Genomic DNA, 57671 nt, shown 5'->3' with positions numbered 1-57671 from the left:
AAAATCCCCTGTTGCATCACTGGACGCCGGAGGTCAAGGTACCGATATTTCAAACGCAAATCATCCGTCGCGTTAGTATCGTCCTTAATTTCAAAGGGCACTGGTTTTGAAGTACTCAAAATCTTCGCTGCTTGAACGTGAACTTCAACTTTTCCCGTGTACAGATCCGGATTGATTTCTTTTTCTGACCGCGCTACGACCTGACCTTGAACTTCAATCACAAATTCATTTTTAGCCTGGCTCGCAACTTGAAAGGCGTCTGGATTTTCTTTTTCGTTAAAGACCAGTTGTACAATTCCAGCTCGATCCCGTAAATCAACAAACATCAAGCTTCCGAGATTGCGTTTTTTCGCAATCCAACCGTCTAACGTCACCGTTTGGTCTAAGTAACGTTCGTTCACGTCGCCTGCATAGGTAGTTCGTTTCATCTGATAATCTTCCTTTCGAGTTAATCGGTTGATTCCATAAAAAAGACCATGCAAAATTGCTCTAAGGGCGCAAATGCACGGTACCACCTTTTTTTATCACTTTTAACTCTATTTAATTTTTCCATTAGGTAGTTCCAAACGCGTCTTTTCAAGCACTTCATTGCGTTCTTCCACTCCCGAACGCTTTCTGAAAAATGGTTACTTGATACTCTTCGTTATCACCGAACTAACGCTTGATTTTACCCTAATCAAAAGCCATCCGAAAGTCAAGGACCTAATTGAGATTTACTGTCAGAAGTCTGAAAAAGTTATATGATATTAGCTAAGGAATTATTTTAATCTTAGTGAGGAAAAAACATGCACTTTAAAATACGAAATCGACGGGGCTTTTGGGTTACCATTTTGGTAATTTTAGGAACCGGATTAGTCATCGGCACCATGCTTTTACGTAACAACGTGGCCGTGCCCCTTAACCAACTCGCCATTAAAGCAGCACCGACGCCCACCAGTCAGACGATTGGGACCGTTAATCGCGGTGATCGAGTCCAAATCATCACCAAAAACCGGCAGTGGGCTCAAGTGGTATACCAACAACAAAAAATTGGTTGGGTCCCTAACTGGCTATTAAATAAGCATTCCCAGGTCAAAACGGCTAGTAAGTTAGCAGAAACGACCATTGTGTTAGATCCTGGTCACGGTGGTCATGACTCCGGCGCCCTAGCTAATTCGAACCAACCGGAGAAAAAATATACCTTAAAACTTGCCCAGCAAGTTGCTAGTAATCTACAAAAAAGTGGAACCAACGTCATTATGACTAGAACTAAGGATCAGACGGTCGGACTCAAGCAACGACCACGCTTAGCAGCGGCACAACAAGCCAACCTCTTTGTCAGCTTTCATTTTGACTCTGCGGCCACGACCAATTCGGGAACCGGCTTTACGACCTATTATTACCATCCAGGAGCATCCAAACAGCTCGCCCAGTCCATCAACAATCAATTGGGTCATCTGGGGCTCGAAAATAAAGGTGTTAAAATGGGCGATTATCTCGTCATCCGCGATAATTCTGTCCCTGCGGTTTTATTAGAGATGGGTTATATGAATAATGATCTTGATTTTAAAAGAATTGAAAATCCAAACTACCGCAAACAAGCCGCCGCAGAAATCACTGCCGGGATTAAGGAATACGTTAACGACCACGATTAATTTTAGGAGGTTCTCATGAAAACGTTAAATTCAGAATGGTTAGCACAATTACCCATTAATAACATCCAAACGGTAACCCCCGTTTCGGGTGGTGACATTAACGAAGCGTATGAAATTGTAACCAAAAAAGACCAACGCTATTTTTTAAAGGTGCAGCCTGGTCGCGGGCAAGCTTTTTTCGCCCACGAAATTGAAGGCTTAAACCTGATTGGCGATGTGGCGCGCGTTCCCCAGGTAATTACCAGTGGAACCATTGGAACGGATGGCTTTTTACTGCTAAACTGGTTAGACATTGGCACCGGCGACCAATTAGCGCTAGGGAAAATGGTGGCCAAGGTCCACCAGCAACATGAAGAGCGCTTTGGTCTCGAACACGACTTTCAACTCGGGCGCTTCCCGAAAAATAACCAGTGGCAAACTAGCTGGACCACTTTTTTTGCGAACCAACGTCTGCAACCTCTTGCGGATTTAGCCCAACAAAAAGGCCGCTGGAACTCAAAACGAGCTGCGGCCTTAGCTTTAATTATTAAACAAATGCAACAATATGAAGCAGAGCATGAAATCACTCCGAGTCTGCTTCATGGTGATCTCTGGTCCGGTAATGCGTTGTTTAACGCAGCTCACCAACCAGTATTGATTGACCCAGACGTTTATTATGGAGATCGCGAATTTGACCTCGGTGTCACTACCGTTTTTGGTGGGTTTACAGATGCCTTTTACCAAGGCTATCAACAGGTTTATCCGTTCCGTCCCGGCATTGAAGCACGACTCATTTGGTATCGCTTCTACTACGTTTTAATGCACGTCGTCCTTTTTGGCGAAAGTTACGGACCATTTCTTGATCAAATTTGTGCTTCCGTATTACAGTAACTGCTGTAACTCTGCTAACGAATGAATCGTCACCGTTGGATTCCCGGTCTCCTCTAAGAGATAATCCGGATCGAATAACACCGATTGGATTCCCGCGTTGTGTGCAGCTGCAACGTCCAGTTTTCGGTCCCCTACCATGAAAGTTTCTGTGGGATTCAAATGCTGCTGCTTAATTAAAAAGAGTAAGGAAGCTGGATCAGGCTTCCGCGCCAATCCCTGTTGACTGGTTACAAAACCGGTGAACAGGGATTTTAGTTTGAACTGCTCCAATAACGCGATGGATTGTTCATCTCGATGGGTTAATAGGCCATTTTGACCTCCATTAGCTGTAACTGCCTGTAAAATTGTTGAAGCGCCCGCAAACGGCTGGGCTAACTGAATTTCTAAGGCTTCAAACTGGCGATAATCAGCCAGTAAGCGCTCCGAATCTAAATTAAAACGAGCACTAAATTTCGTGATGGCGGAATTAAGCGAGTGAACTCGCATCTGTTGGTAAATCTCGTCGCCATCAATCTCAACCTCATCAATCCCGCTTTGTTGGAGCGCCTTGGTAAAGGCACTGACCATGTACGGATAGGTATCAAAAAGCGTTCCATCAAAGTCCCAAATCAAATTTGTCATGCGTTGGGCTCCTGATAATCCATCAAGAAGGTGGCCGGACCATCATTGACCAATTCGACTTGCATGTCCGCCCCAAATTCACCCGTAGCCACGGGTAAACCTTGATCTGCTAAAGCAGCATTAAAACATTGATAATTATGGTCGGCTTCAGCGGGAGCACCAGCTTGCTTAAACGACGGGCGGTTCCCGTGTTGTAAGTCGGCTAATAACGTAAATTGAGAAACCGATAAAACGGCACCGTCTACCTGCTTGATGTTCAAGTTCATTTTCCCGGCTTCGTCTGCAAATACCCGGAGCTTGGCAACCTTCTGCGCCAGGTGCTGAACTGTCGCTTGATTATCTCCTGCTTCTGCCCCAACGAGAATCAAAAAACCAGTTTGAATGGCTCCTACTTCTTGCTCGTCAATGCGAACTGCTGCTCGTTGGACTCGTTGAATCACTAACTTCATGAAACTCTCCTTTAGTTCAAAATTCTGGTCGCTGTGGCAACCCCCGGTACCATTTTGACGGTATCCAACACTCGTTCTGCTTGAGCAACGTTGTGAACCTCCACAATGGCTTCGATGGTCACCCCGGTATCGTCGTGAACCCGGCCATTAATGGAAGTTAATTGAACCGGACTATTGCTAAACCGTTTAATCACGTCGTTTAAAACCCCATTCCGGTTATCGGCTTCAAATCGTAGTTTAGATTGGTAATTAATTCGATTATCGTCTATCTGACGCCAGTGCGCTGCAATGATCCGCCCGGGTTCGGCTTGACTAAAGTTATTACAGTCGACCCGGTGAATCGAGATTCCCCGACCCTTCGTAATGTAACCGATGATTTCATCTCCTGGCAGCGGCAAACAACAATGGCTAATCCGTACTAAGACGTTGTCAATTCCATCGATGGCAACGTTGTCCGCTGGTCGATTCCCCTGCGGAGCCTGTGCTTCTTTTTTCGTCGAAAGAGTCTGCGGTTGTTCCAAAAGCTCTTGTTCAGCTTGTTGTTCGCGTTCTCGTTGCCGTTCATCCCGAATCTCACTGGTAAACCGATTGGCCACTCCCACTACGTGGATGTCGCCAAAACCAAGGGCGGCCAATAAATCGTCTTCCGACCGGTAGTGCAGTTCGTTTAAAACTCGCTCCCAATTTTCGGTAGTTAATAATTCGTTGGGTCCATAACCCGTTTCTTCTAATTGATTGTGGAGTAATTCTGAACCAGTTTTGATGTTATCTTCGCGGTTTTGCTTTTTAAAAAATTGATTAATTTTGTGCTTAGCACTGTTAGTGTGGACCAAATCCAACCAGTTTTTTCCCGGTCCCGTTGAATTGGCGGACGTAATGATCTCTACAATATCCCCATTTTTAATCTGATAATCTAAAGAAACCATCTTGCCGTTGACCCGCGCTCCTGTAGCTCGGTGACCAACCTGCGTGTGAATGGAGTACGCCATGTCCAATGGACCCGCGCCCTGAGGTAATTCCAGCACGTCTCCGTTCGGAGTAAAGGCATATACGTGATCAGAGAAAAGCTCTCCTTGCACGCTATCCATGAACTCAGAAGCGTTATCAGTTTCTTCTTGAATTTCAATAATCTTTTTAAACCAATTCAGTTGCATGTTATTTTCATCATTGGCAACTGCATCAGTTTCTCCCTGCTTATAAGCCCAGTGGGCTGCCACCCCATATTCCGCAATCCGGTGCATTTCTTTGGTCCGAATTTGGATTTCCAGGGGTTTGCCTTCGGGACCAATCACGGTCGTATGCAATGACTGGTACAAGTTGGGTTTGGGCATCGCAATGTAGTCTTTGAACCGACCAGGCATTGGGGGCCACTTGGCGTGAACTGCTCCCAAAATAGCGTAACAATCCTTCACCGTGTCCACAATGATCCGAATGGCGGACAGGTCATAAATTTCTTCGAACTTCTTGTGCTTGTCCACCATCTTTTTATAGATGGAATAAAGATGCTTGGGCCGCCCGTAAATTTCGGCATCAATGTGATAGTCCTTGATGGCGTTTTTAACCTCGCGAATCGCATCCTGAATGTAAGACTCCCGTTCGTTGCGCTTGGATTTCATGGAGTGGGCAATTTTGTAGTATGCATCCGGATTCAGGTAGCGCAATGCCATATCCTGGAGCTCCCACTTCACGGTCCCCATCCCAAGGCGATCAGCAATCGGCGCGTAAACGTCCAGCGTTTCCTTGGCAAAGCGGGTCTGAAACTCAGGGTTTAAGTCCCCCAATGTATCCATATTGTCCATCCGATCTGCCAGTTTCACAATCATAACTCGAATGTCTTTACACATTACCAGCAATAACTTGCGATAATTTTCTGCCAATGCTTCACGACTGGAATTATATTTAATTTTACTAATCTTGGTAACTCCGTCCACAATCAGGGCTACGTCATCCCCAAATTGTTCCCGCACGTCTGCCAGTTGTACATTGCTATCTTCCACCACATCATGCAAAAAGCCGGCGGTCACCGCTACAGCATCCATGTTTAAATCAGCTAAGATACCGGCTACGTTAGTGGAGTGGGCAATGTAGCTTTCTCCAGAAGCCCGTAGATTCGTTCCGTGAGCATGCCGAGCGACTTGATACGCCCGTTTAACCATGTCAACTTGATCCGGATCCATTTCAGTCTGAATTTTAGAAAAAATCTCAGTCGGTTGCCACTGTTTTAGACTAGCCATCGGTTTCACCCCCACTTAGTAATAGCATCATTCGTAATCTACTTGATTTTAATAACATTTTATCATTTAAGTTCGGAAAGTACAGACATGGCACTTAAAAAGTACAACGGTGCCGATTCAGTTCGCAGAATCCGGGGGCCTAAGCCCACCACGTGAAAAGCATGATCCTGTAACCATTTCACCTCCGTCGGGCTCAGACCGCCCTCCGGTCCAAAAACTGCCAGTAAGCGTTGACCTGGTTGCATCTTCGTCACGACCCGCACCAATTCACTCACTTCTCCACGTTTGGCCGCTTCTTCGTAAGCTACCACTCGTTGATCAACTTGAACGTCCAATAAATCAGTGAACCGGTCTAAATAACGAACCTTAGGAACTAGATTTCGGTGAGATTGCTCGGCAGCACTGTGCGCAATCTTTTGCAAGCGTTCCACCTTTTTACCGGCTTTGTGCTTCCACTGAGCTACTGACCATTCAGTCGGTAGAAAAATAATTTCTGCAACACCCATTTCCGTCGCCTTCTGCACCATTAACTCTGCTTTTCCACTCTTGGGTAGTCCACAGGCAATCGTGGTGGCAATCGGAAGCTCTGCATCGTGATCCGTTTGCAGTACGATTTTAATGGTGCCCTGGTTCTCATCCATTAATTCCCCGATGAAAACCTGCTGCTGATCATCCACAAATTCCGCTTGGGCTCCCGGTTTGGCTCGTAACACCCGCAACCAGTGTTTTTGAATCGCGGTGGGCAACGAAACTTCAGCCCCCACCGTCAGTGCTTGATCCATAAAATAGTGTTGCACGTTATTGTCCTTTCTTTGTCGCAATTACGGCCCGCCAGTTGTCCACGGCCATGATTTGTTCAACCGTCAACTGTTGCTCATCTAACTGCGCTTGAATCTTGGGTAACTGATCCACGTAAATCCCGGCAAGAATGAGCTGACCGTGATCACGCAAGTGCGCGGGAACCTGGGGGATCAGTGGCAATAACACTTCTGCTAACATGTTAGCGACAATCACGTCGGCCGTACCGTCAATCCCAGTTAATAAACTGTTTTGTGATACTTGAATGTCTTCCATTCCGGGGTTCATCGCTAAATTTTTCTGTGCCGATTCCACTGCCACGGAATCGTTATCCCACGCTCGGATTGCTTTGGCTCCCAATAAACGGGCTCCAATGCTGAGCACTCCCGAACCGGTTCCAACGTCAAAAAGCGTTTCTCCCCCACGTAGAATCGTTTCTAACGCTTGTAACGACATCTTCGTCGTGGGATGCGTTCCCGTTCCAAAGGCCATCCCAGGATCAAGACGAATCACCTTTTGGTCGGTCTGAGCAGGTTGATAATCTTCCCAGTTAGGCACCACCGTCAGGTAACGAGTAATCCGCTCCGCGTGGTAATATTGTTCCCATTCGGTCGTCCACTGCTCGTCAACCGGACGAGTCTCAATCGTCGCCACGCCCGCGTTTAGCCCATATTCAGTAAAGTGGCTCAGCCCTTGTTCGACTTGTTTGATAAAGGCAGCTGGGTTAAGGTCCTCAGTAATATACGTAATTACTGCCACTTGATCGCCCGGTAATTGATCATCGAGTTGAATTCCTTGAGCTCCGGCTGTAATTAGTAGGTTACTAACCGCCTCTGCGGCTTCATTAGTGGTAGTAATGCGAACTTCCGTTAGCTTCATAACATGTTATCCCTTCTTAGCAAAAGAAGCACCCCGCCAAGGATGCTTCAAATTACTGTTCTTCTTTAATTTTTTGCAACTTGGCTTCGTGATACGAAAGGTGTGACTTGAGATACTTCAAGAGACTTCGTTCGGTCTTAAAAATCCGTGGATGCTTCTGTTTATGCAAACGTAAATCAATTTCTTTAATTTTTTGGCGTCCAGTCCATCCGTGTCCATAGCGTAAAATAATCCGATTATTCAACTCATCTTTACCAAACCGGAAAATGTAAACACTGTCTGGAGTCATTAACGGGCGGATGTAACCCTTTTTGTAGTGATAACCATTGTCACGCAAAAATTTTTTGGTCATTGCTAACACGTTATCCACCTCCATTTTTTAAATTCGATTAAACCTATTATCCATGGTACTGGAGCAATCCCAAAATGGCAAGAAGATTTCTTGAATTTAGATAATAATCATTTAAAATCACAAAAAAAAAGGCGTATCACTACGCCTGCCATTAAAAATGCTTATTTTACGATTTCACAGAATTCAATCTTTTCGTGGTTCGGACCATAGATGTTAAAGAACTTAATTCCTTTGTCCCAGAATGGACGGGTTTGAATTTCAGTATCAATTAAATCTAAGCCCATGTCCTTAGCTTCTTGTAAAGCAGCAGCTGCGTCAGTTGCATTTAAAGAAATGTGATTAATGGCTCCGTCAACCTTAGCAGTTTCGTCACCTTCCCAAGTTTCAATCATTAAGTTGTCATACTTCATGAATGCACAACGATTGCCTTGGTATAAAAATTCGCCTGCTTTAGTAAAACCTAACTTTTCGTAAAAAGCCACCGTTTCGTCTAAATCCGTAGCTGGAATCCCTACGTGTTGTAATCCAGTAAAGTAGTTATCTAATGCCATTGTAATCTCTCCTTTGGGTTTGGTTCACTTCACCATGTGAAGCTTTGAACACCTTTATTATAAGTCATTTTCAAAGAATAATAAAGTGTAACCGCTTAATTTTTTCTTTTAATTGCCACAATTAGTTCAAAAGGAATTAGCTGACCGTCAATTCGTACCAATCCAGCTTCGTGCCCTGTTACCCGTCCCTGAGCTTGAAAATACTGGGTTTCCAGGCCCCTGGTTTGCTTCCAAATCAGCGTAACCGGCTGCTGCTTTTGCACAGCGTACTGCAGTTTCCGGCTAATTTCTGTATGGTTCATCGCTGGGATTCTCTCCCAAGTAGTAGCTTGCTGGACAGCTTGGTGATGTTCGCGGAGGTGTTGGGTATGATCAGATAAAAAGTATCCCTGCCACTTTTGGACCCCTCGATCATGATAATCATGCGCAAAGAATTGTTGTGCCAACCGATCATTCATTACAAAGCACCCGTTTGTTCAATTAGGCGTCCCGTGGTCGGCCAGCGTAAATTACCACAGTTTCGATAATTAATCGTAAAGTGATATTGCTCGCTGACTCCCTTTAAAACCGCTTCTAGCAACTGTAAATCCCTGGGTAAAACTGCCAGAGGCTGAGAACGGACGTTTTGGTGGGGATGCTTAATGTTCAAGAACCAGTTAAAAGCGAGCGCATACGGATCATGCACAATTAAAATGGTGTATCGACTTCCTGGTCGGGGATGAAATTGCTGGGCAATCCGGTGGGTAATGGTCGTAACGGTGGTTGAAACGTCCGGCTTATTCATAGCTATTGCCCCCACTATGACCTCCCACCAATCCGGCACGCTCTAACGCGGTTCCCCCGGGACACAGACTTTGAGCGCGAAAGACAGCATCTACTCCAAACCGTTTTCGAATCGCAGCAGTGACGTGGTCTAGCTCGCGTTGCTTTGTACGTCGCTGGTTATCAGCTAGTAAATCCAGTTGCATTCCGGCGGCAGGGGTTAAATCACCAAAATCCAGATTAATCCGCCGAATCGTTTCCCCGTGCCAGAGCTTTTTAAATATTGCCATCACCACCTGCCGGAGTTCAACCGTTTGATCCGTAGCCGGAATCCGCTGGGTATGGGAGAGATGGTGCGCATCGACTTGCCCATGAGCAATGCCCAGTTGTAACGTAACCGATCCGACCTGGAAATGATGAGCCTGAACGCGAGCGGCAACCTGTTCAGTTAGTTCCTTAATCACCACTGCTAGTTCACTTTCCTGACAGTAGTCCCGAGGCAATACCTGGCCGTTACTATAACTCCGTTGTTGGGGTTGATAATCTTCGTGCAGATTACTACGGTCAATTCCCCAGGCGGTCGCAAATAGTTGGGTTCCAATCACCCCCAGCTCTTGTTTTAAGACATATGGATTAGCGGCAGCTAACTCAGCCATCGAATGAATCCCCAATCGTGCTAATCGTTGTGCCTGGCGTTTGCCAATTCCCCAGACGGACGTTAAATTCTGAATCGGCCACAGTTTGGTTGGTACATCTTCATAATGCAGTTCGCCAATCAGATTCCGGTTATGCTTCGCATAAAGATCCAGGGCCAGCTTGGCTTGCACCGGATTATCTCCAATTCCCACCGTGACGTACAAACCCAGGCGTCGCTTAATCTCACGCTGAATTTGCTGAGCCACTGTTTGTACTGTATTGCCAAATAACCGCCACGAATGGGTCATGTCTAACAACGACTCATCAATCGAATACGGTAACAAGTCTGTTTCGGCCACAAACTCAGTAAAAATCTGATTAATTTCTAGGTTCTTTTTGATATAAAGATTCATACGTGGTGGAACCAAAATGAGTCGTTCATCGTGCGGCAACTCGTACTGGCGGTTCACGTTATGAAGACCAAACAGTTGCTTCGCACGTGGGGAAGCAGCCAAGATTAACCCCCCGTTGGTGTTGGCAGTTTCTGACATGACGCACAAAATTGCTGTTAATGGGTTTAACCCCCGAGCTACGCTTTCACAACTGGCATAAAAGGACTTATTATCAATGAAAAAATAGACCCCGTGGGGTTCTGCATCATAATTCATTATTTCATCTCCCGAACGTTTGTTCGGTATTATTGTATCTCAACACCAAGTTCTTGTAAATGCCCATTTGTCCTCTGGTATAATGGAATGGTACCAACTATATTTAAAATGGAGGACCATCATGTTTAGAGCATACCGTAATTTCTGGCATAATATCTTTAACTTTTCGGGAACCGCTTCGCTCGTCGAATTCTGGATTCCCCTTATTTTTAACTACCTCCTGGCGCTGATAGTCGCCTGGTTATTGGGAGTTTTAGCAGGCACCACATCTGCCCAAGTAATTTTAATCATTTACTTAATCATGTTTTTCTTGGCCTGGATTGGGAGCATTTCTGTAACCTTTCGCCGGCTCCACGATTCTAACCACTCAGGATGGTGGTTCTGGATTCAAATAGTACCGGTTATCGGGACCCTATGGCTCTTAATTCTCCTAATTCTTCCTACTAAAAGAGCTAGTCGCTGGCGTTAACTAAAAAATGGCTGAACCTGTTTAAATTCAGGTTCAGCCATTTTTATTAATTAAAGACCATTCCACCGTCAATCAAGAGTGATTGTCCGGTCATGTAATTTGAATCTGGTCCAGCCAGATAAGAAACACACCCAGCAACGTCTTCCGGTTGCGAAAGCCGTTTTAAAGCGATGTCCTTAGCAAACTGTTCCATGCCCCATTCAAACGGTTTCCCTGCTTTATCAGCCACTTGTTGGGCAATGTCGTTCATCATTGGTGTTACCACGATTCCGGGACAGAAGGCGTTGACCGTGATTCCATCGTCTGCCAATTCCTTCGCCGTGGTTTCGGTAATCCCTCGAATGGCAAACTTGGTAGAGCCATAAACCGTTAAGTTGGGATTTCCAGTCATTCCGGCTTGCGAGGAAGCGTTGATTATTTTACCAGCATGACCTAACTTCTTAAACATCGTGGCCGCTGCTTGAATGCCCCAAATTGTTCCACCGACGTTAATTCGTTCGGCTTCTTCTAGAATTTCTGGAGTTACCTCAAAAATAGGGGTCGTCGGTGCCACTCCGGCGTTATTAACCATCACATTAAAATCACCAAAGTGATCGGAAGCCTTTTGCACAGCGGCAAAAACTTCATCACGGTTGGCGACATCGGCTTGAATCGCGATTGCATCGCCATGGTCATTTTGGATTTCTTTGGCCACCGCTTCGACTTTGTCCAGGGTTCGACCCACTAAGGCCACCGCAAAGCCATCGTGGTGTAAACGTTTCGCGATTGCTTCTCCAATTCCTTGTCCTGCTCCAGTAACTAAAGCAACTTTTTTCATGTCCATTCCTACTTTCTATCTTAAATTAATAACTTTATTATACCTCACTTTGTTAAATAATGAACAAAGAAATTCAAATGAAAAAAGGAGTAATAATTCCAATTAAATTGGCACTACGACTCCTAGAATAATCTAATCAGTTTTCAATAATTGGCTAATTACTTTCCATCCTGCTCCGTATCCGACTGCAGAACGGTCATGAAGGCTTCCTGGGGAATATCCACCTTCCCCACGGCCTTCATCCGCTTCTTCCCGCGTTTTTGCTTTTCCAACAACTTTGCGCGCCGGTCTGGATCCCCAGTGTGAATCCGAGAAGTAACATCCTTCCGGTACGCCTTAATGTTGGTCCGAGCAATAATCTTGGAACCAATGGCCGCCTGGACTGGAATTTCAAAGTTTTGCCGTGGAATAATTTCCTTTAGTTTCCGGACAATGTCACGACTCCGTTCTTCCGCGAACTGACGGTGGGCAATGAAACTCAACGCGTCCACTTGATCACCATTTAACAAGATATCCACTTTAACCAAGTCACTGGCGTGATAACCGTCCACTTCGTAATCCAGTGAAGCATACCCCTTGGTACTAGACTTGAGTTTGTCGAAGAAGTTGAAAATGATTTCTGACAAGGGCATTTGATAAATCACATTAACCCGGGCGTCATCCAAATATTCCATCGTCACAAATTCGCCCCGCCGCGCCTGACAGAGTTTCATCACGGCGCCCACGTAGTCATTGGGAACCATGATTGTGGCTTTCACGTAAGGTTCTTCAATACTTTTAATGGCAGAAACGTCTGGCATTTCAGCTGGGTTTTCCACTTCCACCATGTCACCACCAGTTAAATTAACGTGATAGGTTACCGACGGTGCCGTGGTAATTAAATCTAGATTAAACTCGCGTTCGAGTCGTTCCTGAACTACATCCATGTGCAGTAAACCTAAGAACCCACACCGAAACCCAAAACCGAGGGCTTCAGAAACTTCTGGTTCAAATTCGAGCGAGGCATCATTTAACTTCAGTTTTTCTAGCGCTTCCCGTAAATCCTCAAATTTTGCGTTGTCAGTTGGGTAGAGTCCGGCATAAACCATCGGAATCATTTCCCGATAACCCGGTAACGCCTTCTCCGCTGGATTATTGGCCAGCGTAATCGTATCCCCTACTCGAGTTTGGGTAATGTCTTTAATGCTAGCAGTTAGATAACCAACATCACCAGCCATCAAGAAGTCGCGGGGCAATGGGTTAGGGGAATTAACTCCCACTTCGGTCACTTCGTATTCGCTACCACTATTCATCAGCCGAATCCGGTCTCCGGCTTTTACAACCCCCTCAAAGATCCGCACGCTGAGGACCACACCCCGATAATCATCATAAATAGAGTCAAAGACCAATCCCTTTAACGGAGCGTCAATGGCACCCGTGGGAGCGGGAATTTTAGCCACGATTTCCTCTAACAGCTTATCCACGTTCAAGCCCGTTTTGGCACTAATTTCGACTGCGTCACTGGTATCTAAACCAATCACGTCTTCAATTTCCTTCTTGACTCGTTCCGGTTCAGCAGACGGTAAATCGACCTTGTTAATCACCGGTAAAATTTCTAAATCATCGTCAAGGGCAAGGTAAACGTTAGCCAAAGTTTGCGCTTGAATCCCTTGAGTAGCATCCACCACCAAAATGGCTCCTTCACAGGCAGCTAAGCTCCGGGACACTTCGTACGAAAAGTCCACGTGTCCCGGGGTATCAATCAAGTGAAATACGTAATCCACACCGTCTTTCCCGTGATACTTTAACTGGACGGCGTTCAATTTAATCGTAATGCCTCGTTCGCGTTCCAAATCCATGTTATCCAGTAGCTGATCCTTCATTTCGCGCTTGGACACCGTATCGGTGAGCTCCAAAATCCGGTCCGCTAGAGTGGATTTCCCATGGTCAATATGGGCTACAATCGCAAAATTTCTGATTTTACGTTGGGCCGTTTTCATTTCTTGATAATCCACGTTCATTCCTGCTTTCTTCGGTCGGTCATTTTTCTTAATTATACCAATGGCCCGGTTCAGAAACAAATAGAGCGAGATTTACATCTCGCTCTATTTGCACCAATTATTTCAATTTATCCTTTAATTTTTCAAAGAAGCCCTTTTCGGGGATTGGGTTTTCTCCACTGGCTTCGGCAAATGCTTTTAAAGCCAATTTTTGTTCTGGTGATAGCTTCTTAGGTGTAACCACGGTCACGCGGACCATTTCGTCTCCCTTACTATCGCTGTGCAGACGTGGAGCCCCTTTTCCTTTTAACTTAAAGACCGTGCCCGTTTGGGTTCCGGCTGGAATGGTTAATTTCCCATTTCCATACACGGTTTTAACGTCGATTTCGTTTCCAAGGGCTGCATCCGTAAAGGAAATGTCCTTGTTGTAGTAAATCGTGGATCCGTCTCGTTGAAAGTCCTTACTAGGTAGAACCCGGAAGACAACGAATAAATCACCGTAAGGACCGCCGTTAATCCCGGCGTTTCCTTGTCCTTGTAAACGCATTTGTTGTCCTTCTTCAACTCCGGCCGGAACCTTAACTTCCACCTCGTGGTCTTCGCTGATTTTACCAGCGCCACCACATTTCTGACATTTTTCTTTAATAATCTTTCCGGTTCCATCACACCGTGGACAAGCACTTTGGGTTTGCATTTGTCCCATCGGGGTGTTCACCGTTCTAGCAATCCGTCCGGTCCCATGACAATCAGGACAGGTTTCTGGATGAGTTCCTGGTTTAGCTCCCGTTCCGTGACAATCAGGACATTGAGCTTCTCGTCTGTAGTTAATCTTGGTAGTTTTCCCAAAGATGGCCTCGTCAAAGGTCAAGGTCATTTGGTACTGCAGATCTTCACCCTGTTGGGGTGCCGTAGGATCGGTTTGACGTCGACCGCCACCCCCAAATAGATCGCTGAAAATATCTGAGAAGTCCCCAAATCCGGCACCACCAGCGCCGCCGAAGCCACCGCCTCCGCCGGCTCCACCACCAAAACCTTGGGGACCATCAGCAGATCCGTATTGGTCGTAGTTAGCCCGTTTTTGTTTGTCACTCAGGACTTCGTAGGCTTCGGTAATTTCTTTAAACTTTTCTTCGGCTCCTGGTTCTTTGTTGATGTCTGGATGGTACTTTTTGGATAAATGACGATAAGCATGGTTGATGTCTTTTTCAGAAGCATCCTTGGAAACACCCAAGACATCATAATAATCTTTTGCTGCCATTCTCTAATCCTCCCTGATTTAAAGTTGCGGTTCTAAAACAAAAAGCCAAAGCAGTTCACATCAGCTTTGGCTTTTTGATCACCTTCGTGGTCGTTCACTCCGGTAAGCTCCCACTTTTCGAGGAACTTGAAACGTGCTCAATTATTTTTTGTCGTCATCGTTAACTTCGTGGAAGTCACCATCAACGGTGTTGCCATCGTCTTGCTTCGTAGCATCATCGTTAGCGCCATCACCGTTTTGACCGGATTGAGCTTGTTGTTGATAAAGTTTTACGGCTACTGCTTGCACCTTTTCGTTCAAAGCATCCTTTTTGGCCTTCATGTCGTCCAAGTTGTTGTCTGCTTTGGCTTTCTTCAGTTCTTCTTCAGCATCCTTCACTTCTTTAATTTCAGCTTCAGAAACCTTACCTTCAACATCCTTCAAAGTCTTATCAGTCTGGAAGATTAATTGGTCAACTTCGTTGTTCAAGTCAACTTCTTCTTTCTTCTTCTTGTCGGCTTCTTCGTTGGCTTGGGCTTCCTTCATCATCTTTTCGATTTCATCGTCGGAAAGACCATTGGAGTCCTTGATGGTAATCTTTTGTTCCTTACCAGTTCCCTTATCCTTAGCAGAAACGTTTACAATCCCGTTTTTATCAATGTCAAAGGTAACTTCAATCTGTGGAACTCCCCGTGGAGCAGCAGGAATATCAGTCAATTGGAACCGACCTAACGATTTGTTGTCGGCAGCCATTGGCCGTTCCCCTTGCAGCACGTGAATGTCAACGGCTGTTTGGTTATCAGCAGCAGTCGAGAAGGTTTGGGACTTGGAAGTTGGAATCGTGGTGTTCTTATCGATTAACTTCGTCATTACGCCACCCATGGTTTCAATTCCCAAGGATAATGGGGTAACATCTAAGAGCACAACGTCCTTCACGTCACCAGTTAAGACTCCCCCTTGAACAGCAGCTCCTAAAGCAACGGCTTCGTCCGGGTTAATGGAGTGGTTCGGGTTCTTGCCCGTCCAGTTCTTAACGGCTTCTTGCACAGCAGGAATCCGGGTGGAACCACCGTTTAAGATGACTTCATCAATGTCACTAGTGCTTAACCCAGCATCCTTTAAGGCATTTTCAAATGGCACCTTGGTCTTGTCAACCAAGTCAGAAGTTAATTCGTTGAACTTAGCCCGCGTTAAAGTGGTTTGCAAGTGCAATGGACCGTTATCGTTGGAAGCGATGAATGGCAGGCTGATTTCAGTTTGGTTAACTCCAGAGAGTTCCTTCTTTGCTTTTTCAGCAGCATCCTTCAACCGTTGTAAAGCCATCTTGTCTTGGGATAAATCGACACCTTGTTCTTGTTTGAAGTCGTTAACTAACCAATCAATGATCCGTTGGTCAAAGTCATCCCCACCTAAGTGAGTATCACCGTTAGTTGACAGTACTTGGAAGACCCCGTCACCTAATTCAAGGACGGAAACATCAAAAGTTCCTCCCCCTAAATCGTAAACTAAGATCTTTTCGTCTTTATCTTGTTTGTCCAATCCGTAAGCTAAAGAAGCAGCAGTTGGTTCGTTGATAATCCGCTTTACGTCTAATCCAGCAATCTTACCAGCATCCTTAGTGGCTTGCCGTTGGGCATCGTTAAAGTAAGCTGGAACCGTGATAACTGCTTCGGTAACCGTATCACCAAGGTAGTCTTCAGCGTAGCCCTTGATGTATTGCAAAATCATTGCTGAAATTTGTTGGGGAGTGTATTTCTTCCCAGCAATATCAACCGTGTAGCCTTGTTCACCCATGTGGCTCTTAATGGAACGAACCGTATTGGGGTTAGTGATTTCTTGCCGTTTAGCAACTTCACCAACTTGGGTTTCTCCATCTTTAAAGGCCACTACTGATGGAGTCGTGCGGGACCCATCTGGGTTGGTGATAATTTTGGGTTTGCCACCTTCCATTACAGCCACTGCTGAGTTGGTGGTCCCTAAGTCAATTCCAATAATTTTATTACTTGCCATGGTATTATCTCCTTTTATCCTTAATTTACTGTGCCACGATTACCATTGCTGGTCGAATTACCCGATCAGCTAATCGGTAACCGGTTTGTAACACTTGCACAACTGTGTCGGCTGGATGTTCATCACTCGCTGGCACTGTTTGCACCGCTTGATGAATCTCCGGGTCAAATTGCACTCCCACTTCATCAACGGCGTGGATATCATTATCAGTTAACGCCTTGTCTAGGTGTTTAACCACCATTTCAATCCCAGTCTTTAGTTGCTGGCCACTTTCATCATCAACCTGAACGTCTAACGCTCTGGTTAAATCATCCAATGCCGGAACGATGTCTTTGGCTAGCTGCTGGGGACCATACTTAGCCATTTCACTGACTTCTTTTTGATTCCGTTTTTGCATGTTTTGAATCTCTGCTTGGGACCGTAAATAATCATTTTGCGCCCCATCGAGTTGTTCTTGCAACTTAGCAACCTCAGCCTGCAACTTTTCCGTTTGCTCAGTCGCAACATCCGTTTTTGGTTGTTCGTCAGCTGCTTGCTTTGTTGCTGGCTTTTGTTGCCCAGCTGGTTGCTCTTTTTTCGTGGCTTTGGTTTCTTTTTCTTTGGCCATGCTAACCCTCCTTACTGATCGTAGTCATGATAGTAACTACGAATTCTTGTTTGTAGTTCATCGCGAAAGGCGTCTACCAAGCCCATCACCCGTGGATAAAACATTCGGGTCGGACCAATTACCGCAATCCGTCCAACCCCATGCGCACCAGCATCATAGGTTCCACTGATGATACTGTAATTCCGCCATAAATCATTATGCAGTTCTGAACCTAATCGCACCGATACATCTTGACCGCTAGATTGTAAAATCGTTTCTAAGTCAGTTGCCGAACTCAACGAGGAGTAGAGCGGTTTCAAGTTTGCAAATGTTTCAGCCCCCACCCCGTGAAAGAGGTTACTTCTACCACTGACAAAGAACTGCTCATGACGTAACTTATTAGCTACTACCACAAACGCGTTCACAATTTGCGTAAAATCAGCAAGCTGCTGATTACCACTTGCAAGCTCCGCTTCTAACGTTTGCGTTACCTGACTTAGTGATTCGCCACGTAGATGTTGATTTAACCAAGCTTCTACATGGCTTCCGTCAGTACTCGTCAACGGTTGCTCGGTTAAAAATGGTTGGCTTTGCACTAGACCACTTTTCATCATCATAATGGCCATGAAGTTCTGATGGTTGATTTGCGTGAGGCGGAAGGACTCGACTACATCCTGCTGTTGCAGCATCGGAGTAAACGTTAGTGCCGTATAATCAGTAATCTGGGAGAGTAAATCAGCCGATTGTCTGACAATATCGTCTAACTGTTTAAACGACCCGTCCAACATTTCTGTAATGTAGTCGCGTGCCTGGACTTCTAATGGAATCGGTTTCGTCAAATTATCAACGTAATAGCGATAACCTTGATAAGAAGGAATTCGTCCCGAAGAAGTATGCACCTGTTCGATAAAGTGATTTTGACTAAGCACACTCATCTCGTTCCGAATCGTTGCTGAACTAACTTTAATTGGCAAGTGTTGTGCCAAAGATTTCGAACCAACGGGTTCCCCCGTTTGCGAATATTCATCAACAATCTGTTTAAGGATCAAGTTTTGTCTGTCAGTGAGCATCTTCACCACCTCTTTTTAGCACTCTCAATCACCAAGTGCTAAGGTACAGTTATACTGTATCAAGGATCATTATTAAGGTCAAGAATTACGCTTCCATAGATTGAAAAAAGTTTCTGGTTTCTTGCTCATCTCGGTTTAATTGGTCAATCAATGCCGCTTCTCCTTGATATTTAACCTCATCACGAGTTTTCTTCAAAAATTGAACTTGAACTCGTTTCCCATACAAATTGCGCTGAAAATCCAATAAATTAACCTCCAGCGTCACGGGATTTTGATCGCCAAAGGTCACGTTTTTTCCAATCGAAGCCATCCCGGGATACCACTGGTGATTAATCTGCATCAAGACAATGTAAACTCCTAGCGGCGGCATTCGTTGTAAGTCATCATATTGCACGTTAGCAGTCGGAAACCCAAGGGTCCGACCCCGTGCTAGGCCATGAACAACAGTTCCATTAATTTCAAATGACCGGCCCAATAAGCGCCGAACTGTTTCCAAGTGACCGTCACTCAAATTCCGGCGCACCCGAGTCGAACTAACTTTTTTCTCGTCCAGCAACAACGCAGGAACCGTTTCGACGGTAAACCGATGGTGGGAATATTCTCCTAAGTTAGCCATGGCGGCGTCCTTAGTTCCGTAGGTATGATCAAAACCAGCTACGACTACCGTGGCGCCCATCCGAACAATAAAATTATCCACGAATGTCTGGGGTGCTTGCGCTTGAAAGTCATAGTCATAGTTAACCTCATACACATAATCCACCCCGAGCCGTTTAAATAACTGGTACTTTGCGTCGTATAAGGTTAAATAACGCGCAGCATCTCCGGTTAGCTTTTGATATACCAGTGCTGGATGATGATCATAGGTTAAAATGGCGAGCGGCAGCTGCCGCTCTAACGCAATTTCCTTTGCCCGGTTAATGACGTTCTGGTGTCCGAGATGCACTCCGTCAAAAAAGCCCATTGCTAACACCACTGGCGCCGGAAATTGTTGCTCTGCTTCTAACGGATAGGCCAACTTGATAATTTCCATTGCTCGTTACTCCAAACTAAACATTTTTTGTGGTTTATACCGCTGGTGACCCTCATCATAGTAGTATAAAGCCTTATCGCTACCATTATAGCGTAAAACGATTTCTGCTTCAGTAGTCTGCAAGTCTGATGCTGGTAAAAAGGCCCCATGTTGGACCTGCGCCCACTGTTCAGCCGTCAAGTCAACGTGTGCAAAGGCGTGAAGCGCATGGTCAATTGGATAAACGAACTGATCTAATTGTCCGGCTTGTTGCGCATCCTCCAGAGTTTCTAAAGCAACCGTTTGCTGAATATCAAATCCACCACTAGCAATCCGAGTTAGTTGTGACATCACGGCGGGTAAGCCAAAGTCGCGACCAAAGTCGACCGCTAACGTCCGCACGTAGGTTCCTTTGCCACAGTCCACTTCAAAGAAAATTGTTTGGGTTCCAGCGTTTCGATCAACAATGGACTCTCCAATTTGATAGAAATCAGTGACCCGAATCGTGCGTTGCGGCCGTTTGACGGTTTCGCCATGGCGGGCATAATCATACAAGCGACGTCCGTTCACCTTGACCGCCGAATACATGGGCGGCGTCTGAATCTGAGAACCAATGAAGTGCGTTAATCCCGTTTTAATTTGTGCATCGGTCAGGGGCTTAAAATCATGCTGTTCGGCAACAATTTCACCATCCAAATCTTCAGTGGTTGTCGCAAAACCCAGGGTAATCGCTCCTCGATAGGTCTTCCCGGTGGCCATCAGATAATCAACCACCTTGGTCCCATTGCCTAAACAAATTGGTAACACTCCATCCACGTTGGGATCGAGGGTGCCACTATGTCCGACCTTTTTTTGGTGCACGATGCCACGAATTTTACTGACACAACCAAAGCTAGTCATGCCTAACGGCTTATATAACGGGATAATTCCGTTGATCATTTGCTCCCTCCTTCGTATATGTACGCAAAAATGACTGAGAAAATTTTTCTCAGTCATTTTTAATTATTGATTTAATTTATTAATCAACTGGTCAATCTTACTTCCGTACTCAATCGATTCGTCTCGTTCAAAATGAATCTCCGGAGTAACGTAGATACTTAAGCGGTGACCCAGTTCGCCCCGGATTAACCCCGTGGCTTTATCGAGTCCCTGCTGAACCTTTTCTTGTTCTGCTTTGTCACTCGACAAAATACTGTAATAAATGGTGGCCTGTTGTAAGTCCCCTGTCACTTTAACACCAGTGACCGTAACTCCTTGCACCCGCGGATCACGCACGCGCTTCAATAAAATGTCATCGACTTCTTTTTGAATTTCTTGTTGAAGCCGACCAACTCGATATTGTTGTACCATGTGGTTTCCTCCTTTACTTCGGAGCAACTTCTTTCATGTGGTAGGCTTCGATTACGTCGCCCACTTTGATGTCGTTGTAGTTTTCAATGGTCAATCCACATTCGTGACCTTGCTTAACTTCCTTCACATCATCTTTAAAGCGCTTCAAACTGCCTAGTTCGCCGTCGTATTTAACTACCCCGTCCCGAACCAAACGCACCTTACTGTCATTTCTGACGTAACCATCATTAACCATTCCACCAGCGATGGTTCCCACGGCGGAAGCTTTGTAGATTTGCCGGACATCAATGCTACCAGTTACTTCTTCTACGTAAGTTGGATCAAGCTTCCCTTTCATGGCCGCCGTCACGTCGTCAATCGCGTTGTAAATAACTTGGTAAAGCCGCACATCAATCTTGTCCGTTTCCGCTTGCAACTTAGCTTGCGGAGTAGGCCGCACGTTAAACCCAATGATAATTGCGTTACTTGCCTTTGCTAGGGCAATATCACTTTCGTTCACGGCCCCCACCGAAGCATGGATGACGTTCACGTTCACACCTTCAACGTCAATCTTTTTCAGGCTATCTGCCAAGGCTTCAACCGAACCTTGCACGTCAGCTTTGATGATCACGTTAACCTGCTTCATATCCTCTTGTTTCATGGAATCAAACAAGTTATCCAATGTAACCCGGTTGTTTTGCTTTCGTTCTTCAATTTGTGCTTCTTTGGCCCGTTCTTCTCCGGCAGCTCGCGCAGTCTTTTCGTCATCAAAGACCACGAACCGGTCACCGGCTTCTGGAACGGCGTTTAATCCCGTAATTTCAACGGGCGTTGATGGAGTAGCCGATTCTAGGTCTTGTCCAGCTTCGTTCGCCATCGTCCGCACTCGACCAAATGTATCACCAACCACGATGGGATCACCGCGACGTAAGGTTCCTTGTTGCACTAACAATGTAGCTACGGGACCCTTACCTCGGTCTAGTCGTGCTTCTACCACTGACCCGGCTCCATTTTGTTTCGGGTTGGCCTTTAATTCCATCACGTCTGCTTGTAATAGGATCATGTTCAACAGTTCGTCCACGTTCGTTCCGTTTTTAGCGGAAATATCAACGAAAATCGTATCTCCACCGTAATCTTCTGGAACCAAACCATAATTCATCAACTGTTCTTTCACGTGTTGCGGATTAGCGTTGGGGCGGTCAATCTTGTTCACGGCCACGATAATTGGCGTGTTGGCTTCCTTAGCATGGTCAATGGCTTCAACCGTCTGCGGCATCACTCCATCGTCCGCTGCGACCACTAGTACCGTAATGTCAGTGATGTTAGCTCCCCGAGCCCGCATTTCAGTGAAGGCCGCGTGTCCAGGAGTATCTAAGAACGTAATCAAATGATCGTCTTGTTTTAATTGATAAGCCCCAATCGCCTGGGTAATTCCCCCTGCTTCGCCTGCCGTGATGTGGGAGTGACGCAGGTAATCCAACAATGTGGTCTTACCGTGATCAACGTGTCCCATGATGGTTACGACTGGAGGACGAGGAGCTTGATAACTAGTGTTATTTTCCTCTTCTTCAAAGAACTTATCGATATCAGAAACGTTCACGTGTTCTTTTTCTTGCGCCTTGATGCCGTAATCGGCAGCCAGCAATTCAATCGCATCCTTATCCAAGGATTGGTTTTGGTTCACCATCATCCCTAACATAAAGAGCTTCTTGATGATTTCAGCTGGTTCTCTGTGCAGGATTTTACCCAAGTCTTGAGCATTCATCCCGTCTTCATAAACCAATACTTCTGGCAACGGCCGGTTCTTTCTAACGGTCGGAGCCTTCTTTTTGTGGTTTTGCCGAATCCGTTGGTTCTTGGAATACATGTTGGCAAACCGGTTGTTACGGTTATTCCGACGTTTCTTTTTATTTTTGTTGTTATTGTTGTTGCGATTTAAGCTCCCACCAAACTTACCGCCACCAGTCTTTGGCTTAGCGGTGGTAGTTGACTTAGCACTCGTCGTCGTTTTAGCACGAGCCGGTTGCTTTTGATCTGATTGGTGTTGGTTGTTCTTGGTGGTTGGCTTAGAATGGTTAGCATTTGAACGACGTTGGTTCCCTTGCTGGGCCTGTGATCCAGTGTGGTGCTGGTTGGCTTTCCCATTATTATTTGTCCGGGGCTTGGTTCCCGTTGCCTGGGACTGGTTCTTGGTACTTGGTTGGCTTTTGTTAGTCATTGCTCCTCGCACTGTTTTTTCTTGGGATGCATCTAATGATGACATGTGGTTTTTTACCTTAATCCCATTGGCCTGCGCTACACCCAGTACTTTTTTACTGGGAACGTTTAGTTCTTTTGCTAGTTCATAGATTCTTTTTTTCGCCATGAAACCACGCTCCTTACTTATTTATTTCATTTAATTTCCTCGCAAAACCCTGGTCTGTAATTCCAATGACTGTTCGTGGCTGCCCGATGGCTGCACTTAATTCTGCTTTGTTTAGGTCGTTGTTAACTGGAACGGCATAAAATCGACTTTTGTCTAAAAAGCGTTTCGCAGTTGCCGCACCGGCATCACTAGCTAAAAACAAGAACTGCACCTGCTGGTGGCGAATTCCGTTTAGAACCAATGACTCTCCCGTAACTATTTTACCAGCTCTCCGAGCAATTCCCAACAAATTAAGTGTCTGCTTATAATTGGTCATTTTTCATCAGTTCCCGTCGTGCTTGGATGTGATCAACGTAATCAATCAAAGTTGCATAAAAATCAGGAGATAGAGTAACGGAAAAAACTTGATCAAGAATTTTTTCGTCCCGAGCCTTTTTAACGGCCGCAACGTCAACCTGAACGTAGGCACCCCGCCCGGATTTTTTCCCGGTTGGATCTAACTCGACGTTCATTTCTTTATCCCGAACAATGCGCACAAGTTCCTTTTTGGGGAACATTTCTCCAGAAATAACATCCTTCCGCATCGGAATTTTTCTTTTCTTCTTCAACCTGGTTCAGCTCCTTTATCTCACTAATTTAAACATTAGTCTGCCGCTTCATCACCAACATCGGCCGCACTAATTTCCCCTTCAGCTTCGTTGGCATCGGGGTCAGTCATTTCTGACTCAGACTTGATGTCAATTCGATATCCAGTTAAACGAGCAGCGAGTCGGGCATTTTGCCCACGCTTTCCGATGGCTAACGACAACTGGTCATCTGGAACCACTACGGTACAAGCCTTTTCTTCGCCATCTTTAAAGATCACGTCAATTACTTCGGCCGGATTGAGGGCGTTGGCAATGTATTGGGCTGGATCTTCATCCCACTGGACAATATCCATGTTTTCGCCCCCCAATTCGTTTACAATGTCTTGCACCCGTTGGCCACGAGGTCCGACCGTAGTCCCAACCGGGTCGACGTTGGCTTCGTTTGATTTTACTGCTACTTTAGAACGGTCACCCGCTTCTCTGGCAATCGAAACAATTTCGACCACACCGTCGTAGACTTCGGGTACCTCTTGTTCAAACAAACGTTTCAACAATCCCGGAGCTGTCCGACTCACAAAGACTTGGGGACCCTTGGCAGCATCGTCAACGTTCGTTACGTACACCTTCAACTTATCTTGCGGACGATAAGTTTCGTTCGGCATCTGGTCGTTGTGCGCCATGGCTGCTTCTACGCCATCCAAGTTCAGGTATACAAACCGGTTATCCTGGCGTTCCACTTCGGCCGTGACTAATTCATCCTGATACTTACTGTACTTGTCGTACACATTTTGCCGTTCGGCCTCCCGAACTCGTTGCATGATGACTTGTTTAGCGGTTTGAGCCGCAATGCGACCGAAATCTTTGGGCGTCACCTTAAATTTAATTTCATCACCCAGCTCGTAACCCCGGTTGATTTGCAGTGCTTCGTCGAGGCTCACCTCTAAACGCGGATCAACAACTTCTTCAACCACTTTTTTAACGGCATAAACGTTAATATTACCCTGTCGTTCGTTAAATTCAACGTCCACGTTTTGGGCTTGGTCATAGTTGCGTTTGTAAGCTGAAATCAAAGCAGCTTCTAACGCTTCAATGACAACTTCCTTTTTAACGCCTTTTTCGCGCTCTAATTCATCGAGCGCCGTTACTAACTCTTTACTCATTGTGTTTGCTTCCTCCTCGTTAAAATTTAATTGCCAAGCGAGCCTTCGAAATTAAATCCCGGGGCACAACTACGTCTTTTTCCCGGTTCTTTTCCGTTACCCGAATGGTTAAAGCTTGGTCATCTAGTTTAATTAGCGTTCCTTCGTAGGTCTTTTTCCCATCTAATTTTTGGTAAAGGGACAAGTGAACGTATTCATTGAGAGCGCGTTGATAGTCCTGTTCTTTTTTCAAGGGCCGTTCTGCTCCTGGAGACGAAACTTCCAAAAAGTATGGGTCTGCAAATGGATCTGAATCCAGTTCATCTAACTTTTCGCTCAATTGATCACTGACCAACACGCAATCATCCAACGTAATGCCACCATCTTTGTCAACGTACACACGGAGGTACCAACTGCCACCTTCTTTAACAAATTCGATGTCATATAAATAAAAGTTTGCTGCTGCTAGAATCGGTTCCACGGTCTCTGTGACCTTTGCAATAATTTCGCTCGTTTCGCTCAACTATTTACCTCCCAAATGTTTCTAATAAAAAGAGCGAGCATCGCTGCTCACTCCGAAAAGAGTTTTCAATTACTTGTACTAGTGTAACATAAGCGGACAACATTATCAATCAGCTTACAAATCAAACAAACTCAACTGGTTTTCGTCGGGTAAGCCCTTCAAAACTCCATTTTGATTCATAAATTCAATGATGGTTTTAGAAACGCCTCCCCGTTTAGACAAATCTTCCTTAGAAAGGAACGGTTTGTCTTCGCGAGCAGCCACAATCTGCTTGGCTACGTTTAAGCCCAGACCGGGCACAGCGCTGAAAGGCGCAATTAATTTTTTCCCATCCACGAGCCATTCCGAAGCATCGGATCGTTCGAGGTCAATCATTTCAAACGAAAAGCCCCGTTCAAGCATTTCATTCGCAATTAACATCACAGTTTGCAGGTTCTTTTCCTTGGCGGAAGCATCATTTCCCTTGCTACTAATTGCCTGAATGACGTTTTTCACCGCTTCTTTTCCGTGCGCCATGGCCTCAACGTCAAAGTCATCAGCCCGGACAGAGAAGTAAGCTGCGTAGTAAACCAACGGAAAGTAAACCTTGAAATAGGCCACCCGTAACGCCATCAACACGTAAGCCGTGGCGTGGGCCCGGGGGAACATGTATTTAATCTTTAAACAAGAATCAATGTACCAGTCCGGAACATCAGCTTCCTTCATCTTGGCCTGCCACTCTGGTTTAATTCCCTTTCCCTTCCGCACTTTTTCCATGATTTGGAAGGAAGTTTCTGAATCAACTCCGTAATTAATCAAGTCGGTCATGATGTTATCCCGACACCCAATCACGTTTGAAATGGTAGCCGTGCCTTCTTTAATCAACTCTTCGGCATTCCCTAACCACACATCAGTTCCGTGCGATAACCCAGAAATTTGTAACAGGTCAGAAAAGTTCTTCGGATTAGTTTCCTCTAACATTCCCCGGACAAAGTGAGTTCCAAATTCGGGAATCCCGAGGGTCCCAGTTTTCGAAAAAATTTGTTCGGGCGTAACTCCCAGTACCTCTGGACTGCTGAAAATCTTCATCACTCCCGGATCATTCATGGGAATCGAGTACGGGTCAATTCCCGAAAGATCTTGGAGCATCCGGATCATAGTCGGATCATCGTGTCCCAGAATATCAAGCTTTAGGATGTTATCGTGAATGGAGTGGAAATCAAAGTGGGTCGTTTTCCAGGCCGCATTTTGATCTTCAGCTGGAAATTGAATCGGCGTGAAGTCATAGATATCCATGTAATCAGGGACAACGATGATGCCGGCTGGATGTTGCCCGGTCGTTCGTTTTACTCCCGTGGCTCCCTGAGCCAGGCGGTCAATTTCTGCGCCCCGCAATTGTTGTTCGGTGTCACGTTCGTAGGCCTTCACGTATCCATAAGCAGTTTTATCGGCCACGGTTCCAATCGTTCCCGCCCGAAATACGTTCTTTTCTCCAAATAAAACCTTCGTATAGTTATGTGCAATCGATTGATAATCACCAGAAAAGTTCAAATCAATATCCGGCACCTTATTTCCTTTAAAGCCCAGGAAGGTTTCAAACGGAATGTTATGACCGTCGCCAACCATCACGGCGCCACATTCCGGACACTTTTTCTCGGGTAAATCAAAACCAGAACTGTATTCACCCTTGGTAAAAAACTCTGAGTATTGGCATTCGGGACAACGATAGTGTGGTGGCAGTGGATTAACTTCCGTGATTCCAGTCATAGTAGCAACCAAGCTAGATCCCACGGATCCCCGGGAACCCACCAAATAACCATCCTTATTACTCTTAGCAACCAGCCGTTGCGAAATCAAGTAAATAACCGAGAATCCGTTATTAATGATACTGGTTAACTCCCGATCCAAGCGATGTTGGACCAATTCAGGTAAATTTGTGCCATACAATTGATGCGCCTTATCCATGGTTCGTTGCTTAATTTCATCCTCGGCCCCATCCATTTTTGGTGTATACAACTTATCTTTCAATGGTTGCACCGTTTCAATTTGCTTCGCAATGGCTTGTGAATTCTGAACCACAATTTCATGAGCCTTTTCAGTTCCTAAAAAGTCAAAATCTTCCAGTAGTTCATCCGTCGTCCGAAAATGCGCATCCGGCAGGGTTTGCCGGTTTAACGGATTAGCGCCTCCCTGGGAGTTAATTAAAATCTTTCGATAGATAAAATCATGGGGATCCAGGTAGTGCACATCGCCCGTCGCCACTAACGGAAGCTGGGCTTGATCAGCGACCTTGACCAGATTTTCGATAATGGTCTGTAATTTCCCGCTGTCACTAATCAAGTGACTGTCAATTAACGGCTGATAGGCTGCCTGAGGCTGGACTTCCAGGTAGTCATAAAAGCGGGCTTTCGTTAAGGCTTCAGCTTCACCTTTTTGCATGAGCGAGGTAAATACTTCTCCATTCGAACAAGCAGAACCCACTAACAGACCTTCCCGATACTTTTCTAACTCACTTCGCGGAATCCGGGGCACCCGGTAATAATATTTAATATGAGCTAACGAAACCAGTTTAAATAGGTTCTTTAACCCGGCTTGCGTTTGCGTCAACAACACCACATGGAACGGTCGAGCGTGTTTATAGGCATCGTTATCAGTCATGTGTTCATTTAATTGATCGTGATACTCAATTCCATACTGGTCTTCCGCATCCTTTAAGAACAGATAATTTAAATGACCGGTGGTTTCGGCATCGTAGATGGCCCGGTGATGGTGTTCCAAATTAACGTTGAACTTTTTCGCTAACACATTCAGTCGGTAACTCTTGTAATTGGGATATAAAAACCGTGCCAACGTTAACGTATCAATGATCGGGTTTTTGATTGGATCCATGCCGTGGCGTTTATAGCCCGTGTTCATAAAACCCACGTCGAAGGTGACGTTGTGCCCCACGATAATGGCATCTCCACAAAATTCCCGAAAGAGGCTAAAGACCTCTTGTTCTGACTTTGAACCGGCCACCATTTCGTCCGTAATTGACGTTAAATTAGTGGTTTGCTCGGACAAATGAAATCCCGGATCAATGAACTCTTCAAATTCATCAATGACATTATTGCCCTGCATCTTAACCGCAGACAATTCGATCACGCGATCATACACAGCAGAAAGCCCGGTCGTTTCCGTATCAAACACAACGTACGTGGCCTCTTTCAGGTTCACGTGTTGGTCATTGAATCCAATCGGTTCTCCGTCATCAACCACGTTGGCTTCCATCCCGTAAATCATTTTCACGTCATTTTGCTGCCCCGCCTGATAGGATTCCGGAAAGGCTTGAACGTTGTCGTGATCGGTGACGGCTAGTGCCGTGTGTCCCCATTGTTTAGCCCGTTTCACGTAGTCCGAAATGGAGTTCGTGGCGTCCATTTGGCTCATGTTAGAATGCAGGTGCAGTTCGACCCGTTTATCATCATCTGGAGCTTGATCTGCTCGCTCCTGGTGGTCAATCGGCATCACGTCGCGGGCAATCATCGTCAGTTCATTCGAATAACTGTCCTCTTGCACCCCACCACGAACTTTAATCCAACCGCCGGCCTGAAAGTTTTCAAACATCTCCATGTCAGCTTCGTCATTGGAAAACAGTTTCACCGTTAACGAGGAGGTATAATCGGTAATTTCTAAAATGAGTAATTCCCGCCCGGATTTTAACTTCCGCAGTTCCTTGTTAAACACATAACCATTAATAACCACCGAGCGTTCTTCCTCTGTAATATCGGCCATTTGGGTCACATCTAAATTAGCTGCAATCTTTCTTCCCACTTGCAACGTTCCGTTCTTGTTCGGTCCAGTCTTGTGAGCACTACTTTTTTCCATGGCCAAGCGGGCTTGTTGGGCCAGTTGTTCGTCTCGTTCTTTCTTTTTCGCCTTTAGTTCCTCAATCTGCGCCTGCGAGGCTGATTCATCAACAAACGTATGAATTGTAAAGGCGGGAAAACCCAGCTGGTGATAAAGCTCTTCAATGGGTCCCAACGCATTGTTCGTCATAAAGTCCTTGACCACTTCGTTCATGGCTAAAAAATTAATCCGACCAGCATCGTCAACTTCTGGGACATGATTATTTAATAACTCCTGGGTCAAATTGGAATGTAACCCAGCATGCTGAACCACCCAATTCCAGTAGTCACCTAGTTCTCGACTGGGAACATCCTGTTGGTCCGTGTGAATCTTTAGTTCGACCGTGGCAATGTCTTGAAACGACTGTTGCAAATCACCAAACAACTTTTGAAACGTGACGAACGGCAGAACGTGCTCGAACTGCAACGTGAACTCCCAGCGATTCGACTGCTGATGGACTGTAACTTGGGCAATCTGGCCGTTTGTAAATTCATCCCGTTGGTCCGTGGGCCAACCAATTTGATCCAATAGTTTTTGCAAACGTTCTTCTTTAGTTAGTGCCACTAATAACCTCCTGTGGTGCAAAAAAGACCAGTCTGCAGCTGGTCTTTTGCCTAAATCTCTTTTGCTAAAATTTTAATCGTGTTTTGTAAATCATCAACCTTAGTTTCAACCGTTTCGCCGGTTTTTCTGATTTTAACTTCCACGATTCCTTCATCGGCCTTTTTCCCGATGGTGACTCGAATCGGAACTCCGATTAAGTCGGAATCAGCAAATTTAACCCCGGCCCGTTCTTTGCGATCATCAACTAGCACTTCAAAGCCAGCTTCTTCTAAGCTAGTCGTAATTTGCGTGGCTAATTCTGCCTGTTCTTCCTTTTTAACATTCGTGGGAATCACATGCACATCAAACGGAGCAATTGCCGTTGGCCAGACCAGTCCGTTTTCGTCAGCTTGCTGTTCAGCTACAGCAGATAGTAACCGGCTAACTCCAATCCCGTAACAACCCATGATAATTGGTTGTTGCCGACCGTTTTCATCGAGAATATCAGCCCCGAGCACCTTTGAATACCGGGTCCCCAATTTAAAAATATGTCCAATTTCAATTCCCTTAGTAAACTGCAATTCTCCACTACCATCAGGGGAAATATCCCCTTCCTTGACCGTGCGAACATCCGCATACTCTAAATCAGGTAAATCTCTCGTCGGATTAAAGCCTTGGTAATGCTTGCCAGTTTGGTTAGCACCCACAATAGCGTTCACCATGGGTTGCACGTATTCATCCGCGATGACCTTTGTTTCAGCCGGCAAATCAAAAGGACCCACCGCACCCGGTTGGACGTCTAATAATTCTGCTACCTGAGCCGGAGTGGCTAATTCTAACGTATCGGCACCTAAAACGTGTTTTAACTTAGCTTCGTTGGCAACCTGATCGCCACGCGTTAACACAATCACTGGTTGTTCATCAGCGAGGTACAGCAAACTCTTGACCACTTGATCGGGGTGAATGGCAAAGAATTCGGTTACCTGGTCAATCGTTTTGACATCCGGAGTATCAACCAGTTCTAATGGCTGGGCTTCCGCATGTGATTTCTGGGGCACGAACATATTCGTGGCCATTTCCAAGTTAGCAGCGTATTCACTGTCATTGGAATAAACAATCGTATCTTCCCCCACGGCTGCCGGAGCAGAAAATTCCATTGAATCAGAGCCACCCATGCTGCCACTATCCCCAATGATGCCCCGGTAGGATAGTCCGATTTGGTTAAAAATGGATTCAAACGCTCCGCGCATTTCTTTATAAATTTGATCTAAATCCGCTTCGTTAGCGGAGAAAGAATAAGAATCGAGCATCAAGAATTCCCGACTCCGGAGTAATCCGTACCGGGATCGGTCTTCATCACGAAACTTGCTTTGAATTTGATACAAGTTTAACGGTAATTTTTTGTAGGACTTGACCGAGCTCTTAATCAATTCCGTAAAAGTTTCTTCGTGTGTTGGTCCTAAAATGAATTCCGTGTCGTGTCGGTTTTTGAGCTTAAACAATTCATCACCATAGGTATCGTAACGACCGGAATCCTGCCAGAATTGAGCAGGAATGATTTCTGGAACCAGCATTTCACAGGCCCCGGAAGCATCCATTGCTCGTTTAATAATACGTTCAATTTTTTCAAGCACCCGATAAGCCAACGGCAGATACGCATACGTTCCGGCTGATACTTGTTGAATATAGCCAGCTCGCAGTAACATCCTGTGACTCAGGGCCTCGGCCCCCGTGGGATCCTGTTTCTGGGTCGGAATTAACATTCTTGATTGTTTCATCTTTGTTTATCACTCCTACTATTAACGAATAAAGTACCGCATTATATCATTCCAAGTTACCAAAATCATCAGAACGGCTAAGAAGGCAAAACCAATCAGGGTAATCCCCGTTTCGACTTTTTCAGATAGCGGTTTTCTCCGAACTAATTCAATTAGATTTAACAAGATTTTACCACCATCAAGGGCCGGAATGGGGATTAAGTTAATCACAGCCAAGTTAATCGATAACCAAGCTAGTAATGAGACCACTCCCACTAATCCATAAGTAGTTGCTTGCGAGGTACTTGCGTAAATCGCTACTGGTCCTCCTAAATCATTTAACGAGAAGTGTCCCGAAACCATCCGCCATAAGGCTGAGCCTAACATTTTGGTACTAGACCAGGTCTGGGTAAACCCAGCGGTCACTTTTGCCATTAAGCTTGGGTTGACGGACTTGGTTACGCCAATCATTCCTACTCGTTTCTTTTGCACGGTTTTGGCTTCAGTGGTAAGGGTAACGTTGCGGCGCTTTCCTTGCTCAACCACCGTCAGCGTCACCCGTTGCTTCGGTCTTTTACTAATCTGGGTCGCCACGGCATTGAAATCTTTGGTCTGCTGTCCATCAACGGCGACAATCCGATCTCCACTTTTAATTCCAGCTTGTTTAGCAACACTCGGTTGATTTTTAGGAATTTGGATTTGGTTGGAATTACTGGCTACCCCACCCTGTAGGAAGGCTAACAACGTAAACGCTACAATCGCTAGCAACACGTTATTAAAAATCCCAGCGGCGTTTACCAGTAATTTTTTCCCCACCGGCGCATTTTGAAATTGAACGTCGGCCGGTGCAATTTGCAACTCGATTCCCTCTGGATTAACTAAAATCGCATCGTGATTAACGGAAAAGCGTCTCAGTTCACTTTCATCACCATTTTCGTATCCTTCAATGAACAAGTCATGCACTAGATCAGCTTTAGTAACTTGAACGGGAATGCCCTGAAACACGTTACTTTTCTGACTCAAATCAATTTTTGTTACTTGTTGTTGCTGGTTTAACTGTAATTTAACGGTTACCCCCGGCTTAATTTGATCATCTTCATCATCAGCACTTCCGGCTAGGCGAACGTACCCACCCAGCGGAAGTAACCGAATCGTGTAGGTCGTATGATTTTTTCGATAAAAAAAGAGCTTAGGTCCCATTCCAATCGAAAATTCCCGTACCATAATGCCAGCGCGTTTCGCCACGATGAAGTGACCAAATTCGTGGACAAACACGAGAATTCCAAAAACAATGATAAAACTAATAATTGTGGTTATCAAAAGACCACCTGCCTTTCATTTACACAATTCCTAACAGATGGAGTAACGGCAGCACAAACAACAAACTATCAAAACGATCTAAAATCCCACCGTGACCGGGAAGAATCTTCCCAGAGTCTTTCACTCCATAGTACCGCTTCAAAGCGGATTCAACTAAGTCTCCTAATTGACCAGCGATGGATAAAATAACAGTCAATAAAATCATGGTCATTAAACTCGCATGACTCACCGGGAAAAACAGCACGTAAACGGTACAAACTACGGTCGCCACAATCACACCCCCGACAGAACCTTCCCAGGTTTTGTTGGGAGAAACGTGCGGTGCCAACTTGTGCTTTCCCATGTACTTACCGATGAAATAAGCACCCGTATCAGTACACCAAACGATTAGCAGGGCATAAAACAGAACGGCTAACCCATCGTGACGTGCCATCACAAAGTAGTGAAAGCCAAACCCGATGTAGAGCATCGCTAGTGTATACACACCCGCATCATCAAAATTAAAACTCTTGTTGAAAAACACGGTACACAAAAGTAGCAATAAAACTAAAATGTAAAAAGCAAAATTGGGGCTAATGTTAGCAGGAAGCCAGCCCGTAATTAAATTGGGCAAGACCAAGGCTGCCACTCCCACAAAAGCAATCAAGGCTTCCACGGAAATAATGATTTGCTTTTTCATGATAAACACTTCTGCCATGGCAACCAGTGCTAATGCCACGGCTGCTAGTTCGACTAGCCAACCACCCATTAAAATGATGGGAATAAAAATGGCCAGGGCCACCACTGCGGTAATAATTCTCTGCTTCATGGTAATTAATTCTCCTACTTATTTTTCAGACCACCAAAGCGGCGGTTTCGTTGTTGAAATTCCAGCAACTCCGCTTCAAAATCAGCGGGCGTAAAATCGGGCCAGAGTTTGGACGTAAAAGCGAGTTCACTATAAGCTAATTGCCACAGTAAAAAGTTAGAGATTCGTTCTTCGCCACTGGTCCGAATCAATAAATCTGGATCAGCCAGCTCGCCTAAAAAGTTGGTTTTCAAGTGATTTTGGACCATTTGCTCAGTAATTTCTGCGGGATCAATTTGACCATCCTGCACTTCTGTCGCGATTTCCTGCACGGCTTCCGTAATCTCAGTCCGCGAACCATAATTCAGCGCAAAATTTAAAATCATCCCATCACAGGCCTGGGTATCCAACTGCGCTTTTTGGACAGCTTTTTGCGTTTCTGCCGGCAATTGCTCGTTGTCACCAATGGTTTTGACCCGGACGTTATTAGCAATTAGTTTAGGGACGAATTTATTAAAAAAACGGGTGGGCAGGCTCATCAAGTAGTTAACCTCGGTTTCGGGCCGTTTCCAATTTTCCGTTGAAAAGGCATAGAGCGTTAACACCTGCACCCCAAGGTCACTAGCGGCAATCGTGATGTCTTCGACCACATCCATGCCCCGCTTATGCCCAGCAATTCGGGGAAGATGCCGTCGCTGGGCCCACCGACCGTTACCATCCATAATAATAGCAACGTGTTTCGGGACCCGTTTTTGCTCTAATTCCGTAATTTCCATCAAACTACCTCGCTCCAAAAAGTAAAGAAAGGATGAGCAACCTCACCCTTTACTTAATTAAATTCCATTCGCCCGCACCTGCTTGAACAAGCTGGTCAAAATACTCTAACAAATCATTTGCAACAGCGGGACTTTGCACGCCTAATTGGTTCAAACCCTCACCGGTGGGAATCGGATCGCTTAAATCCGTAACCTGATTGCCTGCTTCAATCTTACCATGGGAAAAAGCAAGGACCCAATCGGACTGCACGAGCTGAGAGCCTACCAGGAACAAGTTAAAATCATCCTGGACGTAAGCAGGCAGGACATAAATGCCCGGTTGAATTTCCGTTAGCTGCTGGTCATTAAACTGAAACCGAGTCTGATTAACCGCATTAATGGGTTGATTTAACTTAAACATCATCTTATCAAACTCAGGGGTTCCTGGTGTTACTGCTTGATCTTCCATGGTTGCCCACTCCTCTAACTTAGTCGTTCATGATGGAAGCTTGCTTATCCTTCACGATTTGGTCGATTCCTTTAATGGCACTATCCGTCAGTTTTTGAATTTGATCTTCTAACTGATGTGCTTCGTCATCGTTAACTTCATCATCTTTGTTAGCTTGTTTAATGGCATCCATTGCTTCGCGACGAACATTTCGAACTGCCACCTTGCTTTGTTCTCCGGTCGCCTTGGCTTTTTTCGCAATTTCTTGGCGCCGTTCGTTCGTTAATTGTGGAATTTGAATCCGAATGTTATCACCATCATTCATTGGATTTAAGCCTAAATCAGCTTCTAAAATTCCCTTTTCAATGTTTTCTAACGCGGTTTTATCGTACGGAGAAATCATCAGCATCCGTGGTTCTGGAATTGAAATCGAAGCCACTTGAGCTAATGGAGTTTGCGCACCGTAGTAGTCAACCACCACCGGTTTTAAGATACTAGCGTTGGCCCGACCAGCCCGCATTTGTCCTAGATCATTCTCCAAGACCGACTGAGCGCGATCCATTTTTCGTTTGGTTTCTTGAGTCAATTCTTTGGTATTCATTGGCATTATTTTCCCTCCACAATCGTTCCAATATTTTGGCCTTCAATGACCTTTTTAATGTTCCCTGGTTCATTCAGGTTAAAGACCACCAGTGGAATGTCGTTATCCATTGATAAGGAACTGGCAGTTGAATCCATCACGTGTAACCCTTTGTTCAGGATATCCATTTGCGTTAACTTGGTGAACTTCTTGGCATCCGGATCAGTGTTTGGATCCGCCGAGTAAATTCCGTCCACTCCGTTTTTAGCCATCAAAATGGCATCAGCATCAATTTCAGCAGCTCGAAGAACGGCCGTCGTATCCGTTGAGAAGTATGGATTACCGGTTCCTCCAGAAAAGATAACGATTCGCCCTTTTTCTAGGTGCCGCACGGCTTTACGGCGAATGTATGGCTCTGCAATTTGTCGCATTTCAATCGAAGTTTGTAATCGGGTGGGAACTCCCGCTGATTCTAGGTTATCTTGCAATGCTAATCCATTCATAATCGTGGATAACATTCCGATGTAATCAGCTTGAGCGCGTTCCATTCCCATTTCGGCACCGGCTTCTCCACGCCACATGTTTCCACCACCCACGACAATCGCAATTTGAATCCCTTGATTGTAAACGTCACGAATTTCATCGGCAATCTTTTTAATTACGGGCGGATTGATTCCAAAACCCTTGGCACCAGCCAGGGCTTCACCACTAAGTTTTAAAACAACCCGCTTGTATTTTACGTCAGCCATTAAATATCCCCCTGAAAGCATTAATTGTTACGTTAATTTTAGCATAAATCGTAATCTAACAACAGACTCAGCAACGGCAGAAAAAAAGACTAGCAACGTTAATTGCTAGTCTTTAGTCGAATTGATTATTCGTCTTCAGCTTCAGTAGCTTCTTCGATTCCTTCACCAACTTGGTAACGAACAAAAGCAGCTAACTTACCACCATTGCTTTCCACATACTGGGCAACCGTTTGGTCTTGATCCTTAACGAATGGTTGATCAGCTAAACAAATTCCGGCTAAGAATTTGTGCAAACGACCAGCAACCATCTTTTCGACGATGTTCTCTGGTTTACCTTCGTTTAAGGCTTCCTTCTTCAATTCTTCCTTTTCGTGATCTAACCGTTCTGCAGAAATGTCAGATTGCGTTAAGAATTCTGGGTTTTCAGCAGCCACGTGCATGGCAACGTCTTTAGCAACCGTTTCATTAGCGCCATCCAGTTTAACTAGGACACCAATTTCTCCACCATTGTGTAGGTACTTACCAAAGATTTGGTCACCGCTCTTAGTCATGGTTTCAAACCGACGTAACGTAATCTTTTCTCCAGTAATTTGGCTCGTGTGAATAATGGCATCTTCGACCGTGTCATCACCTAGGGATAACTGCAAAGCAGCAGCCACGTCTTCAGGTTGTTCTAAAGCAACAACACTAGCAATGGCGTCCACTAAGTTCTTGAAGTCATCGTTGGCAGCCACAAAGTCCGTTTCAGAGTTAACTTCCACGATGGCAGCTTTGTCACCGTCAATTGCTACTTGGGTTAAGCCGTTTGCAGCAGTGTTTCCACTCTTCTTACGTGCTTTAGCAACCCCTTTTTCCCGCAAGATTTCAATTGCTTTTTGTTCGTCACCATCAGCTTCAACCAAAGCCTTTTTGGCGTCCATCATTCCGGCACTAGTTTTGTCCCGTAATTCTTTTACTTGTTTAGCAGTAATATTAGCCATCACTTAGCACTCCTTTTTGTCTAAAAAAGCTGACTCGCCTAGGCCGAAGTGGTCTAAACAGAGTCAGCCAGATAATTAATTATTCTTCGTTTTCAGAAGCTGGTTCTTCATCACTTTGTTCGAAGGATGCTTCACTAACTTCATCTTCACCTTGACGACCTTCAATGATAGCGTCAGCCATCGTCGAAGTAATCAAACGAATGGCCCGAATGGCATCATCGTTAGAAGGAATTACGTAATCAATTCCATCTGGATCAGTGTTAGTATCAACCATTGCAATTACTGGAATGTTTAATTTTTGTGCTTCTTTCAAAGCAATTTGTTCTTTGTGAGGATCCACGATGAACATTACATCCGGAACCTTAGGCATGTCTTCGATTCCGCCTAAGAAACGTTCCAACTTTTCCGTTTGCTTAACTAATAATGAAGCTTCTTTCTTTGGCAAACGTTCAAAAGTACCGTCAGTAGCCATCTTCTTCAGATCTTTCAAGTACTTGATTCGTTTTTGGATGGTGTTCCAGTTAGTCAAGGTTCCCCCCAACCAACGGTGGTTCACGTAGAAAGCACCAGAACGTTTAGCTTCTTCTTCAACCGAATCTTGTGCTTGTTTCTTAGTTCCTACAAACAGAACCACAGCGTCATCAGCAGCAGAATCCTTCATGAAGTTGTAAGCAACTCCCAGAAGTTTCACTGTCTTTTGTAAGTCGATGATGTAAATTCCATTCCGTTCTGTAAAGATGTACTTAGCCATCTTTGGATTCCAACGACGAGTTTGGTGTCCGAAGTGAACCCCAGCTTCTAATAATTGTTTCATTGTTACTACAGCCATAATCAGCCTCCATAAAAAATAGTTTTTCCTCCCCAAAATTATTCCCAGAACTCAAACGAGCACTACTAGGAAAAACGTCTTGGGTGCGTATTAGTAATTTAATACCGAAATTCATTATACAAAAAAGTGCCACAAAAAACAACCTAATTGCTCGACAACCTCCATTGCCGTGGCTTCAGGCCCTGCGTTTGTAAAAATCGTTCTTTTTGCTGGCGAGATTGATGCTTAAAGCGATATTCAGCTTGTAATGCTGCTCGTTTCTCCGTAAAGGCTTCTGAATAAAGCACGGACACTGGTCGGTGCACTTTGGTATATTTAGCTCCCTTGCCGCTTCGATGTGTCTGAAATCGTTTGGACACGTCGGTGGTAAAGCCACCGTAAAAAGACCCATCATCACATAACAGAACGTAAAAATAAAATAATTTATTTGCTTCCATATAAAAGTTCCTGCACAAAGGGGGTATACGTTTCTCCTGCATAAACAACGATGGCAGGCCTGACCTTGAGTCCGCTGACTTGCCCATCCTTACGCGCTGCAATTAAAACCATGTTCGCATCCTGATTTGCCCGAGGATAAACAAACTGAATCTCCTTGGGAGCCAACCGATGAGCTTGTAATTCGGTTAGAATCTCTGGTAGTCGGTCCGGTCGGTGAACCATAAACAGTTTCCCGCCGGTTTTCAAAAGATCACTAGCCGTTGTAACTACCTGAGTTAGATTGGTCTTTAACTCGTGGCGCGCAATTGCTAGATAACGATTCGGATTTTTTTTGCTAGTCGCTTGCACAGGAAAATACGGGGGATTGACCGTGACCGCATCGACCGATTCTTTGACAAAGTAGTGTAGACTATCTTTAAGATCAGCATGGACCACCCGCACCTGTTGCTCCAATTGGTTTAACTGGACACTGCGCTCGGTCATGTCACACAAACGGGATTGAATCTCGACCTCTGTAATCTGACCGTGCGTTTTTTGACTTAAAAACAAACCCACCGCTCCATTTCCAGCACACAAGTCCACAATTTGGGCTTTGGCACTGCGCTTTACGTTTGCAAAATGAGCCAGCATGACCGCATCTAACGAAAAGGAAAACACAGCATCACTTTGAATGATTTGAATGTGATTCCGGTATAATTGGTCGATTCGTTCGTCTGGTCGTAGTTGCACTTGCTCCATCCGTTTTCTCCTCATCATTTTTTATCAGCAAACATGGTATACTATTAAAGGTTAATTTTACATCTCAACAGAAAGGATGAGACGATTGTTTTATTCGTTTGCTTTTTCAGTAATCAAATGGATCATCATCATCTTCAACGGCAAACCGGACGTACGGAATCGGCAAAGGGTTCCGGCTGGTAACTATGTCTTAATTGCCCCGCACCGAACCTGGTTTGACATGCTCTTCTTTGGCGTCGTTCTCTTACCCAAACACTTCTTCTTTCTTGCTAAAAAGGAATTATTTAAAAATCCCATCTTAGCCTGGGGATTACGCAAGTGTAACGTGGAACCGGTTGATCGCCATAATCCTGGAATTTCAGTCGTTAAGCGTCCCGTTAAGGTCTTACGTAAGACTGATCTCTCCGTTTTGATTTTTCCTTCTGGGACACGGCATTCAACCAAATTAAAGGGAGGCGCGGCTTTAATCGCTAAAACCGCCCAGGTCCCAATGGTACCCGTGGTTTATCAAGGTCCCTTAACCTTAAAGCAGGTCTTTTTACGCAAACGGGCCCACATTAACTTTGGTGATCCCATTTATGTCGAAAAATCCAACCGCTTGAACGACGAGGAACAAGCTGCCATCGAAACCCAAATGGCAGCTGCTTTTACCAAACTCGATAACGAAATTAATCCGGATTACGTTTATCATGATCCTAAAGAAAAAACCACTAAATAGTGGTTTTTTCTTTAGCCTTATTTAGCGTTGCGTTTCATTGCAATCATCATTTGATTCAGCTTTTTCTTCGATGGTTTTTGTCCCATTTGTAACATCATTGCTCGCAGCTGATCTTCGTTAATCGGTGGGTTGTCCTTTAAGTATTTTTCCATGTACTTGCGGGCCATGAAAAAGCCACCAGCTGCTCCTGCTACTAGCGCTAAAATTACTAGTAAAATCCAAATCCAAGTTGCCAAGTTAAATTCCTTCTTTCTGAACAGTTATTGATTAATCGTCACGCAAATTTTTCTTGCGTTGGGCTTCTTTGACCGGTTCGGGAGTTACTTCATTTCCGTCTTTGTCATACAACTGGGTCATTTCAAGTTGGGTCCGAAAGTTTGATTTAAACCGTTTGAGGTATTCTTTACGTAATTTTTCTTGTTCCGCTTTTTCTGCATCAGTTAAACCCACGTCTGATTTAGCCTTTTTTGCCAATTCATTAATCCGTGGAATTAACTGCTTTAATTTTTCATCTTCAGCCATTCTGCCACTCCCTTTTTTAATTTCTTTAATAATAGCATGAAATCAATCATAATAAAACAGGAAACGGGCGAACTAACGTTTGCAAACTCCTAATTTTATGGTACGCTAAAAGCATTGCTACTAAACGAATTTGAGGTGTTTACATGTCTTCGCAAGCTAACCCAAAACAACAGGCCATTTTACAATTTATTTATGACAACGTTATTGACCACGGCTATCCACCGACCGTTCGAGAAATCGGGAAATCCGTGGGTCTGTCTTCCACTTCCACGGTTCACGGTCACCTTTCTCGGTTAGAAAAAAAGGGCTACATCACCAAAAACCCCACGAAGCCACGAGCCTTAGAAATTACGGAGGATGGGATTCGATCCTTGGGGATTCAGCCCAACTCTACTGAAAACGAAATGCCACTCTTAGGAACCGTAGCAGCAGGAGAACCCATCTTAGCGGTTCAAGAAGCAACCGATTACTTCCCAATTCCAGCGGAACTGCAAAACCAGCGAGCCGACCTTTTCATGCTGACCATTAGCGGGGAAAGTATGATTAACATTGGGATTCTAGACGGCGACCAGGTAATTGTGAAACGCCAACCCAATGCTGAAAATGGCGAAATTGTAATTGCCATGAATGATGAAGGAGAAGCAACTTGTAAACGATTTTACAAGGAAAGTGATCACTTCCGCCTCCAACCAGAAAATGACTCGATGGCTCCAATCATCTTAAACAACTGTGTCATCCTCGGCAAAGTCGTGGGCTTATATCGTAACGAAATTAAATAATTAAAGAAAAAATAGCAATGTCTTACTGTTCAGGACTTTGCTATTTTTTGGTACTTATGAATTTTCGTGGGCAATCTTAGCCGAAGCAGCTCCCGCCACGGCTCCGACAATATCATCAATAAAGGTAGTTACTCGGGATTGTTCCCGGTCTAGTTCCTTCACAATGCCCTGCTTGTTAGTGTCTAAACCACAGTAGTTGGTAATTCCAATCGTTCCATAGATGTTAGCGATCCCTAACGCTAGGGTTTCATCAACCCCAAAGACCCCTAAATCATGTTCCACGATGCTTTGGAGCGGTTCGGATAGTTGATGATTGGTGGCTAAGCGGTCAATTTCCATTCCCACTAACGCGTTATTTAACACTTCCCGTTTATGCAAAACGTCAATCACAATTTTATCAACGTATTCCATGCTAGGGATACTAATAAATTGCTTTTGTAAATTATAGGTTACCTTAGAAATATCGCGGACGGTTACCCCGTTATCGTTCAAAAACTTAATCACCTGATCGTAGGCCTGGGTATCTGGATACTTATAATCTCGTTTATCTACCATGCTTTATCCCTCCTCATTTTCTGGCATCACCGTTACATCATATTCATTTGGATAATTTTGTTCCGTAATAATCAAACTAATCGGTTTTTGATCTTGCAAACGTTGTTCGATTACTTCACCCACGTAAGCAGCTCCGTTGAAATCTTCTTTAAAATCGTCAAATGTCGAGAAATAATTAATTTCTGCCACCGTATCGCTATTGCTTCCAGAAGTCGTTAAGTCCTCGACGTGGATCATACGGTTATTTTGTAGTCGTTCGATGATTGGTAACGCAAATTCCCGGTAGAATTTCTCTACCTTAACTGCTTCAGTAGCCACATCATCTGCTTCACCGTGAATGGCGGCCAAGACCTGCGCCTCGCTCGGATTCAAAGTAGCAACGTTCTCTAACAAGAATTCACGGTCATGACTCGTTAAGGCCGTTTCAATTTCCGTTGTAAACTGATCGTCATCACCATGATTTAGGGCGTTGGCCAGTTGTTCAGTCGTTTCCACATCATAGTCGTTATACAGCTGATTCAGATTTCCCATCTGTTCTAAGTATTCCTGTTGTTCTTCTTGTAATTCCGCTTGTACCTTGGTTAAGCGACTTTTTAAATTTTGATAATAAGTAAATTCTGTAAGGTCCAAATTAATCATCCTTTCTCTAGTGGGCGTTTCCCAGAATGGAAATCACCATCATGATTGTTGCGAATAAATTATTGAGAAAATGTAAGGTCATGGAAGCCTGAATCCGATTCGTCTTTAAATAAACCCGGGCTAAAATCACTCCCATCGCTGCATAAATCAAAAAACTAAGCCAGTTCGAGCTCGCGTGCCCCGCAGAAAAAACAATTCCACTAATAATCATAGCAAGCCAATTTGGTGCCCAGCTTAAGACCCCGCGAATTAAAAATCCCCGAAACACTAATTCCTCTAGCATGGGTGTTAAAAAAACCATTCCCGCGCTCATTAAAATCAAAACAACCGGACTGCTAGAGAGTAATTGGTAAATAATCTGGTTATTTTCACTTCCAGCGGGGAGATGCAGCAACTGTGCCACGATTACAGTCACAATTTCCACCGCAAAAATTTCAAACAGCGAAACAAAGATTAATTTCCAATTCGATGCAGTCAATTTACCGTTAGGTTGGTGCCAAACCCATCGATAAGCTTCATAGGCTAACCAAATAGAGATTAGATAAACAGAGATGTAACCTACAATTATCCCAATTATGATTCCTGTTTGAAAATGATATTGTTGCAACAACAGCATTGGTATGGGAACCACTGTCACTAGACCAACTAATATAATAAACACCAGTAGTCGCTTAATAAATTGAACGATTTCACTTAAGTTCATGGGGTTGTTCTTCATCCCTTTCTGGATGGCTAAAATAACGTTGACAGATCCACACGACCGCCGGAATCACGAGTGCCTGAGTTCCGATGCCCGCTCCTAATAGAAAAATTCCGACTTGCAACCGACCCGTTACCAGGTAACTGCAACCCATTATCAACAAGCCCACCACAATTAAAAATCCATCTAACCACTTCATTTGCTCACCATCACTAAATCGAATTATTACTAGGATACCATAACTCGGCGCCGGGCTCCGCTATTTTCTCGAAATTCACGGGCGTGCTATACTAATCTTATTATAGAAGAAGGAGCTCTTTATGGTGATAATTACTGCTGGAATGATTGGGGTCGGCAAAACCACGCTGACCGGTAAAATTGCTGAACACTTACACACCAAACCGTTTTATGAACCGGTGGGGGATAATCCGGTTTTACCCCTCTACTACAAAAATCCCCAACAATATGGCTTTTTGTTACAGATTTATTTTTTAAACAAACGCTTTGCGATGATTAAAAAGGCCCTCGCCGATGACAATAACGTCCTGGACCGCTCCATTTACGAGGATGCCTTGTTCACCAAGGAAAATAATGCAGCTGGAAACATTTCTGACATCGAACTATCAGTTTACCTCAAACTATTGGATAACATGATGGCCGAACTTGAAGAAATGCCCAAGCAGCGTCCCGACTTATTGGTGTATGCCGACGCTGATTTTCCCACGATTCTGGCCCGTATCAAAAAGCGGGGGCGTGACTACGAACAGTTTGACGATAATCCAGAACTGGAGGCCTACTATCACAAAATGTGGCAAGCATACCAACAATGGTATGAAGACTACGACGTTAGTCCCAAAATGAAGATTGATTTACAAACTTATGACCTGCAGGATCCTGAAAACACAGCCATCGTTTTAAAACAAATTGACGAAAAACTAAAAACACTGTAATTAAACAACAAAGCACGGTTAGAAATGAATTCTAATCGTGCTCTTTTATTAGGCCTGGGTTGCAAAAAATTGCGTTGCCAAGTCCTTATAAATGTTAATCGTGGCTAAAAAACTGCTAATGGTAGTGTGTTCGCTCCGCTGATGGGAAGTCCCGGCTTTATCGGGTCCTAACACAATGACGGGGAGGTCCGCATTCTGTTTCACAAACACGCTGGCATCCGTCGCTCCATTATCAATTCCGGCCTGAATTTGTCGATCTGGATAGTTCGCTTGCGAAACCGCTACTGCTTTTTGCACTAACCAATCATCTGCTTGACTCTTAACCGGATAAAAGTCGTGAATCACCTGGAGTTCTAGCTCGTAATCGGTGCTTGCGTTTAACTGATCAATCGTGGTTTGCAGTAACCTACGCACCGCCTGGTTCCCAAATACGGACGTCGGCCGCACGTTTCCCAATAATTCAGCGGCATCTGGAATCGTGTTCACCTGTTCTCCCCCACGAATCACCGTCACACTGTGTTGCACGTGGCCGAGAGTTGGGTCAACCGGTAAGTCGGCAAAAATTTGGGCTTCTCGTTGGATGTACTTGACCAATCCTTGAATGGCATTAATTCCGTGCGTTGGAACCGAACTGTGGGCAGCTTTTCCCCGACTCACAATCCGGTAGTTAAAACTGCCAGAGTGCGCGTAGGTCACGTTCCCATCGGTGGCTTCGCCGACCACTAACGCATCTAAATCGGTTAGCAGGTTGGGAGCAATTTGGTAGGCCCCAGGAGCACCATATTCTTCACCTGCCGTAATTAACAACCGAATTTTGCCGGGAATTTCTCGCTGTTCTTCCACTAACTCGATTAGCGCAATTACTTCGGCAGCGAGGCCGCTCTTCATGTCAGCGGCACCCCGACCGTACAACTTATCCCCAACCACAGTCGCAGCAAACGGAGCATGTTCCCATTCTGCTTCGTCGCCCACGGCTACCGTATCCTGATGTCCAGTAAAGCCAAAGACTTGGTCCGTTTTTCCGGAACCAATCTCAACAATTAAATTGGTGCGACTTTTATCATCCGTAATTGGTTGGACTTGACTCGCGATTCCGTGCTCTTGAAACAAGCGAACTAAGTAGTCCGTGATGGCAGCTTCATTGCCATTAACGGTTGGAATTTGGATTAAATCACGTAAAATTTGTACTTTTTCTGCTGCTTTCATGAGGAAACGTCCTTTCTACTTTAGTTTGAGGTTCCAAGCGGGAATTTGGTTGATGCCAGAGACCTGTTTAATCTTTTTCGCTGTCGCTTTCGTTTGGTAGGCCTTCACTAATTTCTTAATCCGTGGATCATTACGATTATCCCGATTAGCGGCGATAAAGTTAATCCACTGCTTGGAATTTTGGTTAAACGGTTCGGTAAAGATGGCCTTGTGGGGATCTAACGAAGCGGTTTGCGCGTAGTTTCCGTTCACAACGGCGGCCCCTACATCGTTTAAAGAGCGCGCCGTTTGACTGGCATCCACTTCTTTAATTTTTAGATTCCGGGGATTGGCAACGATTGAACGTGCATCCGCAAGTTTAACGTTAGGTTTTAACTTTAAGAGTCCCGCGCTTTGCAAAACAAACAACGCCCGCGATTCATTATTCGCGTCATTGGGGATCGTTACGGTACTACCGGCCGGTAAATCATTAACACTCTTACTTTGATAGGAGTAAATCCGCATTGGTTCGATGATGGTATCCCCGACCGCAACGATGTGGTCGTGGTGCTTTTGGTTCCACAAAGCTAAAAAGGGATAGTTTTGAAAGGCATTTACGTCAATGCTGTGGTTTGACAATGCGGCATTCGGTTGACTGTAATCAGTAAAGCGTTGGAATTTCACCGTCAATCCGTACTTTTGCTGGGCGGTGTGCGCTACGGAATCCCAAATTTGTTGTTCCGCTTTTGATCCGGCCATGATTCCCACGGTAATCGTATTCTTTTGTTGGGCAGCTCCCCGCCCAAAACTGAAGTATCCCATAATGATTACAAAAACGATTAGCTCCAGCCAAATAAGTCTGCGTGCTGCTTTTGACATCTTAATTCCCCCTTCAAAGTGATTGTAAATAAAAAAGCATTCATCCTTAAAAAGGACGAATGCTTCGCGTTACCACCTTACTTCGCCAGCGTATCACTACCCTAGCCTCCGTGAGTTACAGCTATCAACATAGCTCAAACCCTGTGGTAATAACGACCACCACTCCGTTAACGGCTCATGATTCACCGCTAATGACTCCAAGTCCATCTTCAAAAACCCGCCATCATCTCCTCGCACCAGCCGGAGACTCTCTGTGATTTAAGGTTTATTACTCAACTCTTCCATCAATCAGATATTAATTTGCCTTAACGATATAACTAATCCATGTCGTTGTCAATCGAAGCACGCAAATTATTTAGTGACCGTAAAGATGGCTTGCGCGTAAATTGAAATTGCTAACATTAAATCGGCCACTGGTTGGAATTCATTGGCTTGGTGCATGGTATCAGTTGCATTCGGGAAAAGAGCACCAAAGGCGACTCCGTGTTCCATCAAGCGAGCAAAGGTGCCGCCCCCGACTACCTCTGGTTGTGCGTTAGTTTCACCCGTTTGTTCCTTGTACACGTTCATCAAATCAGTGACTAACTGATCATCAGCAGGAACAAAGTGCGGTTCCATGTTGTTGGTCTGCGTAACCGTTGCTTGATATGGGGTTGCGGCCTTTTCCAAGTGTGCTTGAATCTCTGCTGGCGTGATTCCCTTCGGATAACGGAAGTTGGTGTTAACCACGCCGCCCGTTTCAGCATCGTAATCCATTAACCCAACGTTCATAGTTAGGTCACCCATGACTTCATCAGTAAATTGCAATCCTAATTGCCGGGCCCGTGAATCATCGTGCAGGTTGTTGGTAATAAAGCGAATGAAGTTCGTGCCGGGTTGATCTAACGGTAGTTGTTTTAAGAACATGGCTAGGTAAGTCCCGGCGTTAATCCCGTTGCGCGGTTCCATTCCGTGGGCTGCTTTTCCCACCACTTCAAAGTGAATTTGTTTCCCAATGATGCTGGCTACTCCACTAACTGGCGCATTTTCAATAAAGGCATCAAAGTCTTTCATGACCGCATCAGGATCTTCCATCGTCACAAATGCTTCGGCATCCCGAGGCACCATGTTTTCCTTGAGTCCCGCTTTGAACGATAACAATTGTTGTTCAGAGATCGCACTGTCCCCATCAAAATGGGTTTCGAAGGTAACATTTCCCTTTTCACCATTAATTAATGGAAATTCAGCGTCTGGTGAAAAACCAGCCGTAGGCGCAGGTTCCGTTTCAAAGTAACGGTTCATGCCCGTCCAGTTCGTTTCTTCGTCAGTTCCAATGATTAACCGAATTTTTAGCTTGGGCTCAATCCCGAGATCCTTTAAAATCCGCAGACCGTAGTAAGCAGCCAGTGCTGGGCCCTTGTCGTCAGAAGTTCCTCGCCCAATGGCTTGCCCATTTTGAATTAAAAGTTCAAAAGGATTCGTGTCCCAACCATTGCCCGCCGGAACCGTGTCCGCGTGACCGAGGATGGCGAAGTAATCATCACCCGTTCCGTATTCAATGTAGCCGACCACGTTATCAATGTTTTTCGTCGTAAAGCCGTCGCGTTTCCCAAAGTCTAAGAATTGGTCCAAGGCCTTAGCGGGGCCGGGTCCCAGGGGAAATTCATCCGTTTGATTTTCCACGTCACGTGAACTGTCAATCGCCACCAGTTGTTTCAAATCTGCAAGATATTGATCTTGATACTTAGCAGCAGTTGCTTTCCAATCTGTCATATAGAGATCATCCTTTCCCGATGTCGTTGCTTTAATCCTACCATGAATCAACCTGTTGAATGCTATAATAGTTTCGAGGTGAATCCAATGAAATTAATTACATCTTCAATTCTACCAAAAGTAATCCGCAAACGACCAACAAAGAGCTTCAAGGGGACCTATGGCAAGGTGGCGCTGATCGGAGGAAATCATAACTTTGGCGGTGCCATTATCATGAGTACCCTCGGCACGGTTTACGCCGGAGCGGGTTTAACCACCACCTTCACAGATGCTAGCAATCAAAGTAGCCTGCACGCGTGGGTTCCAGAAGCGATGTTCGCTGATTACCAAGATCAGGCACAACTAACCCAGTTGTTACCCACCATGGACGTGATTAGTTTAGGGTCTGGGCTCGGAACCGATGAACAAGCCCTCAACTTAATCAAGCTGATATTTAACCTGGTTACCCCAGAACAAGTGCTCCTAGTTGATGGATCAGCCTTAACTTTAGTTGCTAAGTACCAATTGGCATTGCCAACGGCTACCATCATCGTCACGCCCCACCAAATGGAATGGGAACGGCTGACGGGCGTGCAACTAGCTAACCAAAATCCAGCGACTAACCAACGAGCGTATAACCAATTATTAGTCGATCATCCGCACCTAATTGCCGTGGTTAAATCAGCACAAACAGAAGTCTTTACCCCTACCGGAGCATTTCAAAACACCACTGGAACTCCCGCTCAAGCTACTGGTGGCATGGGTGATACCCTAGCCGGGATTATTAGTGGCTTTGTAGCGCAATTTCAATCCGTGGATGACGCGGTTCTTGCAGCCGTGTATACCCACAGCGCCATTGCGGCTCAGTTAGCCCAACAACAATACGTCGTGCTCCCACACCAAATTTCAGAGGATTTGCCCCACTTTATGCACGAGCACCAAGCTGATTAATTAAATCTAGCAAAACAGACGTCTGTACTAGGCGTCTGTTTTTTTAATGATCTGATTGTAAAACCCGTTTCACCCGTCCATCAAACAACATCACCAGCGGGACCAGAATCATCGGTAGAACCAACCCCAACATTAGTTGGGTAGTGGGCTGGTGCACCACACCCGTGATCAGCGAATCCAGAGGCGAGAGAATCCCAAAAATTGAGAAAATCGTTCCCAACGTTTTCCCCATTTGTTCGGGCTGCAGCTTGCGCTGAACCGCCGTCACAAACATAAGTCCCGTTAAAAAGTTGAAGGTTCCATACATCAGCCAAGCCAGACAAAAACTTACCACTTGAACTAGCAAGTTTGACGTTATTTGCATTACCAACAAAAACAGCACAAAACCGCTCCCTTGCAACAGTAAAAAAAGTGGATACCAGCAAATCAAGCGTGCCAGTAAACCCGTGTATTTACCCACTACTACTCCACACGTAATTGCCGCGATTCCAATTAGCAATTCTTGTAACGAAAAGGCAATCCGAAACCTGTGTAAGTAAGTTGTTAGGTACAACGGTGTCAAGAACCAGAAGCTCCAAAAACTCAGGTTCAAAATAATTGCATAGGGCAATAAAACCCGAATGACTGGGATTTTAACGATGGCCTTAAACTCACTCCCGAGCTTGGTTAAACGAAAATTGTCCCAAGGATGGTCAATAGGTTGCCGGTGTGGGTAATCCTGTAAGCGTAAGATGCTGATGGTTGCAGTTGCCAATAACAGTAGCAATAAGCCGTACGCCAGCAAGTTGCTGGGCAAAAAAGTAAATAAGCCAGCTACCACTGAAGCTGCAATGGTTGCCGTTTGATTGGCGACGTTTACAATCGTATTATTCTGAACCAGTTCGGTATCGGAATTAGCATAGTCCGGAATAATGGCCTCCACCGCCGGATTATAAAAAGCAGATAAGATACTAAGTCCGGTTCCCGTTGCAATCAACAAATAACTTAATTGCTGGGTTACAAGCAATAGAACCACAAAGGCTAATAATAGACCAGTCCGAATTAAACTAATGATTTGCATAATCTTAACCCGGGACCAGGTATCAGCAACCACGCCTCCGACCGGGGCTAGTAACACCGTCAGTAACTCTAAACCACCCAGTAGTGAAATTAACCCCTGGTTATGCAGGTGACTGGCAATGTACCAAAACGTATAAATGCTAAAGGCTTGCGTGGCAATCGAACTCGCTAAGTCATTGAGTGCCACTTGTTTAATTGGTTTCATTTTATGCTCCATGCGACTTGTACCGTTTCACCCAGCTGGTCAAGGACTAACGTTCTAGGTCAATAATCGGCGAAGCAACTTGGTGAATAAATTCCAAGTCATGGTCAATAACCAGTAAGGTCATGGGGCTTTCTTTTATGACTGCCACCAATTGCCGACGATTGTACTCATCTAAATAATTCAGCGGTTCGTCCCACAAATAGAGATCCGCACTAATTGATAACGAGCGCGCCAGCTCGATCCGTTTCTGCTGACCCGCACTCATCTGATCAATCCGTTTCGCAAAATCGGTCCGGGCAACCCCTAACTTATGTAAATTACTCAAAAAGAGTTCGCGGTCTAGCCCCATTTTTTCAATGTAATCCGGAATGGTCTCTTCATGGTGATAAGTCTGAAACAACGGACTAATCGTTAAATGCGGTCGACGTTGAATTTCTCCCGTTTGTGTCCCAGAAAAGGTCCCCAAAATGGCCTGCAACAAACTAGTTTTCCCACGCCCGTTGCCACCGACAATCCCCAAGACGTCCCCGCGGTTAACCGTAAACGACTGGGGCGCAAATAACTGACGGTCGCCGTAACCCAGCTGGACTGAATTCAAACGCAAAATGGTTGAGTGATCCGGCTTCGGCAGTTTTAATTCCAACGGTTCTATGGTCTCCGTGGCTTTTTTCAAGGCCGTTTGTTCCGTAATCGCTTGGTTGCGTTTGCGTTCAGCTACCTTAGCCTTTTTCATTAACCGAGCCGCCCGGTTCCCCATCATGCCCCGGTCCATCACCTTCTGATCCGGATTGCCCTTCCGGTTGAATTTTTGCTTTTCCTTATTTTGGGACCACTGCTGGTGCTGACGGGCGCTTTTTTCCAACTTAGCTACCTGGCGCTCAATCTTAGCGTTGGCCGTTGCTCGTTCTTGCTCCGCTAACTGGCGATGTTCGCGAAAAGCTCGATAGTTACCGTGGTAGATCTGAATCCCCGTCTTTTCCAACGCCAAAATTTGATCACAAACTTGATCCAATAAATAGGCGTTATGACTAACCAACATAAATCCCTGCTTGTGCTGTAAATAATCAATGACCTGTTGGTTGCCCAACTGATCCAAATGATTGGTCGGTTCATCAATTAACTTAAAGGTTGTCTCGTCCGCAAACAGCATACTCAACTGAACCTTCGTTTTTTCTCCCCCAGACAACGTTCCATACTCGCGATATAAAATCGATGCATCCACTCCTAGTAAGGTCAGTTCACGCTTTAATTGCCATACCGGAATAGTGGTAGTGCGGGTAAAGAAATCCCTCACTAGTTCTGTATCTGCCACTGGAAACGGAAAGAATTGAAACGGTAAATTACTTTGAATCACTCCGGATCCGTGTAACTGACCGGCAATTAACTTCAACAAGGTGGTTTTTCCCTGTCCATTTCGGCCAATCACCCCTAGTTTCCAATCCGAATTAAAGGTAAGGCTAAGATCGGTAAACACCGGTTCCGGCTTTTCTGGATAGGCAAAGGATACCTTTTGTAATTTAATTTCTTCCACTTAAATCCCTCCTTTCCTTTTAAAGGTAAATTGTTATCATTTTAAATGAATTCTTAAATTTGTCAATGTGATCTCCGCCAATAAAAAAAAGCAGCTGCTAATCAACTGATTAACTGCTGCTTAAGTTTATTGAGGCGTTAAACCATGTAAGAGAAAAGTAACTGCTTCCGTAGTCCACTGTTCCACCTGAGTTTCACTCACATCATCGCGGTTAGTAATAATCACCGGCAAAATAAAACTCATAAAGGTACTAAATACGAATTGAAGCAAGCGGGGGAGCGGCCATTGCACCAATTGTCCCTGTCGCTGAAATTCTTGTAACTGGTGCGCTAATGATCCGGTTTTCAACGTTCCCAGTTGGTTTTTAACCTGGTTTACTAGCTCATCAGAACGAAAAATTTCTTGCGCAAAAATTCTGATTTGTGCCTTATTTTCTAACGCAAAAAGCATCCGGTTCTTAATGATATAGGTCAAAAAGTCCTCTAAATCATCGAATTGACGCGTCCCCACTTCCGTCGTAAAATCCTGCACCACTTGCGGTAACACGGATTGGATAAACGGATCTAGAATGGCCTGCAAAATTCCGTTCTTATTTTTAAATTGCTGATACACCGTTCCTTCGGCCACGCCCGCTTCCTGGGCAATGTCTTTCGTACTGGTTGCATTAAAGCCCTGGGTCGAAAATAAGTCCAAACTAGACTGTAACACGGCTTGTTGCTTTGGGGAAAGATTGGTTTGCTGTAAACTGGCCGCAAAAATATTTTGAATATTCTTAGTCATCGTGAATTTCCTTAACTAGTAATTAAACCCGCCGGTACTTGCGCAGGGTCATTACGTTTAAAATGTAAAAGACAAGGGCAAACAGGGCCAAAATAACGACCGTCGGTAAAATAGTAGAAAGGCCAACCCCTTTTTGAATGATATCCGTAATGGCTTGGGAACCGTAGTACAGGGGCATCAATTTTGCCAACGGTTGAATCCAGCCTGCCATTTGGTTAATCGGGATAATTCCAGAGAAGAAAATCTGGGGAATCACCACTAATGGAATAAATTGTACCATTTGAAAGGCAGAATCGGCAAAGGTGGAAATCAAAAGTCCGAGGGTTAAGGCTACCAGTGCCAGCATGACCGCAATTAAGACCACGTTCAAAATGTTTCCTAGCAGTTGAATCTTAAAGGCATAGATACTGAAGCAGACAATCAAAATCGATTGCAGCACCGCAAAGAGCCCGTAACCACCAATGTAACCAATGATAATCTCCTGCTTGCGAATCGGCGTTGCTAACACGCGACTAAGCGTTCCTGAGGTTCGTTCGCCCAAAAAGGCCACCCCAGAAATTAGGAAAACAAAGAAGAAGACCATGAAGCCAATCATAATCGGGAGTAACGTATCAAAGAACGTGGATTTACTGCTTCCGTACAGATACTTAGTATGCAACTGATAGTTAGAAACCGTTTGTGGTTGCGCGTGCTGCATGAATGTCCCTAACTGTCCCTGGAGCTGTTGCAAGGCCTGAGCCTGTTTTTGCATCGTGGTTCTAGCCGCCTGCATCTTCAGTTTCACTTGCGTTGTTTTTAATCCCTGTAAAATCAAAGCAGTCTTCGTTTGATCACTATTTTGTAGGGTCAGCTGCAATTTATCTCCCTGCTGAGTTAAGACCCCGGCATAATCGTGAGTACGAATGTTAGTTTCCGCACTGTGTTGATTATCGATCTGCTTAATTTGGAGGTGCTTGCTCGGTAAATTCTTAACCAACGTGCTGTCAACGTGGTGCACTGCTAACGTCGCCTTTTGGTTATTATTTGAGGTAAATAAAAAATTCATCAACGTTAGTACAAACAATGGCGCAATAAACATCATGGCAATCGTCCGTTTATCACGCAACATCTCAATGATAATTCGTTTAGTTACTGCCCAGACGCGCATCTTGATCCCTCCCTGCTTTAATGAAAACCTGTTCAATTTGCTTAACCTGAAACTGATCTAATAATCCTTGTGGTGATCCTTGGGCAATGGCCTCGCCCCGACGAATCATCAACAATTGATCGGCCTGTTCGGCATCTTCCATCACATGGGTGGTCAATAAAATTGTGCATCCCTGTTGCGCCAACTTGTGCAGCTCATCCCAAATATGAGCTCGTAATTCTGGATCAATTCCCACCGTCGGTTCGTCTAAAATCAAAATTTGGGGTTGTCCCAGTAAAGAAATGGCTAGTGACAACCGCCGTTTCATTCCACCAGAATAATCCTTCACAAACTTATCCAAATGCGGGCCCAAATTCACAATTCCAGCCACATAATCCAGTTGCTGATGAATATCTGCCTGATTCATCCCTAATAAGGAACCAAAGAATTCGAGATTTTCTTTTCCCGTTAACCCTTGATACAAAGCATCACTTTGCGCCATGAACCCAATTTTTCCAAGAATTAACCGGTCGGGCATCGGGGTATCGAGGACCCGAATTTGCCCCTGTTTAGGTAGTAGCATGCCCATAATCGATTTAATGAGCGTTGATTTACCCGAACCACTCGGACCGATTAGCGCTAAAATCTGTCCCCGATTCACAGTAAGGTTGATATCCTTCAAAATAATTGTTTTGCCATACCCTTGTTCCAAATTTTGCACCGTGATGGTTGGCTGCATTTTGATCACTCCTTTTTTCTTTTTCTGAATGAGTACTCACTCATAGTAATCCCAGTTTTCACCTTTGTCAATCTCCAAACAAAATATTCGCAAACTAATTTTGCTCCCGCTATACTTAAAACAAGTAGCTAATCGCTTAACTACTAGCTATTTAATAAACTAAAATTACGAAGGAGTGTCATTATGAAAGCAAGTATTTTTATTAAACCGGGCGAAGTTCGGATTGAAGATCGACCGAAACCAGAAATTCAAAAGCCAACCGACGCCATCATTAAAATCGTACGCGCCAGCGTTTGTGGTTCCGACTTATGGTGGTTCCGGGGAATTTCCCAACGAGACAGCGGAACGCCTACAGGTCACGAAGGAATCGGAATCGTTGAATCAGTGGGTTCAGAAGTTACTAACGTTAAACCTGGTGACTTCGTAATTGCTCCTTTCACCCACGGTTGTGGTCACTGTGCCGCATGTAAAGCTGGTTTTGACGGTAACTGTTTAAACCGAGAAACTGGCAATATCAACGGTTACCAAGCTCAATATCTACGGTTTGTGAACGCTAACTGGGCGCTCGTTAAGATTCCAGGGCAACCATCTGATTACACTCCCGAAATGTTAAATTCTTTCGTCACCCTCTCAGACGTAATGGCCACTGGTTACCACGCTGCTGCTACTGCCGAAGTTAAGCCAGGTGATACGGTCGCCGTTATGGGCGACGGAGCCGTTGGTTTGTGTGGGGTAATTTCTGCCAAACTCCGGGGCGCTAAACGGATCATCGCCATGAGTCGGCATGAAGACCGGCAAAAGTTAGCCCGTGAATTTGGCGCTACTGATGTGGTTCCAGAACGTGGTGACGAAGCAGTAAAACACGTCATGGAATTAACCGGTGCCGGAGTGGACGCCGTGCTCGAATGTGTTGGAACGGAACAATCTGTCGATACAGCAACTAAGATTGTCCGTCCGGGTGCCATCATCGGACGGGTTGGAATTCCCCAAAAGCCTGATATGAACACTAACCAATTGTTCTACAACAATACTGGTTTACGGGGTGGAATTGCCTCTGTAACTACCTACGATCGTGCTGAACTCTTGCAAGCCGTCTTAGACGGTAAGATTAACCCCGGAAAGGTCTTTACTAAGCAATTTACCTTAGACCAAATCCAGGATGCTTACGATGCCATGGATCAACGACAAGCCATTAAATCATTATTGGTTGTTGATGACCAAGCTTAAAACATTCAAAAAACGGTTGAAATGAAAATTTCAACCGTTTTTTTGTTCCTCTTGTTTACTTATCAACCATAATTCGCAGCCATCATCTATTTTAATTAGATAAATAAATAATTAATCACCATAAATCAAATCAACAAATTTTCGTAGTGCCTGAGGAGCATCTGTTTTGGCTAGACAAATTTGAACAATCGTTAACTTGGGTGTTGCTTCTTTCAAATTAGTTAACGTGCTCATTAACTCTGTTTCAGTTTTTACCGTCATAAACCGATATGTTTTGGGTTTTGCTCCCAAAGCAGGCAAAAGATGTTGATAATTAAGCTGGGGAACATCATTGTAACTAGCTCGTTCTCCATGAATCACCCTTTCAATCGTATAACCATGGTTATCCAGTAAAAAGATGATGGGCGTTAAGTGTTGTTCAATCGCAAAGGCTAATTCTTGGATTGTTAGTAGCAAAGAACCATCTCCAATACTTAAAAGATGGCGTCGATTAGGATTAGCCAATTGGCTACCTAAAGCTGCGGGTAAGGCATAACCAATTGAAGCCCACAGTGGCTGCGAAATCACTTTAACTCCTGAGGGTAATCTAACGTCCTCAATGGTAAATAATGAAGTTCCCTGTTCTATAACGACCGTATCATGCGGTTGTAAAAACTGAGCTAATGCTTTTTGGTAAAAAGTCTGTGTTAACGGTTGGTTGGCTACGGGAACTGGCTCTATTGCTGGATGGTGCGTGGGTGTCAATGAATTTTCATTTTTATCAACTCTTTGTGCATCACAAAGCTCATGAATCCAAGCTGAAAAACCACCGATGGGTTGATCTATCAGCTTTTCTCCGTAGACAGAAACCGATTGGGTATTAATCATGATCATTTTTTCTGGTTGAATTTGCTGGGAAAAACCCGCTGTATTAACATCTGAGAAAATGGTTCCAATTAAGAAAAGCACATCAGCTTGTTGAACCTGTTCTTGAATCCTCTGCTTCGATAATTGACCATGATAAGTTCCCCTAAATTGACTGGAAGTTTCCGCCACCACTCCTTTACTATCAATTAAATCAACAAAAGGCAATTTCTGTTTCTCTAACCAAGTTTGCACTACCGGGCCTAATTGAAATTGCTCAATCTCCTGTCCAACAATCACTAGTGGCTGTTTGGCTTGTTTCAATGCCTGTTTAATCAATGTTTGGGGAATTAGAGGTAGGTCTAAATCTATACTCGGTTTAAATAAAGCGGGAATTAGTTGTTTGAACGCTGGATTTACCGGTAATTCAGTTAAATCACAGGGTAATTCCAGGTAGGCAGGCTGTTTCGTAGTTATAATTTTCCGTAATAATTGATTTACAACTGTCACTGCATTAGTTGCAGTAATAATTCCGGTTGTAATTCCTAATTCTTGATGAACCGCTTGGAAGTGTTTAAAATTACCGTTTCCTAAACTGTGATGAACCCGTTTTCTTTGCAGTTGATTAGCCGTTGTAGGTAACCCCACAATTTCTAACAGGGGAACTCCTTCAGTCTGACTACCAGTTAGTCCATTAATTGCGCTTAATTCCCCCACTCCATAAGTTGTCACAAATGCAGCTAATCCCTGTTGTCGAGCATATCCATCGGCCGCATAAGCTGCATTTAATTCATTTAAATTACCACACCATTCCATATCAGTGCGACTGGTAATATGATCCAAAAAGGACAAATTATAATCACCAGGAACGCCCAGCACTTGATAAACCTTTCCAAAGTGAAGAACGTCTAATAGATAATCAGAAATTGTATATTTATTCATTAATTTTCCTCGCTTTAAATAACTAAAAAACTAGAGTAATTATATCATTACACTAGTTTTCATTAAAATCAATATTTGATAATTGTTATTCAATTGAAACCAACCGAACTTGACTCGCACCTTCCACCTGCTTAAAGTCCGCCAGTAATTCATCTAACGTAATTTTAATGTGAGTCAAATCCAGGGAAATGACCACGCTGGCCAGTTGGTGAATCGGAATGTTTTGGTTAATGGTTAGAATACTT

61 protein-coding genes (2 of these 61 only partly in view) are annotated in these 57671 nt (G+C 44.7%); 8 read left to right on the top strand and 53 right to left on the bottom strand.

What is annotated here, in order from left to right; genetic code table 11:
* On the bottom strand, window positions 1-428 hold the start of the coding sequence (gene aspS, locus M3M37_RS02120) for an aspartate--tRNA ligase (protein ID WP_252795516.1). The gene continues 1351 nt to the left of window position 1, outside the view; only the first 428 of its 1779 coding nucleotides appear in the window; the start codon lies at window positions 426-428; the stop codon falls past the left edge of the window.
* A 357-nt stretch (window positions 429-785) separates the two neighbouring features.
* On the opposite strand from aspS, the gene M3M37_RS02115 reads away from it, so the two are divergent.
* Together M3M37_RS02115 and M3M37_RS02110 are read left to right on the top strand one after the other, a co-directional pair.
* The gene (locus tag M3M37_RS02115) at window positions 786-1634 is read left to right on the top strand and encodes an N-acetylmuramoyl-L-alanine amidase family protein (protein ID WP_252795515.1); all 849 of its coding nucleotides are present in this window, start codon (window positions 786-788) and stop codon (window positions 1632-1634) included.
* Window positions 1635-1649: 15 nt separating this feature from the next.
* On the top strand, window positions 1650-2504 hold the full coding sequence (locus M3M37_RS02110) for a fructosamine kinase family protein (RefSeq protein ID WP_252795514.1): 855 nt from the start codon (window positions 1650-1652) through the stop codon (window positions 2502-2504).
* Here M3M37_RS02110 and M3M37_RS02105 read toward each other — a convergent pair.
* The 10 genes from M3M37_RS02105 to M3M37_RS02060 all read right to left on the bottom strand — a co-directional run bounded on the left by M3M37_RS02105 (window position 2496) and on the right by M3M37_RS02060 (window position 10454).
* Window positions 2496-3125, bottom strand: coding sequence for an HAD-IA family hydrolase (locus M3M37_RS02105; protein WP_252795513.1), 630 nt, complete (start codon window positions 3123-3125; stop codon window positions 2496-2498). The two genes, M3M37_RS02110 and M3M37_RS02105, sit on opposite strands and share 9 nt — an antisense overlap.
* A complete protein-coding gene (gene dtd / locus M3M37_RS02100) occupies window positions 3122-3574 on the bottom strand; it encodes a D-aminoacyl-tRNA deacylase (RefSeq protein ID WP_252795512.1) in 453 nt (150 codons plus the stop codon). The genes M3M37_RS02105 and dtd overlap by 4 nt, the downstream gene beginning before the upstream one ends.
* Before the next feature lie 11 nt (window positions 3575-3585).
* Window positions 3586-5808 (bottom strand): RelA/SpoT family protein, encoded by a 2223-nt coding sequence (locus M3M37_RS02095; RefSeq protein ID WP_252795511.1) that lies wholly within the window; start codon window positions 5806-5808, stop codon window positions 3586-3588.
* 62 nt (window positions 5809-5870) lie between these two features.
* Window positions 5871-6629 (bottom strand): RsmE family RNA methyltransferase, encoded by a 759-nt coding sequence (locus M3M37_RS02090; RefSeq protein WP_338028732.1) that lies wholly within the window; start codon window positions 6627-6629, stop codon window positions 5871-5873.
* Complete coding sequence (prmA, locus tag M3M37_RS02085) at window positions 6607-7485, bottom strand: 50S ribosomal protein L11 methyltransferase (protein WP_252795510.1); 879 nt, start codon at window positions 7483-7485, stop codon at window positions 6607-6609. The genes M3M37_RS02090 and prmA overlap by 23 nt, the downstream gene beginning before the upstream one ends.
* 52 nt (window positions 7486-7537) lie before the next feature.
* Window positions 7538-7846 carry a hypothetical protein gene (locus M3M37_RS02080; RefSeq protein ID WP_252795509.1) on the bottom strand — a complete coding sequence of 103 codons (309 nt, stop codon included), beginning with the start codon at window positions 7844-7846 and terminating at the stop codon, window positions 7538-7540.
* A 152-nt stretch (window positions 7847-7998) separates the two neighbouring features.
* A complete protein-coding gene (locus tag M3M37_RS02075) occupies window positions 7999-8388 on the bottom strand; it encodes a VOC family protein (RefSeq protein WP_252767129.1) in 390 nt (129 codons plus the stop codon).
* Between the two features lie 95 nt (window positions 8389-8483).
* Window positions 8484-8846 carry a hypothetical protein gene (locus M3M37_RS02070; protein ID WP_252795508.1) on the bottom strand — a complete coding sequence of 121 codons (363 nt, stop codon included), beginning with the start codon at window positions 8844-8846 and terminating at the stop codon, window positions 8484-8486.
* On the bottom strand, window positions 8846-9172 hold the full coding sequence (locus M3M37_RS02065) for a hypothetical protein (protein ID WP_252795507.1): 327 nt from the start codon (window positions 9170-9172) through the stop codon (window positions 8846-8848). The genes M3M37_RS02070 and M3M37_RS02065 overlap by 1 nt, the downstream gene beginning before the upstream one ends.
* A complete protein-coding gene (locus tag M3M37_RS02060) occupies window positions 9165-10454 on the bottom strand; it encodes a Y-family DNA polymerase (RefSeq protein WP_252795506.1) in 1290 nt (429 codons plus the stop codon). The genes M3M37_RS02065 and M3M37_RS02060 overlap by 8 nt, the downstream gene beginning before the upstream one ends.
* Window positions 10455-10575: 121 nt before the next feature.
* Between M3M37_RS02060 and M3M37_RS02055 the strand changes: the two genes are divergently transcribed.
* Window positions 10576-10923, top strand: coding sequence for a DUF805 domain-containing protein (locus tag M3M37_RS02055; protein WP_252795505.1), 348 nt, complete (start codon window positions 10576-10578; stop codon window positions 10921-10923).
* Between the two features lie 46 nt (window positions 10924-10969).
* Here the strand turns inward: M3M37_RS02055 and M3M37_RS02050 are convergent, their stop codons facing one another.
* The 26 genes from M3M37_RS02050 to M3M37_RS01925 form a co-directional block, all read right to left on the bottom strand.
* The gene (locus tag M3M37_RS02050; RefSeq protein ID WP_252795504.1) at window positions 10970-11740 is read right to left on the bottom strand and encodes a (S)-acetoin forming diacetyl reductase; all 771 of its coding nucleotides are present in this window, start codon (window positions 11738-11740) and stop codon (window positions 10970-10972) included.
* Between the two features lie 158 nt (window positions 11741-11898).
* Window positions 11899-13740, bottom strand: a complete 1842-nt coding sequence (gene lepA, locus M3M37_RS02045) for a translation elongation factor 4 (protein ID WP_252795503.1) — start codon at window positions 13738-13740, stop codon at window positions 11899-11901.
* A 97-nt stretch (window positions 13741-13837) separates the two neighbouring features.
* Entirely contained in the window at window positions 13838-14977 is a 1140-nt protein-coding gene (gene dnaJ / locus M3M37_RS02040) for a molecular chaperone DnaJ (RefSeq protein ID WP_252795502.1), read from the bottom strand.
* A gap of 141 nt (window positions 14978-15118) precedes the next feature.
* Entirely contained in the window at window positions 15119-16966 is a 1848-nt protein-coding gene (dnaK, locus tag M3M37_RS02035; RefSeq protein WP_252795501.1) for a molecular chaperone DnaK, read from the bottom strand.
* Window positions 16967-16991: 25 nt separating this feature from the next.
* A complete protein-coding gene (gene grpE / locus M3M37_RS02030) occupies window positions 16992-17573 on the bottom strand; it encodes a nucleotide exchange factor GrpE (RefSeq protein ID WP_252795500.1) in 582 nt (193 codons plus the stop codon).
* Between the two features lie 11 nt (window positions 17574-17584).
* Window positions 17585-18622: a heat-inducible transcriptional repressor HrcA gene (gene hrcA, locus M3M37_RS02025; protein ID WP_252795499.1), complete on the bottom strand. Its 1038-nt coding sequence runs from the start codon at window positions 18620-18622 to the stop codon at window positions 17585-17587.
* Between the two features lie 85 nt (window positions 18623-18707).
* A complete protein-coding gene (gene ribF, locus M3M37_RS02020) occupies window positions 18708-19652 on the bottom strand; it encodes a riboflavin biosynthesis protein RibF (protein ID WP_252795498.1) in 945 nt (314 codons plus the stop codon).
* A gap of 6 nt (window positions 19653-19658) precedes the next feature.
* Entirely contained in the window at window positions 19659-20570 is a 912-nt protein-coding gene (gene truB, locus M3M37_RS02015; protein WP_252795497.1) for a tRNA pseudouridine(55) synthase TruB, read from the bottom strand.
* A gap of 63 nt (window positions 20571-20633) precedes the next feature.
* Window positions 20634-20981 (bottom strand): 30S ribosome-binding factor RbfA, encoded by a 348-nt coding sequence (rbfA, locus tag M3M37_RS02010; RefSeq protein ID WP_252767116.1) that lies wholly within the window; start codon window positions 20979-20981, stop codon window positions 20634-20636.
* A gap of 13 nt (window positions 20982-20994) precedes the next feature.
* On the bottom strand, window positions 20995-23325 hold the full coding sequence (infB, locus tag M3M37_RS02005; protein WP_252795496.1) for a translation initiation factor IF-2: 2331 nt from the start codon (window positions 23323-23325) through the stop codon (window positions 20995-20997).
* A 13-nt stretch (window positions 23326-23338) separates the two neighbouring features.
* Entirely contained in the window at window positions 23339-23641 is a 303-nt protein-coding gene (locus M3M37_RS02000) for a YlxQ-related RNA-binding protein (protein WP_252795495.1), read from the bottom strand.
* Window positions 23628-23909: an RNase P modulator RnpM gene (gene rnpM / locus M3M37_RS01995; protein WP_274705569.1), complete on the bottom strand. Its 282-nt coding sequence runs from the start codon at window positions 23907-23909 to the stop codon at window positions 23628-23630. The genes M3M37_RS02000 and rnpM overlap by 14 nt, the downstream gene beginning before the upstream one ends.
* Before the next feature lie 59 nt (window positions 23910-23968).
* Window positions 23969-25072 (bottom strand): transcription termination factor NusA, encoded by a 1104-nt coding sequence (nusA, locus tag M3M37_RS01990; RefSeq protein ID WP_252795493.1) that lies wholly within the window; start codon window positions 25070-25072, stop codon window positions 23969-23971.
* A gap of 19 nt (window positions 25073-25091) precedes the next feature.
* The gene (rimP, locus tag M3M37_RS01985; protein WP_252795492.1) at window positions 25092-25574 is read right to left on the bottom strand and encodes a ribosome maturation factor RimP; all 483 of its coding nucleotides are present in this window, start codon (window positions 25572-25574) and stop codon (window positions 25092-25094) included.
* Window positions 25575-25688: 114 nt separating this feature from the next.
* Window positions 25689-30005 carry a PolC-type DNA polymerase III gene (locus M3M37_RS01980; protein WP_420842971.1) on the bottom strand — a complete coding sequence of 1439 codons (4317 nt, stop codon included), beginning with the start codon at window positions 30003-30005 and terminating at the stop codon, window positions 25689-25691.
* A 50-nt stretch (window positions 30006-30055) separates the two neighbouring features.
* The gene (locus M3M37_RS01975) at window positions 30056-31762 is read right to left on the bottom strand and encodes a proline--tRNA ligase (protein ID WP_252795491.1); all 1707 of its coding nucleotides are present in this window, start codon (window positions 31760-31762) and stop codon (window positions 30056-30058) included.
* 21 nt (window positions 31763-31783) lie between these two features.
* Entirely contained in the window at window positions 31784-33061 is a 1278-nt protein-coding gene (gene rseP / locus M3M37_RS01970; RefSeq protein WP_252795490.1) for an RIP metalloprotease RseP, read from the bottom strand.
* Window positions 33062-33080: 19 nt separating this feature from the next.
* A complete protein-coding gene (locus M3M37_RS01965) occupies window positions 33081-33869 on the bottom strand; it encodes a phosphatidate cytidylyltransferase (protein ID WP_252795489.1) in 789 nt (262 codons plus the stop codon).
* Between the two features lie 14 nt (window positions 33870-33883).
* A complete protein-coding gene (locus tag M3M37_RS01960) occupies window positions 33884-34624 on the bottom strand; it encodes an isoprenyl transferase (protein ID WP_252795488.1) in 741 nt (246 codons plus the stop codon).
* A 49-nt stretch (window positions 34625-34673) separates the two neighbouring features.
* On the bottom strand, window positions 34674-35072 hold the full coding sequence (locus tag M3M37_RS01955; protein ID WP_252795487.1) for a hypothetical protein: 399 nt from the start codon (window positions 35070-35072) through the stop codon (window positions 34674-34676).
* 19 nt (window positions 35073-35091) lie between these two features.
* Complete coding sequence (frr, locus tag M3M37_RS01950) at window positions 35092-35652, bottom strand: ribosome recycling factor (RefSeq protein ID WP_338028734.1); 561 nt, start codon at window positions 35650-35652, stop codon at window positions 35092-35094.
* 5 nt (window positions 35653-35657) lie between these two features.
* Window positions 35658-36380, bottom strand: a complete 723-nt coding sequence (gene pyrH / locus M3M37_RS01945; protein WP_252795485.1) for a UMP kinase — start codon at window positions 36378-36380, stop codon at window positions 35658-35660.
* Between the two features lie 125 nt (window positions 36381-36505).
* Entirely contained in the window at window positions 36506-37363 is an 858-nt protein-coding gene (tsf, locus tag M3M37_RS01940; RefSeq protein WP_252795484.1) for a translation elongation factor Ts, read from the bottom strand.
* Between the two features lie 76 nt (window positions 37364-37439).
* The gene (gene rpsB, locus M3M37_RS01935; RefSeq protein ID WP_252767102.1) at window positions 37440-38189 is read right to left on the bottom strand and encodes a 30S ribosomal protein S2; all 750 of its coding nucleotides are present in this window, start codon (window positions 38187-38189) and stop codon (window positions 37440-37442) included.
* A 143-nt stretch (window positions 38190-38332) separates the two neighbouring features.
* Window positions 38333-38626 (bottom strand): GIY-YIG nuclease family protein, encoded by a 294-nt coding sequence (locus tag M3M37_RS01930; RefSeq protein ID WP_252795483.1) that lies wholly within the window; start codon window positions 38624-38626, stop codon window positions 38333-38335.
* The gene (locus M3M37_RS01925; protein WP_252795482.1) at window positions 38613-39365 is read right to left on the bottom strand and encodes a tRNA1(Val) (adenine(37)-N6)-methyltransferase; all 753 of its coding nucleotides are present in this window, start codon (window positions 39363-39365) and stop codon (window positions 38613-38615) included. Before M3M37_RS01925 ends, M3M37_RS01930 begins: the two co-directional genes overlap by 14 nt.
* Before the next feature lie 85 nt (window positions 39366-39450).
* Here M3M37_RS01925 and M3M37_RS01920 point away from each other — a divergent pair, with 85 nt between their 5' ends.
* Complete coding sequence (locus M3M37_RS01920; RefSeq protein WP_252795481.1) at window positions 39451-40083, top strand: lysophospholipid acyltransferase family protein; 633 nt, start codon at window positions 39451-39453, stop codon at window positions 40081-40083.
* Window positions 40084-40100: 17 nt separating this feature from the next.
* Here M3M37_RS01920 and M3M37_RS01915 read toward each other — a convergent pair whose 3' ends face one another.
* Window positions 40101-40319, bottom strand: a complete 219-nt coding sequence (locus M3M37_RS01915; protein WP_252767098.1) for a YneF family protein — start codon at window positions 40317-40319, stop codon at window positions 40101-40103.
* A 31-nt stretch (window positions 40320-40350) separates the two neighbouring features.
* Window positions 40351-40605, bottom strand: a complete 255-nt coding sequence (locus M3M37_RS01910; protein WP_252795480.1) for a DUF896 domain-containing protein — start codon at window positions 40603-40605, stop codon at window positions 40351-40353.
* A 143-nt stretch (window positions 40606-40748) separates the two neighbouring features.
* Between M3M37_RS01910 and lexA the strand changes: the two genes are divergently transcribed.
* Window positions 40749-41384 carry a transcriptional repressor LexA gene (lexA, locus tag M3M37_RS01905; RefSeq protein WP_252795479.1) on the top strand — a complete coding sequence of 212 codons (636 nt, stop codon included), beginning with the start codon at window positions 40749-40751 and terminating at the stop codon, window positions 41382-41384.
* Window positions 41385-41438: 54 nt separating this feature from the next.
* Here the strand turns inward: lexA and M3M37_RS01900 are convergent, their stop codons facing one another.
* From M3M37_RS01900 to M3M37_RS01885, 4 genes are read right to left on the bottom strand one after another with little or no spacing between them, the layout of a single operon-like run.
* Window positions 41439-41939, bottom strand: coding sequence for a phosphatidylglycerophosphatase A family protein (locus M3M37_RS01900; protein WP_252795478.1), 501 nt, complete (start codon window positions 41937-41939; stop codon window positions 41439-41441).
* Between the two features lie 3 nt (window positions 41940-41942).
* The gene (locus M3M37_RS01895) at window positions 41943-42569 is read right to left on the bottom strand and encodes a hypothetical protein (RefSeq protein ID WP_252795477.1); all 627 of its coding nucleotides are present in this window, start codon (window positions 42567-42569) and stop codon (window positions 41943-41945) included.
* 16 nt (window positions 42570-42585) lie between these two features.
* Complete coding sequence (locus tag M3M37_RS01890) at window positions 42586-43281, bottom strand: CPBP family intramembrane glutamic endopeptidase (RefSeq protein ID WP_252795476.1); 696 nt, start codon at window positions 43279-43281, stop codon at window positions 42586-42588.
* Complete coding sequence (locus tag M3M37_RS01885) at window positions 43268-43477, bottom strand: hypothetical protein (protein WP_252795475.1); 210 nt, start codon at window positions 43475-43477, stop codon at window positions 43268-43270. The genes M3M37_RS01890 and M3M37_RS01885 overlap by 14 nt, the downstream gene beginning before the upstream one ends.
* A 121-nt stretch (window positions 43478-43598) precedes the next feature.
* Here M3M37_RS01885 and M3M37_RS01880 point away from each other — a divergent pair, with 121 nt between their 5' ends.
* Window positions 43599-44228 carry a deoxynucleoside kinase gene (locus M3M37_RS01880; RefSeq protein ID WP_252795474.1) on the top strand — a complete coding sequence of 210 codons (630 nt, stop codon included), beginning with the start codon at window positions 43599-43601 and terminating at the stop codon, window positions 44226-44228.
* Between the two features lie 48 nt (window positions 44229-44276).
* Here the strand turns inward: M3M37_RS01880 and M3M37_RS01875 are convergent, their stop codons facing one another.
* The 3 genes from M3M37_RS01875 to pepV all read right to left on the bottom strand — a co-directional run bounded on the left by M3M37_RS01875 (window position 44277) and on the right by pepV (window position 48044).
* Entirely contained in the window at window positions 44277-45434 is a 1158-nt protein-coding gene (locus tag M3M37_RS01875; RefSeq protein ID WP_252795473.1) for an ArgE/DapE family deacylase, read from the bottom strand.
* Window positions 45435-45449: 15 nt separating this feature from the next.
* Window positions 45450-46298 carry a MetQ/NlpA family ABC transporter substrate-binding protein gene (locus M3M37_RS01870; protein WP_420842979.1) on the bottom strand — a complete coding sequence of 283 codons (849 nt, stop codon included), beginning with the start codon at window positions 46296-46298 and terminating at the stop codon, window positions 45450-45452.
* A 345-nt stretch (window positions 46299-46643) separates the two neighbouring features.
* Entirely contained in the window at window positions 46644-48044 is a 1401-nt protein-coding gene (gene pepV, locus M3M37_RS01865) for a dipeptidase PepV (RefSeq protein WP_252795471.1), read from the bottom strand.
* A gap of 87 nt (window positions 48045-48131) precedes the next feature.
* On the opposite strand from pepV, the gene M3M37_RS01860 reads away from it, so the two are divergent.
* Window positions 48132-48974 carry an NAD(P)H-hydrate dehydratase gene (locus M3M37_RS01860; protein WP_252795470.1) on the top strand — a complete coding sequence of 281 codons (843 nt, stop codon included), beginning with the start codon at window positions 48132-48134 and terminating at the stop codon, window positions 48972-48974.
* Window positions 48975-49017: 43 nt separating this feature from the next.
* Here the strand turns inward: M3M37_RS01860 and M3M37_RS01855 are convergent, their stop codons facing one another.
* The 5 genes from M3M37_RS01855 to M3M37_RS01835 all read right to left on the bottom strand — a co-directional run bounded on the left by M3M37_RS01855 (window position 49018) and on the right by M3M37_RS01835 (window position 54420).
* Entirely contained in the window at window positions 49018-50238 is a 1221-nt protein-coding gene (locus M3M37_RS01855) for an MFS transporter (RefSeq protein WP_252795469.1), read from the bottom strand.
* A 46-nt stretch (window positions 50239-50284) separates the two neighbouring features.
* Window positions 50285-51769 carry a ribosomal protection-like ABC-F family protein gene (gene abc-f, locus M3M37_RS01850; protein ID WP_252795468.1) on the bottom strand — a complete coding sequence of 495 codons (1485 nt, stop codon included), beginning with the start codon at window positions 51767-51769 and terminating at the stop codon, window positions 50285-50287.
* A 126-nt stretch (window positions 51770-51895) separates the two neighbouring features.
* A complete protein-coding gene (locus tag M3M37_RS01845; protein ID WP_252795467.1) occupies window positions 51896-52549 on the bottom strand; it encodes a TetR/AcrR family transcriptional regulator in 654 nt (217 codons plus the stop codon).
* 22 nt (window positions 52550-52571) lie between these two features.
* Entirely contained in the window at window positions 52572-53696 is a 1125-nt protein-coding gene (locus M3M37_RS01840) for an ABC transporter permease (RefSeq protein ID WP_252795466.1), read from the bottom strand.
* Window positions 53674-54420, bottom strand: a complete 747-nt coding sequence (locus M3M37_RS01835; protein ID WP_420842978.1) for an ABC transporter ATP-binding protein — start codon at window positions 54418-54420, stop codon at window positions 53674-53676. The genes M3M37_RS01840 and M3M37_RS01835 overlap by 23 nt, the downstream gene beginning before the upstream one ends.
* 177 nt (window positions 54421-54597) lie before the next feature.
* Between M3M37_RS01835 and M3M37_RS01830 the strand changes: the two genes are divergently transcribed.
* Window positions 54598-55641 carry a zinc-dependent alcohol dehydrogenase family protein gene (locus tag M3M37_RS01830; protein ID WP_252795464.1) on the top strand — a complete coding sequence of 348 codons (1044 nt, stop codon included), beginning with the start codon at window positions 54598-54600 and terminating at the stop codon, window positions 55639-55641.
* Between the two features lie 111 nt (window positions 55642-55752).
* Here M3M37_RS01830 and M3M37_RS01825 read toward each other — a convergent pair whose 3' ends face one another.
* Both M3M37_RS01825 and M3M37_RS01820 read right to left on the bottom strand, forming a co-directional pair.
* A complete protein-coding gene (locus tag M3M37_RS01825) occupies window positions 55753-57426 on the bottom strand; it encodes an alpha-keto acid decarboxylase family protein (RefSeq protein ID WP_252795463.1) in 1674 nt (557 codons plus the stop codon).
* Between the two features lie 85 nt (window positions 57427-57511).
* Window positions 57512-57671 carry the 3' end of an ACT domain-containing protein gene (locus tag M3M37_RS01820; protein WP_252795896.1) on the bottom strand. Its footprint extends 275 nt past the window's final position, so 160 of the gene's 435 nt are visible here — the last part of the coding sequence; its start codon lies beyond the right edge, outside the window; it ends in the stop codon at window positions 57512-57514.

Source organism: Fructilactobacillus carniphilus (assembly GCF_024029675.1).
GTDB classification, from domain to species: Bacteria; Bacillota; Bacilli; order Lactobacillales; family Lactobacillaceae; genus Fructilactobacillus; species Fructilactobacillus carniphilus.
This window is presented reverse-complemented; position numbering and strand designations above follow the sequence as displayed.

What these genes read in the sequence shown, in the direction of transcription:
- M3M37_RS02115 (WP_252795515.1), top strand. Translation starts at nt 786, where the DNA reads ATGCACTTTAAAATACGAAATCGACGGGGCTTTTGGGTTACCATTTTG.
- M3M37_RS02110 (WP_252795514.1), top strand. Translation starts at nt 1,650, where the DNA reads ATGAAAACGTTAAATTCAGAATGGTTAGCACAATTACCCATTAATAAC.
- M3M37_RS02105 (WP_252795513.1), bottom strand. Translation starts at nt 3,125, where the DNA reads ATGACAAATTTGATTTGGGACTTTGATGGAACGCTTTTTGATACCTAT.
- dtd (WP_252795512.1), bottom strand. Translation starts at nt 3,574, where the DNA reads ATGAAGTTAGTGATTCAACGAGTCCAACGAGCAGCAGTTCGCATTGAC.
- M3M37_RS02095 (WP_252795511.1), bottom strand. Translation starts at nt 5,808, where the DNA reads ATGGCTAGTCTAAAACAGTGGCAACCGACTGAGATTTTTTCTAAAATT.
- prmA (WP_252795510.1), bottom strand. Translation starts at nt 7,485, where the DNA reads ATGAAGCTAACGGAAGTTCGCATTACTACCACTAATGAAGCCGCAGAG.
- M3M37_RS02075 (WP_252767129.1), bottom strand. Translation starts at nt 8,388, where the DNA reads ATGGCATTAGATAACTACTTTACTGGATTACAACACGTAGGGATTCCA.
- M3M37_RS02070 (WP_252795508.1), bottom strand. Translation starts at nt 8,846, where the DNA reads ATGAATGATCGGTTGGCACAACAATTCTTTGCGCATGATTATCATGAT.
- M3M37_RS02065 (WP_252795507.1), bottom strand. Translation starts at nt 9,172, where the DNA reads ATGAATAAGCCGGACGTTTCAACCACCGTTACGACCATTACCCACCGG.
- M3M37_RS02060 (WP_252795506.1), bottom strand. Translation starts at nt 10,454, where the DNA reads ATGAATTATGATGCAGAACCCCACGGGGTCTATTTTTTCATTGATAAT.
- M3M37_RS02055 (WP_252795505.1), top strand. Translation starts at nt 10,576, where the DNA reads ATGTTTAGAGCATACCGTAATTTCTGGCATAATATCTTTAACTTTTCG.
- M3M37_RS02050 (WP_252795504.1), bottom strand. Translation starts at nt 11,740, where the DNA reads ATGAAAAAAGTTGCTTTAGTTACTGGAGCAGGACAAGGAATTGGAGAA.
- lepA (WP_252795503.1), bottom strand. Translation starts at nt 13,740, where the DNA reads ATGAACGTGGATTATCAAGAAATGAAAACGGCCCAACGTAAAATCAGA.
- dnaJ (WP_252795502.1), bottom strand. Translation starts at nt 14,977, where the DNA reads ATGGCAGCAAAAGATTATTATGATGTCTTGGGTGTTTCCAAGGATGCT.
- dnaK (WP_252795501.1), bottom strand. Translation starts at nt 16,966, where the DNA reads ATGGCAAGTAATAAAATTATTGGAATTGACTTAGGGACCACCAACTCA.
- grpE (WP_252795500.1), bottom strand. Translation starts at nt 17,573, where the DNA reads ATGGCCAAAGAAAAAGAAACCAAAGCCACGAAAAAAGAGCAACCAGCT.
- hrcA (WP_252795499.1), bottom strand. Translation starts at nt 18,622, where the DNA reads ATGCTCACTGACAGACAAAACTTGATCCTTAAACAGATTGTTGATGAA.
- ribF (WP_252795498.1), bottom strand. Translation starts at nt 19,652, where the DNA reads ATGGAAATTATCAAGTTGGCCTATCCGTTAGAAGCAGAGCAACAATTT.
- truB (WP_252795497.1), bottom strand. Translation starts at nt 20,570, where the DNA reads ATGATCAACGGAATTATCCCGTTATATAAGCCGTTAGGCATGACTAGC.
- rbfA (WP_252767116.1), bottom strand. Translation starts at nt 20,981, where the DNA reads ATGGTACAACAATATCGAGTTGGTCGGCTTCAACAAGAAATTCAAAAA.
- infB (WP_252795496.1), bottom strand. Translation starts at nt 23,325, where the DNA reads ATGGCGAAAAAAAGAATCTATGAACTAGCAAAAGAACTAAACGTTCCC.
- M3M37_RS02000 (WP_252795495.1), bottom strand. Translation starts at nt 23,641, where the DNA reads ATGACCAATTATAAGCAGACACTTAATTTGTTGGGAATTGCTCGGAGA.
- rnpM (WP_274705569.1), bottom strand. Translation starts at nt 23,909, where the DNA reads ATGCGGAAGGATGTTATTTCTGGAGAAATGTTCCCCAAAAAGGAACTT.
- nusA (WP_252795493.1), bottom strand. Translation starts at nt 25,072, where the DNA reads ATGAGTAAAGAGTTAGTAACGGCGCTCGATGAATTAGAGCGCGAAAAA.
- M3M37_RS01975 (WP_252795491.1), bottom strand. Translation starts at nt 31,762, where the DNA reads ATGAAACAATCAAGAATGTTAATTCCGACCCAGAAACAGGATCCCACG.
- M3M37_RS01965 (WP_252795489.1), bottom strand. Translation starts at nt 33,869, where the DNA reads ATGAAGCAGAGAATTATTACCGCAGTGGTGGCCCTGGCCATTTTTATT.
- M3M37_RS01960 (WP_252795488.1), bottom strand. Translation starts at nt 34,624, where the DNA reads ATGGAAATTACGGAATTAGAGCAAAAACGGGTCCCGAAACACGTTGCT.
- M3M37_RS01955 (WP_252795487.1), bottom strand. Translation starts at nt 35,072, where the DNA reads ATGGAAGATCAAGCAGTAACACCAGGAACCCCTGAGTTTGATAAGATG.
- frr (WP_338028734.1), bottom strand. Translation starts at nt 35,652, where the DNA reads ATGAATACCAAAGAATTGACTCAAGAAACCAAACGAAAAATGGATCGC.
- pyrH (WP_252795485.1), bottom strand. Translation starts at nt 36,380, where the DNA reads ATGGCTGACGTAAAATACAAGCGGGTTGTTTTAAAACTTAGTGGTGAA.
- rpsB (WP_252767102.1), bottom strand. Translation starts at nt 38,189, where the DNA reads ATGGCTGTAGTAACAATGAAACAATTATTAGAAGCTGGGGTTCACTTC.
- M3M37_RS01930 (WP_252795483.1), bottom strand. Translation starts at nt 38,626, where the DNA reads ATGGAAGCAAATAAATTATTTTATTTTTACGTTCTGTTATGTGATGAT.
- M3M37_RS01925 (WP_252795482.1), bottom strand. Translation starts at nt 39,365, where the DNA reads ATGGAGCAAGTGCAACTACGACCAGACGAACGAATCGACCAATTATAC.
- M3M37_RS01910 (WP_252795480.1), bottom strand. Translation starts at nt 40,605, where the DNA reads ATGGCTGAAGATGAAAAATTAAAGCAGTTAATTCCACGGATTAATGAA.
- lexA (WP_252795479.1), top strand. Translation starts at nt 40,749, where the DNA reads ATGTCTTCGCAAGCTAACCCAAAACAACAGGCCATTTTACAATTTATT.
- M3M37_RS01900 (WP_252795478.1), bottom strand. Translation starts at nt 41,939, where the DNA reads ATGGTAGATAAACGAGATTATAAGTATCCAGATACCCAGGCCTACGAT.
- M3M37_RS01890 (WP_252795476.1), bottom strand. Translation starts at nt 43,281, where the DNA reads ATGAACTTAAGTGAAATCGTTCAATTTATTAAGCGACTACTGGTGTTT.
- M3M37_RS01885 (WP_252795475.1), bottom strand. Translation starts at nt 43,477, where the DNA reads ATGAAGTGGTTAGATGGATTTTTAATTGTGGTGGGCTTGTTGATAATG.
- M3M37_RS01880 (WP_252795474.1), top strand. Translation starts at nt 43,599, where the DNA reads ATGGTGATAATTACTGCTGGAATGATTGGGGTCGGCAAAACCACGCTG.
- M3M37_RS01875 (WP_252795473.1), bottom strand. Translation starts at nt 45,434, where the DNA reads ATGAAAGCAGCAGAAAAAGTACAAATTTTACGTGATTTAATCCAAATT.
- pepV (WP_252795471.1), bottom strand. Translation starts at nt 48,044, where the DNA reads ATGACAGATTGGAAAGCAACTGCTGCTAAGTATCAAGATCAATATCTT.
- M3M37_RS01860 (WP_252795470.1), top strand. Translation starts at nt 48,132, where the DNA reads ATGAAATTAATTACATCTTCAATTCTACCAAAAGTAATCCGCAAACGA.
- M3M37_RS01855 (WP_252795469.1), bottom strand. Translation starts at nt 50,238, where the DNA reads ATGAAACCAATTAAACAAGTGGCACTCAATGACTTAGCGAGTTCGATT.
- M3M37_RS01845 (WP_252795467.1), bottom strand. Translation starts at nt 52,549, where the DNA reads ATGACTAAGAATATTCAAAATATTTTTGCGGCCAGTTTACAGCAAACC.
- M3M37_RS01840 (WP_252795466.1), bottom strand. Translation starts at nt 53,696, where the DNA reads ATGCGCGTCTGGGCAGTAACTAAACGAATTATCATTGAGATGTTGCGT.
- M3M37_RS01830 (WP_252795464.1), top strand. Translation starts at nt 54,598, where the DNA reads ATGAAAGCAAGTATTTTTATTAAACCGGGCGAAGTTCGGATTGAAGAT.
- M3M37_RS01825 (WP_252795463.1), bottom strand. Translation starts at nt 57,426, where the DNA reads ATGAATAAATATACAATTTCTGATTATCTATTAGACGTTCTTCACTTT.